Source organism: Gilliamella sp. B2824, assembly GCF_026536245.1.
In the GTDB taxonomy this organism is placed as follows: domain Bacteria; phylum Pseudomonadota; class Gammaproteobacteria; order Enterobacterales; family Orbaceae; genus Gilliamella.
On record NZ_JAFNON010000007.1, the window covers coordinates 115,344 to 166,016 of the forward strand.

The window sequence follows — 50,673 nt, forward strand, 5'->3', positions numbered from 1 at the left end:
AAATGGTCATTGAACTTATGGGATTACATTTACCCGGAGCCGCATTTGTCCATCCAGAAACAGCATTACGTTTTGAGTTAACTAATGCAGCCGCGCAGCAAATTACCCGCCTCACAAATCAATCAGGTAATTATATGCCTGTTGGTAAAATGGTTGATGAAAAAGTAATTGTAAATGGTTTAGTTGCATTACTCGCGACAGGTGGCTCAACCAATCTAACAATGCATATTGTTGCTATGGCTAAGGCTGCTGGGATTATCGTTAATTGGGATGATATTTCGGATCTTTCAACAGTTGTTCCACTCTTATGTCGAATTTATCCAAATGGCCCAGCTGATATTAATTATTTTCAAGCTGCCGGAGGAACATCACTACTTGTCAGAGAATTGCTTGAAGGTGGTCTATTACACGAAGATGTTGAAACTGTTGTTGGGCGAGGTCTTAGCCACTACACCAAAGAGCCTATTTTAGAAAATGGTAAATTAATTTTCCGCGAAGGTCCAAACAAATCACTCGACGAAAATGTTATCGCATCAATTAAAAAGCCATTTGATTCACATGGCGGCTTAAAAGTCATGTCTGGCAATTTAGGGCGAGCTATTATGAAAACGTCTGCCATCGCTAAAGAGCATCAAATAATTGAAGCACCAGCAGTAATATTTAATAGTCAATATGATTTAGATGCAGATTATAAAGCAGGTAAGTTAGATAAAGATTGTGTTGTTGTTGTTCGTTATCAAGGACCAAAAGCAATTGGTATGCCTGAATTACATAAACTGATTACACCACTCGGTGTTTTACAAGATCGTGGGTACAAAGTTGCGTTATTAACGGATGGTCGATTATCTGGTGCATCAGGCAAAGTACCAGCAGCAATTCATGTGACGCCAGAAGCTTACGAAGGGGGATTGTTAAGTAAAGTGCAAGAGGGTGATATTATTCGAGTTAATGGTCAAACGGGTGAAATCACTTTACTTGTAGATGAAGCTGAACTCGCTAAGCGTCAACCTTATGCGTTTGATTTACATGATTCTCATTATGGCTATGGCCGTGAGCTTTTTTCGGTTATTCGGGAAAATTTAACTTCAGCAGAACAAGGGGCGGTGAGCTTTTAATTCGATTTTCTGCCGCATGTTGCGGCAGAAATCTTAATATATCATGTAATTAGCCTTTATCTTAAACTTCATGATACATCATTAGGCGACTTAGCATGAATTATTTTTTAATGAAATTATCCACTAACAAATCAACTACATCTCCCATTTTGCCGTGCAATGAGGCTTTTACACTATAAAGTGCCATGCCCATCACTTGTGACGCTTGGATTTCAGGTGGCATAACAAGCTCATTTGAGCTGGTTTTCACATCCAACAATGCAGGGCCTGGGTGTGATAAAAATGATTGCATTGCTGCTTCAAGCAGATCAGAGTCTTCTACACTTATTGCAAACAATCCCATAGATTCAGCAACTTTAGCAAAATTAGGGTTTTGTAGGTCGGTATAATGATCAACTAATCCTTCTACTTTCTGCTCTAATTCAACAAAATTAAGTGAACCATTGTTAAGTACGATAATTTTTATTGGTAATTTTTCTTGGATGGTGGTTAATAAATCCCCCATCAACATACTAATACCACCGTCACCAGATAAAGTTATGACTTGGCGATTAGGAAATGCCTTTTGTACACCTAACGCTTGAGGCATCGCATTTGCCATTGTGCCATGTTTTAAACTAATTACGGTGCGTCTTTTACCATTAGTATTAAAATGTCTACATGCCCAAACCATAGCAGATCCAACATCAGCACAAAGAACCGCATCATCTGTTGCATATTTATCCACTAATTCAGTTAAATATTGAGGATGAATGGTTGCTTTTGAAGGCATTGATTTTTTATTTAATTTATTCATTGACTTGGTGTATAGCTCACGACATTTCACTAAGAAAGCTGTCTCTTGCTTTTCGTTAATTAATGGCAATAAAGCTGTAATTGTTGGTTTAGTACTACCAACAACGCCCACACTCACAGGATGACGTCGTCCAAGATGCGTAGCATCAATGTCAACTTGGATAATGATTGCTTTATTTGGGTAAAATTGTGACCAAGCAAAATCAGCACCTAACATCAGTAGTACGTCACAATCTTTGATTGCGGTCGAACCTGATTCAACCCCAAACATACCAGTCATACCCACATTATATGGGTTATCATATTCAACAAAATCTTTGGCTCTTGATGTATGCACAATTGGCGCTTTTAGTTTTTCTGCAAGACCAATTAATTCATCATGAGCCTCATGAGCGCCTTGTCCGGCAAAGATTGCTATCTTATGATTTTTATTTAATATATCAGCAATTTGATTAAGTTCTTCGTTAGAAGGATGAATAATTGGTTTAGGATGGTAAATTTTATGACCACTATTATCTTCTACTTTTTCTAAACTAATATTATAAGGAATGACTAAAACAGCAACGCCTCGTTGATTAATCGCAGCTTGAACTGCCGCTGTGGTTATTTGTCTTGCTTGTGTTGGATCATTTATTTCCTGACAAAATACCGAACAATTTTTATAAACAGATGGAAAATCAACTTCTTGTGGAAAATCAGTTCCTCTTTGTGAAGTAACCAATTGGCTTGCTAATAAAATAACCGGCACTTTATTACGTTGCGCTTCGTAAATACCATTAATAAAGTGTAAGCTTCCTGGTCCACATGAACCTGCACATGCAGTTATTTGATCAGTTAGATAAGCTTCAGCGCCTGCAGCAAAAGCCCCCACTTCCTCATGACGAACGTGCACCCACTCAATATCACTTTTTTTAATGGCAGATGTAATTTGGTTTAATGTATCGCCCACAATCCCATAACAATGTTTAACTCCGGCTTCACCTAAAACATCGACTATAATTTGTGCTACTGATTTTTTTGATGACATAGTTTCTCCTAAAAACTTTTATTGTTTTATTCCACTTTTAGATGCATAAATTACACCTACTTTGCCATAATGCGAATAGGTTATAAAAAAAACAGCAGAAAATGTTAAAAATGTAATAATAAAGTGGGCAATTTTAAGATAACTTGACTGGATAATATTCCCTATTACAATAAATCAATGTATTATGTTTAACATAGTATTTACTTCATAGAGTTGCTTTTGTGAAACAATTGTCATCTGAGCATGGGTTAATATCATCAATTTCTGCTCTGTTACCTGATTATTTATCCCAATATTTTCCATTATTAATTATTTGTATATTGTTATTGATCGCAATTTTACTATTTTCGTTTAGTAAATTGAGAATGGACATAATAGCGATACTGACAATTACCGCTATTACCATTACAGGTATATTAACACCATCTGAAGCATTAGCCGGATTTAGCGATCCCAATATCGTTCTTATTGCATTATTATTTATCATTGGTGAAAGCCTAGTTAGAACCGGTATATCGTTTAAAATGAGTGAATATATCCTAAAAATAGCGGGTAAGAACGATATTCGTATCATCATTTATATTATGCTGGGCTCTGCTCTACTTGGTTCAATAATGAGTTCTACCGGCGTAGTTGCGATTTTTATTCCGGTTGCTATCAGTATTGCCAACCATACGGGTATTCATGTCAAAAAATTGATGATGCCACTTTGTATTGCTGCTCTTATCAGCGGTATGATGACTTTAGTTGCAACTGCACCAAATTTAGTCGTAAATAGTGAACTTAGCCATTTTAAATTAACTGAGTTTGGTTTTTTCTCAATCACGCCAATAGGTTTAGGCGTATTGTTTGTTGGTCTTATTTACTGTGTATTAACTCGTAACTGGTTGCTTACCGCAGATCAACTTGCGCCAACAACAATTCAACCGCAAAGACGACGAATTACGGATTTGATTCGTGACTATAAATTAATTGGTCGAGCACATCGTGCGCAAATTTTAGCGGGTTCACCTTTTGTTGGTCGAACCATCGATGGCCTACACTTGCGTAGTGAACATGGCGTAAATGTTATTGGTATTGAACGTTGGCGTAAATTCCAAAAGGTTCTTATTCCCGTCAATGGTTCAACGGAATTTAGAGAAAACGATATATTACTGCTTGATATGTCACACTCCGAAGCTGACTATCGTACTTTTCTAAATACCAATAATCTTGAACCTAAGGTATTGCGTGGTGAATATTTTTCAGAACAAGTTAAAGAGGTCGGTATGGCTGAAGTTGCCTTATTACCGGAATCAAGCTTATGTGGTAAAACACTTAATGAAATCGATTTTCGTAGTAAATATTTTTTGACCGTAATCGGTATTTGGCGCAATCATGCTCCAGTTGAAACTAATAACTTATTCCAAGAACGATTAGAAATGAGTGATACCCTGTTAGTCTGTGGAGATTGGGGATCAATTCAAAAACTACAAACCCGTACCAGTGATTTTGTAGTACTCGATTATCCTTCCGATATCGATGACATTGCTCCAGCAAGCTCACAGGCTTATGCTGCCTTAATTAATTTAGCTATCATGATTATATTAATGGTAACCGGTATTGTGCCAAATGTTGTTGCAGCACTTATTGCCTGTTTATTAATGGGCGCAACAAAGTGCATTGATATGACTAATGCCTACAAGTCGATACACTGGCCAACATTAATTTTAATTATAGGGATGATGCCTTTTGCATTAGCACTAAATAAAACTGGTGGTATATCACTCATTTCGGCTTGGCTTGAAGTCCATTTACGATCTTTTGGTCCATATATGGTACTTACCTTTGTTTTTTTATTATGTTCAATTGTCGGATTATTTATTTCTAATACAGCGACCGCCATATTAATCGCGCCAATTGCGATTGATTTAGCCTTAAAATTTGGTTATTCCCCTTATCCATTCGCTATGACTGTTGCCATCGCAACCTCTGCGTCGTTTATCACACCTGTTTCTTCGCCAGTTAAAACGATGGTAGTTGCGCCTGGGGGGTATAGTTTTAGTGATTTTGTTAAAGTTGGCGTACCATTAACCTTTTTAGTGATGGCGGTTGATATTGCTTTAGTGCCAATATTCTTCCCGTTTTAAAGCTTAACGGCTATAATGATTGATAACTGATAATATTAATACATACTTCACGAAATTAATGAATAGGAGAATTAAAAAATGATGAATTTTCTACAAACTATTTTAGCTCTAGCGGTTGCAGCCGCGATTATTATCGGTTTACTGACTTTTATCGGATTACTGGCTAAGTTTCAATGTTATAGAACTATAAAACAAGTTGAATCTGGCAAAATGAGTGATGCCACACTGATGCGCCGTTATAATATGACCAAAAAATATAAAGACAGTGTTTTTTGGACATTTTTTAATTATGGTATTTACTATAAATACGGTAAGAAATTAAATCAAAAAGTTTTTGAAGTTTTTAAAGAATGTATGATTAAACGAAATCTACCTTTATAAAATTTTTACTTATTCTCTATCTTGAAGCAAAGGCGCTAATTATCAATTAAGCGCCTTTCTGTTTAAAGATTCTCAAGAAAATTTCAGTTATAATGCCACTCATTATTTTCTGATTATGGATAAAGATACATGCCACAAAATATCAAGCCATTAAACATTATTTTTGCAGGTACCCCTGATTTTGCTGCCAAACACCTACAAGCTTTAATCGAAGCGAAACATAATGTGATAGCTGTTTTTACTCAGCCCGATCGTCCTGCTGGGCGTGGTAATAAGTTAACGGCAAGTCCGGTTAAACAATTAGCCATCGAAAATCATCTTCCGGTTTATCAACCAGCTACACTCAAAACTGAAGAAAATCAAAAAATCATTGCTGAGCTCAATGCCGACATTATGATTGTGGTGGCATATGGTCTTATTTTACCGCAAGCTGTGCTTGATATGCCTAAACTAGGTTGTTTAAATGTGCATGGTTCATTATTACCAAGATGGCGCGGCGCAGCTCCTATTCAACGCGCTTGTTGGGCGGGTGATACTTTAACCGGTATCACAATTATGCAAATGGATGCCGGGCTTGATACGGGTGATATGTTATATAAACTCACCTGTCCAATTGAACCTTCTGATACCAGTGCAACGTTATATAACAAACTGGCACAATTAGGTCCACAAGGACTACTTGATACCTTAACGCTCATTTCTGAAGGAAAAATCCAACCCGAAAAACAAGATCCATCACAGGTTACTTACGCTGAAAAATTATCTAAACAAGAAGCTAAACTTGATTGGAACCTATCGGCACAGCAACTTGAACGTTGCATTCGCGCCTTTAATCCTTGGCCTGTGAGTTATTTTGACGTTAATGGCGAGCCAGTAAAGGTATGGCAAGCAGAAGTGATAAAAACATCCAACAATCAACCTGTTGGCACTATTTTACAAGCGGATAAAAAAGGGATATGTATTGCAACAAGTGATGGCGCATTAAATATAACACTTTTACAACCCGCAGGTAAAAAACCGATGTCAGCTCAAGATCTATTGAACTCTCGCAAAGCATGGTTTGAAGTAGGTAAGATACTGGGAAAATAGTTTAAAAAGATATTACAGGATAAGTTCCTGTAATATCACCGTTTTTTGGCTAATAGCGTCGCAAAGCGGAGCTTTATTCGGTTGCCATGGATATCCGTTTTATGCAGTTCACCAACATCTTCGTTGTATTTTAGAATATCCCAATTTTGATAATAATTAAGTAACTCATTCTCTTTAAACGTAAACGAAAATCCTACAGTGCAAGGAAAATCATCAGTTGACATAGCGCAAACAATTAAATTATAACCACCCGTTTTAGTTATGTTTTGCATATTATGAATGATATCGGGAATTCTATCTGGTTGTAAAAACATCATTACAACAGTTGAAATAATTAAATCGTAGTTACCTTTTAAATTAGCCTGGTTAATATCATAAATAGATGCATTGATATGTGATAAATGATCGTTTGCAATAATTTCTTGTAAATTACTAATACTCATTTCTGACTTATCAACGGCATCAACATCAAAACCAAGTAGCTGTAGATAGAGTGAATTACGACCTGAACCACAACCTAAATCTAGCGCTTTTCCGGCCTGAATGATTTGACAGACTTCCAACACGTCAGAATGGGTTTTAGTCATCTGATATTTTTTCTGGCTATAATCCTCAGGTTGACAATAAAAAGCCAACTGGCACTGCAAATCATCTGAAACTTGAGCTATTCGATGCCATTGCTGAGGCTCAATAAATGGAGGCTGATGCTCAACATCAAAAACATATTGAGAAACGATATCGCCTTGCTCGGTTAACATATCAAAATTGATATGACCTTTTATAATGTTTAATTTTGCCCAAGTGCCTAGTTGTGTATTATGTTTTTCACGAAACAAATCGGGTAACGTTTTTGCATCCCAAACAGGAAACGTTTTGTAGCAAACTAAATCTTTATCTTTCATCACGAAGTACCAACAATGCTATCTAATAGTTGATTATTATAGTCAAGTATTAACCCAATAAACAACTTACTTTTTATAAATAAAATGATGTTTAAATCAGGAAAAATAAATTTATAGTAGCGAAGTTAACTATATCAACATATAATCATCAGCATTCTAAAATATAGAGTAATAAATATTAGAGGAACAATTTATGGGATTTTTAACAGGTAAACGCATACTGGTTACCGGCGTTGCAAGTAATCGTTCTATTGCTTACGGTATTGCAAAAGCGATGCACCGTGAAGGCGCAGAATTAGCTTTTACTTATCAAAGCGAAAAATTAAAAGGCCGTGTTGAAGAGTTTGCTGCTGATTTTAATTCTAAAATCGTTTTACCTTGTGATGTCGCGCATGATGAAAGCATCACAACATTATTTACAGAGCTAGCTAAAACTTGGGATAAATTCGATGGTTTTGTTCATGCAATCGCCTTCGCACCAGGTGATCAATTAGATGGTGATTATGTTAATGCGGTAACGCGTGAAGGTTTTGCCATTGCGCATGATATTAGCTCTTATAGCTTTGTTGCGATGGCTAAAGCTTGTCGTTCAATGCTAAATCCTAACTCAGCATTAGTCACGCTTTCTTATTTAGGCGCTGAACGTGCAATTCCTAATTATAATGTTATGGGTCTTGCTAAAGCATCTTTAGAAGCAAATGTACGTTATATGGCAAATGCAATGGGACCTGAAGGTATTCGTGTCAATGCCATTTCTGCTGGCCCTATTCGTACTTTAGCCGCATCAGGCATTAAAGACTTTAAAAAGATGTTATCACATTGTGAATCAGTAACGCCTATTCGTCGTACAGTAACAATTGAAGATGTCGGTAATTCAGCAGCATTCTTATGTTCAAATTTATCGTCAGGCATTACGGGTGAAGTCATCCATGTTGATGGTGGCTTTAGCATCGCGGCGATGAATGAGTTAGAACTTAAATAAGTTATCGATTCAGTTATAAAAACGCTAAAATTCTCCCACCCTATTGGTGGGAGTATCGTTTTAAGCATTAATTAATGTTTAATTATCTTAAAGCCATAATAAATTAAAATAGCCTTATTAATTTGCTAAATAACGACAAAGATAAGCTGTCGCTTCAACAACCTGAACATCAAATTTGCTTTCACCAGCAACATGAAAAACTTGTCCTGCTTGGAAAACTTGCCAATCATCGGCTGTAGGTAGTAACACCTTAAGCGAACCCGTTATAACTGTCATTTCTTCAGGATTGATAGTACTAAAAATATATTCGCCCGGTAACATTACACCAACAGAAGCAGAACCAGCCGAAGCATTTTCAAAACTAATTGATTTAACTTTACCATCAAAATATTCATTAACATTTAACATTGTGATACCTACCCGTTATTTTCTATATCGTAAATTTAACTGATTGCAAACTTCTGATTTAAGTCTACAAATTCGAATCATCATTTCCTAATACACTATAATTTACTGTCATATACAGTTAAGGTAAATAAGATTTTTACAAGGCCATATAAAATAACCAATTTAGCAATAACGTAAATTTTGATAAATTAATTTTTTATAAAAACCTTATTTAGTTTCATCTTAAACATAGTGATTTGTAATAAACTTAAGAAAATAGCATACAGATGGAGTTTTTTCCGTTAAAATCTATGCCAATTTGCGCAATACAAGTTTGTTGGAGAAAATATGAAAATAGCAAAAAACACGGTGGTTAGTTTAGCTTATCAAGTTAGAACAAAAGATGGGGTTTTAGTTGATGAAGCAACAGCGGCTGCACCACTTGAATATTTACAAGGTGCAGGAAACTTATTACAAGACCTTGAAAATGCCTTAGAAGGCCATCAAGTTGGTGATAAATTTGATGTTGAAATCATCAATGCCTATGGAGATTTTAACGATGCTTTAGTACAAAACGTTCCTCGTGATGTTTTTGTAGGCGTTGATGAATTAGAAGTTGGTATGCGTTTTTTTGCTGATACCGACCATGGCTCATTACCGGTTGAAATCACAGCTATTGATGGCGATACAGTGACTATTGATGGTAATCATATGTTAGCAGGACAAGATCTACAATTTAATGTTGAAGTATTAGCGGTTCGTGAAGCAACAGAAGAAGAGATAGCACATGGACACATTCACGGTGCACACGGGCACGACCATGGACATGGTGGTTGCGGTTGTGGTGGCCACGATGATGAAGATGAAGATACAGGTTGCTGTGGCGGTGGTCATGGTGGCTGTGGTTGTCATTAATTCACCGAACAAAATTCATTACAAAAGCGCCTGTCGGCGCTTTTTTTTCGTAAAGAATTCATGTATTTTGTGATTAATTTCCCAAAATTTTAAATTGGGCCTTTATACTTCCTTCTTTTTATCAATAATTTATTCTTATTTTGGAATAAATTACTAATTATGTCCTCACCCTCGCCAACATTAATGCCTCGTGAAAAACTCTTACGTTTTGGGGTTGAAACATTAAGTGATGCTGAATTGCTCGCATTATTTTTACGTACAGGTACGCGAAATATACCTGTTTTAGAATTATCACAAAAATTATTAAATGAATTTGGTTCTTTTTATAATTTAATTAATGCAAGTCACAGTGATTTTTGTAAAAAACATGGTTTAGGTACCGCCAAATACACACAACTAAAGGCAGTTGTCGAACTTTCACATCGCTATCTTAAAGTGAAAATAATGAAAGAAAATTCCCTTACTTCACCTTCTTTAACTCATCATTATTTAGCAAGTCGATTAGCAAACAAAGATCGTGAAATTTTTATGGTGATTTTTTTAGATAACCAAAATCATGTAATTACTGCAGAAGAAATGTTCACTGGTACCTATAACTGTGTTGAAGTTCATCCGCGCGAAATTGCTAGACAGGCATTACAGTATAATGCAGCTGCATTAATTCTAGCGCATAATCACCCTTCTGGTATTGCAGAGCCCAGTCAAGCCGATCGCGTCCTGACACAAAAGATTGAACAAGTTTGTGAATTAATTGATATTCGGATTCTTGATCATCTTGTGATAGGTAAAGGACAATATGTGTCATTTGCTGAACGAGGATGGATTTAATAACCATTTTTACTTACAATGTATCTTTACCTACACACTCTTATTAAAGATCTTATGAAACAACGATTAGAATTATTAGAAACCAAAGTAGCATTTCAAGATATGACCATTGAAGAACTCAATCAGATGGTCATGCACCTACAAGCTGATATTAGCAAATTAAAAGAACAATTAATGCTTTTATCACAAAAAATACAAGCAAATCAGTCATCTAATATTGCCAGCTTAGCAGAAGAAACACCACCCCCACATTATTAAACGACCTTGAAATTAACCTATTTTTATTTAAGAACAATTAAAATTAATCAACAAAACAGACAGTAAGCTTAATATATTTTAATTACGTGAAATTAATTGAAGTATTAAAACGACTTTAGTATAGCTAACAATATAACAACTGTATGTCAGATAAAATATCGAAAACTATAAACAATTTATTCCAATTATTTGTTTAGGAAACTTATCAAAGCAACCATTACGATAGTGTTTGTCTAAAATCATCAAGTTTGTTTATTAAAGATGAAGGTATAAAAGTTAAATTCAGCTCAATAAAAAACCGGCTTAATTGCCGGTTTTAATTCTCAATGAGTTAAATTTTTTATTCAGCTGCTGCTTCTGCTTCTACTGCAGGGCGATCAACTAATTCAATATAAGCCATTGGTGCATTATCTCCATCGCGGAAACCACATTTTAAAATACGTACATAACCACCAGGACGGGTAGCAAAACGTGGACCTAAATCTGAAAATAATTTTTTCACTGTATCTTTATCACGGATACGAGCAAAAGCCAAACGGCGATTAGCTACGCTATCGCTTTTGGCTAGCGTAATTAACGGTTCAACAACACGACGCAACTCTTTTGCTTTAGGCAATGTAGTTTTGATGATTTCATGTTCAACAAGTGAACTAGTCATGTTACGAAACATTGCTTGACGATGGCTGCTATTTCGGTTCAGTTGACGACCACTTTTACGATGGCGCATAACTTTATCCTTCTTATATAAATTTTATCTTAGTCTTCAACAATACTTGCTGGTGGCCAGTTCTCAAGACGCATGCCTAAAGATAAACCACGAGAAGCGAGCACATCCTTAATTTCAGTAAGCGATTTCTTACCAAGATTAGGGGTTTTAAGTAGCTCAACTTCGGTACGTTGTACTAAATCACCAATATAATGAACTGCTTCTGCTTTTAAGCAATTAGCAGACCGAACAGTTAATTCGAGATCATCTACTGGACGTAGAAGAATCGGATCAAATTCCGGTTTATCTTCTTTAACTTCTGGTTGACGTACATCACGTAAATCAACGAAAGCTTCAAGTTGTTCAGCCAAAATAGTTGATGCGCGACGAATAGATTCTTCTGGATCAATGGTACCATTGGTTTCCATATCGATAACCAGTTTATCTAAATCGGTACGTTGTTCCACACGAGCCGCATCGACAGAATATGCAATGCGCTCAACTGGGCTATAACAAGCATCAACTAATAAACGACCAATTGGTCGCTCTTCATCTTCTGACTTAACGCGAGCAGAAGCAGGGACATAACCACGTCCTCGTTGTACACGAATACGCATACTAATTGAAGCATTGGCATCAGTAAGATGACAAATTACTAAATCAGGATTAACAATTTCAACATCACCATCATGAGTGATATCCGATGCAGTAACTGCACCAATACCTGATTTATTTAAAGTCAGCATAACATCATCTTTAGTATGCACACGTACTGCTAATTTTTTCAAATTAAGCAGAATATCAAGTACATCTTCTTGAACGCCTTCTTTAGTACTATACTCATGCAGAACACCGTCAATTTCAACTTCGGTTACTGCATATCCCGGCATAGATGATAATAAAATGCGGCGTAGTGCATTACCTAAAGTATGTCCAAAACCACGCTCAAGTGGCTCTAAAGTCACTTTTGCATGAGTTGGGCTGTATTGAACAACATCAACTAGGTGAGGTTTTAAAAACTCTGTTACAGAACCCTGCATTATGTCCTCTCTTAAGTGCTAAACTTTACTTAGAGTAAAGTTCGACGATCAAATGTTCGTTGATGTCAGCAGATAAATCTGAACGTTCTGGTAAGCGTTTGAATACACCTTCCATTTTGCTAGCATCAACTTCTAACCATGTTGGTTTTTCACGTTGTTCAGCTAACTCTAAAGCGGCTTTAATACGTGCTTGTTTTTTTGATTTTTCACGAACACTAATCACATCTTCAGGCGAAACTTGATAAGACGCAATGTTCACAACGTGACCATTAACAAGAACAGCTTTATGACTAACTAACTGACGAGCTTCAGCACGAGTTGCGCCAAATCCCATACGATAAACAACGTTATCTAAACGACGTTCTAAAAGACCAAGTAGGTTTTCACCAGTATTGCCTTTAATACGCGCAGCATTTTTATAGTAATTACGGAATTGACGTTCTAAAATTCCATAAATACGTCTAACTTTTTGTTTTTCACGTAACTGAACACCATAATCGGATAAACGCGGTTTACGCGCACCATGTTGTCCAGGCGCTTGTTCTAACTTACATTTACTGTCAACCGCTCGGACACCAGATTTAAGGAATAAATCAGTACCTTCACGACGACTTAATTTGAGCTTTGGTCCCAAATATCTTGCCATTTTATTTCTCCAATAATCCTATAAACATTCGATGTTTAATAAATAATTAAACACGACGTTTCTTTGGTGGACGACAACCGTTATGAGGGATCGGAGTAACATCAGTAATGTTAGTGATACGATAACCCGCAGCATTTAATGCACGAATTGTTGACTCACGACCAGGACCAGGTCCTTTTACCATAACTTCTAGATTCTTAATTCCGTAGTCTTTTACGGCTTCTGCACAACGCTCTGCGGCCACTTGAGCTGCGAACGGAGTTGACTTACGAGAGCCACGGAAACCAGAACCACCAGCGGTTGCCCAACCCAACGCATTACCTTGACGATCGGTAATAGTTACGATTGTATTGTTAAATGATGCATGAATATGAGCTACACCATCAGAAACTTGCTTTTTAACACGTTTACGTGTACGAACAGGTGTCTTTGCCATTTATTATCACCTCAATTATTTCTTGATTGGCTTACGCGGTCCCTTACGGGTACGAGCGTTAGTCTTAGTGCGTTGACCACGAACAGGAAGTCCACGACGGTGACGCATGCCACGATAACAACCAAGGTCTAATAAACGCTTGATACTCATAGTTACTTCACGACGTAAATCACCTTCAACAGTAAATTTAGCGACTTGTTCACGTAACTTTTCAATCTGATCTTCAGATAGTTCTCTGATCTTTACATGTTCAGGAATACCGGCTTCAGCACAAATTGTCTTAGCACGAGTATTACCAATTCCATAAATTGCTTGTAACGCAATTACAGCATGTTGTTGATCAGGAATGTTAATGCCTGCTATACGGGCCACTATGCACTCCTTTATTGTTAATGTTAGTAAACTTACTATACTGAAAAGCCCGTTTTCAGGATACTCAAACAGCAAGTTTACAAATAAATTTAGGCTGGCTATTCTAGCCAGCTTTACTATACTTTGGCAAGTAAAATATGCAAAAGTTCAACTTTACAGTTAAATAAAATTAACCTTGACGTTGTTTATGCTTACCTTCAATGCAAATAACACGAACGATGCCATTGCGTTTGATGATTTTACAATTTCTGCATAATTTCTTGACTGAAGCACGAACTTTCATTTTTTTCTCCGTAACTTCTGGCTAACTTATCGGCCATAGCCTTTAAGGTTCGCTTTCTTTAACACTGACTCATAACGATTTGGCATCATTAAAGTCTGTACTTGTGCCATAAAATCCATGATTACAACAACCACAATTAATAAAGAGGTCCCACCAAATTGGACAGGAACTTTCATTGCACTTGTCATAAACATTGGTACCAAACATACAAAAGTAATGTAGATAGCGCCAATTAGCGTTAACCGTGTCATTACCTTGTCAATATACTTCGATGTTTGTTCACCTGGACGGATACCTGGAATAAATGCCCCAGATTTTTTTAACTGATCTGCTGTCTCTCTTGGGTTGAAAACCAATGCGGTATAGAAGAAACAGAAGAAAATAATCGCAGCTGCAAAAAAGATTATGTATAACGGTTGATCATGAGAAAAATATTGACCTATAAGAACAATAATGTATCTCCAACCTTCACCATCTCCTTGAAACCAAGAAGCCATCATAGATGGTAACATAACGATTGTTGAAGCAAATATAGCCGGAATTACACCTGCCATATTAATTTTCAATGGTAGATGTGTACTTTGTGCGGCATACACACGACGACCTTGCTGACGCTGCGCATAGTTGACGACAATACGTCGTTGACCACGTTCAACAAACACAACAAAATAAGTCACACCAACTACTAATGCGGCGACTACTAGTAATAAAATTGGATGCAATGAACCAGAACGAGCTTGTTCAATTGTTTCATATATTGCATGGGGAAGACCTGCCACAATACCCGCAAAGATAATGATTGAAATACCATTACCTACACCGCGTTCCGTGATCTGTTCACCCAACCACATAAGAAACATAGTGCCAGTAACTAAGCTAACCGATGCAATAAAATAGAAAGAAAATCCTGGATTAATCACAACATGACCATAACCAGGAATATTCGGTAGACCAGTCGCAATACCAACTGCCTGTACAATCGCTAAAGCAAGAGTGCCATAACGAGTGTATTGGCTAATTTTCTTACGACCTGATTCACCTTCTTTCTTCAATTCTGCGAGTTTAGGGCTAATAGCTGTTAATAACTGTACGATAATCGATGCAGAAATATATGGCATTATCCCTAATGCGAAAATTGAAGCACGGCTTAAAGCACCACCAGAGAACATATTGAACATACCGACAATACCATTAGATGATGCTTGTGCTAGTAAGTCCGATAACGCTTTAGTATCAATACCAGGAACCGGAATATAAGAACCTAGACGAAAAACAATAAGCGCTAAAAGCACAAATATTAAACGTCTTTTAAGCTCACCACTACCGCCTCGAGTACTTTGAAAATCTAATCCTGGTTGCTTTGCCATCTTTCTAATTATTCCTCAATTTTTCCGCCAGCAGCTTCAATTGCAGCTTTAGCACCTTTCGTTACTCGAATACCACGAACGGTAACTGGTTTAGTTACTTCACCAGATAACATGATTTTAGCATATTCGATTTGTGAATTAATCACATTAGCAACTTTTAAGCTATTTAAGTCAACAATATCACCTTCAACTTTCATTAAATCTGAAAGACGAACTTGTGCTGTTACCATAGCTTTACGTGAGGTAAAACCAAATTTTGGTAAACGACGATATAAAGGCATTTGACCACCTTCAAAGCCACGACGAACGCCGCCACCTGAACGAGATTTTTGACCTTTGATACCACGAGTACCCGTTTTACCTAATCCAGAACCGATTCCTCGACCTAGACGTTTTGGTGCATGCTTTGAACCTTCAGCAGGAGATAAAGTATTTAAACGCATTACTATTACTCCTCTACTTTAACCATGTAATAAACTTGGTTTACCATACCGCGAATCGCAGGTGTATCCTCGCGCTCAACAGTATGACCAATACGACGTAATCCTAAACCTACTAACGTTGCTTTATGCTTCGGTAGACGACCAATAGAACTACGAGTTTGTGTAATTTTAATTGTCTTTGCCATGGCTAATTACCCCAAAATTTCTTCGACGGTTTTACCACGCTTAGCAGCAACCATTTCAGGTGATTTCATGTTTTCTAAGCCATCAATTGTTGCACGAACCACGTTAATTGGGTTTGTAGAACCATATGCTTTAGCTAGAACGTTACGAACACCAGCAACTTCTAATACCGCACGCATCGCACCACCGGCGATAATACCAGTACCTTCTGATGCAGGTTGCATATAAACACGAGAACCTGTATGAGCACCTTTAACCGGATGCTGTAAAGTATCGTTGTTTAACGCAACATTAATCATATTACGACGTGCTTTTTCCATTGCTTTTTGGATTGCTGCTGGCACTTCACGTGCTTTACCATATCCAAAACCTACGCGGCCATTACCGTCACCAACAACAGTTAGTGCAGAAAAACTAAAAATACGACCACCTTTTACGGTTTTAGAAACTCGGTTAACTGCGATTAATTTTTCCTGCAGTTCACCAGCTTGTTTTTCGATGTTTGACATCTTTAACTCCTACCTTAGAACTGTAGGCCAGCTTCGCGAGCAGCATCTGCTAGCGCCTGAACTCGACCATGATATTGGAAACCTGAACGATCAAAAGAAACTTCTTTGATATCTTTCGCTAATGCACGCTCTGCGATTGCTTTACCAACTGCTGCTGCTGCATCTTTGTTTCCAGTGTATTTTAAACTTTCACTGATAGCTTTTTCTAATGTAGAAGCCGCTGCCAGTACTTCTGATCCGTTTGGTGCGATAATCTGCGCATAAATATGACGCGGAGTACGGTGAACTACTAAGCGAGTTGCAAGTAGTTCATGCATCTTACGACGCGCTTTAGTTGCACGACGGATACGAGCTGATTTCTTATCCATAGTGTTACCTTACTTTTTCTTAGCTTCTTTAGTACGCACAACTTCATCTGCGTAACGAACACCTTTACCTTTATAAGGTTCAGGACGACGATAAGCACGGATATCTGCTGCTACTTGTCCAATTAACTGTTTATCAGCACTTTTTAGTACGATTTCAGTTTGAGAAGGACATTCAGCTGTTACACCTTTAGGTAATTGATGTTCAATTGGATGTGAATATCCAAGAGATAGACCAATTGCATTACCTTTAACTTGTGCACGATAACCGACACCAACTAGCTGAAGTTTTTTAGTAAAACCTTCAGTAACACCAATAACCATTGAGTTAATCAATGCGCGCGCTGTACCTGCTTGAGCCCAAGCATTCGCAAAGCCGTCACGAGGGGCAAATTTAATTTGACCTTCTTCTTGATTAATAACAACAGCATTATTAATTGTACGAGATAACTCGCCATTTTTACCTTTAATCGTAATTACCTGACCATTGAGTTTTACCTCTACGCCAGCAGGAACAACGACAGGTGCTTTTGCAACACGAGACATTTTTTTCTCCCTTACGCTACGTAGCAGATAATTTCACCACCAAGACCTGCTTGGCGTGCTGCTCGATCAGTCATAACACCTTTAGAAGTAGAAATAACTGCGATACCTAATCCTGCCATTACTTTTGGCAATTCGTCTTTACGTTTATAAATACGTAGACCTGGACGGCTAACACGTTTAATACTTTCTACAACAGCCTTACCTTGGAAATATTTTAAAGTGATTTCCAATTCTGGTTTAGTGTCACCAACTACTTTATAGTCCCCGATATAACCTTCTTCTTTTAGCACATTGGCAATTGCCACTTTTAGCTTAGAGGAAGGCATGGTGACTGCAACTTTATTCGCAGCTTGACCGTTACGAATGCGGGTCAACATATCTGCTATAGGATCTTGCATGCTCATCTATAACACTCCCCTGATTACCAACTTGCCTTTTTAAGACCTGGAATCTCACCACGCATGGCTGACTCACGGACCTTAATACGGCTTAAACCAAACTTACGAAGGACGCCATGAGGACGACCGGTTTGACGACAACGACGACGTTGACGTGATGGACTAGAATCACGAGGAAGCGTTTGCAATTTAAGCGCTGCATTCCAACGATCTTCATCTGATGCATTAAGATCAGAGATAATCGCTTTTAATTCTTGACGCTTCGCAAAATATCTTTCTGCTAGCTTTACGCGTTTCTTATCGCGTTCAATCATTGATTGTTTAGCCATTATGCCCTACCTTACTTACGAAATGGGAAGTTAAAGGCAGATAATAAAGCTCGGCCTTCTTCATCTGATTGTGCACTTGTTGTGATAGTAATATCTAAACCACGAACACGATCAACTTTATCATAATCGATTTCAGGGAAAACGATTTGTTCTCGAATACCCATGCTATAATTGCCACGACCATCAAAAGATTTTGCGCTTAAACCACGAAAATCTCGAGTACGAGGAAGAGCAATATAAACTAGACGTTCAAAAAATTCCCACATACGTTCGCCACGTAAAGTGACTTTACAACCAATAGGATACCCTTGACGGATTTTAAAACCAGCAACTGATTTGCGTGCTTTAGTGACAAGTGGTTTTTGACCACTGATTGCTGCTAAGTCAGCAACTGCATTATCTAATAATTTCTTATCAGTAATTGCTTCACCCACACCCATATTCAAGGTGATCTTTTCGATCCGAGGGACTTGCATGACAGATTTGTAGCCAAACTGGTCTTGCAGTTTATTTACTACCTGTGCTTTGTAGTAATCATGCAGTTTCGCCATCGTACACTCCAAATTACTTAATTGATTAATTCATTAGTAGACTTATAAAAACGGACTTTTTTTCCGTCTTCAAAACGAAAGCCTACGCGATCTGCTTTGCCTGTAGCTGGGTTAAAAATTGCTACGTTAGAAACATTAATAGCTGCTTCTTTCTCAACAATTCCACCATCTTGATTTAATGCAGGTACTGGTTTTTGGTGTTTTTTCACCAAATTGATACCTTCAACAATCACTTTGCCTGTAGACAAAACACTTTTTACTTTACCGCGTTTACCTTTATCTTTACCGGTTAACACGATAACTTCATCTTCTCGACGGATTTTCGCTGCCATTACCCGCTCCTTACAGTACTTCTGGTGCTAATGAAATGATCTTCATAAACTTCTCAGAACGAAGTTCACGAGTGACCGGTCCAAAAATACGCGTACCAATCGGTTGCTCACTGTTATTATTTAAAATAACACACGCATTGCGATCGAAACGAATGACAGATCCATCAGGACGACGAACACCTTTTCTAGTGCGCACAACCACAGCTTTAAGTACATCACCTTTCTTTACTTTACCACGTGGAATTGCTTCTTTAATGGTAACTTTGATGATATCACCAACCGCTGCATAACGACGGTGCGATCCACCGAGAACCTTGATACACATTACACTACGTGCGCCAGAGTTATCGGCAACATCTAGCCTAGTCTGTTCTTGGATCATTTTAATGCTCCGTATAAATAAATTATTGTCTAATCTACCTTCATCCACCTCAACTACCATGGATAAGAATAGACAACCAAAAACCCACATATGTGAGGGCGCATAGTATAACACCACTCAAATAAAATGGATAGCATAAAATAAACGGCCGATGAGCCGTTTATTATATTATGTACAGTTTTTAATCAAAAAGATTAACTAACTGCTTTTTCTACGATTCGAACAAGAGTCCAAGATTTGGTTTTTGATAATGGACGACACTCTTTAATTTCTACAGTATCACCAATACCACACTCGTTGTTTTCATCATGTACATGCAATTTAGTCGTACGTTTAATGAACTTACCATATAACGGATGCTTCACTTTACGTTCAATAGCTACAGTAATAGATTTATCCATTTTGTCGCTAATAACACGACCTTGCTGAGTACGAATTTTTACTTCAGTAGTCATATTACGCACCCGCCTTCTCAGTTAATAATGTTTTAACTCGTGCAATATTACGACGCACTTGTTTTAACACATGAGTTTGTGTTAACTGACCCCCAGCTAATTGCATACGTAAGTTAAATTGCTCACGTAATAAATTAAGAAGTTCAGTATTTAACTCTTCAACGCTTTTTTCGCGTAGCTCTTTTGCTTTCATTTACATCACCGTCTTAATCACAAAGGTGGTTTTAATTGGCAGTTTTGCAGCTGCCAACGCAAATGCTTCACGAGCAACTTCTTCCGGTACTCCGTCCATTTCATAAAGGACTTTACCTGGTTGAATCTGAGCAACCCAGTATTCAACGTTACCCTTACCTTTACCCATACGCACTTCAAGTGGTTTTTCAGTAATTGGTTTATCAGGGAAAACTCGAATCCAGATTTTACCTTGACGCTTAACTGCACGAGTCATAGCACGACGTGCTGCTTCGATCTGGCGCGCAGTCAAACGACCACGACCCACAGCCTTAAGACCGAATGTACCGAAACTAACGTCAGTACTTACAGCAAGACCACGATTGCGGCCCTTGTGCACTTTACGGAATTTTGTACGCTTTGGTTGTAACATCAGCGACGCTCCTTATTGTTTTCGGCCTTTGCGCTGCTTTTTCGGTTGAGCAGCAGGTTGTTTTTCTGCTTGTTCAACGGCAGCCATACCACCAAGGATCTCACCTTTGAAGATCCACACTTTAACACCAATAATACCATAGGTAGTTAATGCTTCAGATGTACCATAATCGATATCAGCACGTAGAGTATGTAGAGGCACACGACCTTCACGATACCATTCACTACGTGCGATTTCAGCGCCGCCTAAACGACCACTTACTTCAACTTTGATACCTTTAGCACCCGCTTTCATTGCATTTTGTACCGCACGTTTCATTGCACGACGGAACATAACACGGCGTTCTAACTGAGAAGTAATACTGTCAGCAACTAATTTAGCGTCAAGTTCAGGTTTACGAACTTCAGCTATATTAATTTGTACTGCAACATCACGTTTCTCTTTCTTGTCTTTATATTTATTGACAATAGAAGCTACGGCATTACGTAATTTTTCAACGTCCTCGCCTTTTTTACCAATCACAATACCCGGACGAGCAGTGTGAATAGTAATGCGAACGTTAGTTTCTGCTGAACGGTCGATTACAATCTTAGAGATTGATGCTTGTGCTAATTCTTTGTTTAAGAATTCACGCACTCTAAAATCACTTTCTAAATTATCAGCGAATGTCTTTGTACCCGAATACCATGTAGATGTCCAAGGCTTGACGATGCCTAGTCGGATACCATTTGGATTTACTTTTTGACCCATTGCTATTCTCCAGCCTAGCGATCAGAGACGATCACGGTGATGTGACTCGTACGCTTCAAAATTCGATCTGCACGACCTTTTGCACGAGGCATAATACGCTTCATGGTTGGGCCTTCGTCTACGAAAATTTTCGCAACTTTTAGATCATCAATATCAGCACCATCGTTATGCTCTGCATTAGCAATAGCAGACTCTAATACTTTTTTAACTAGTACAGCCGCTTTTTTATTGGTGTACGTTAAAATATCAAGTGCCTGAGACACTTTCTTACCGCGAACAAGATCTGCAACTAAGCGAACTTTTTGTGCAGAAGAACGAGCGTGGCGGTACTTTGCAATTGTTTCCATCTCTTTCTCCTACTTATTTCTTCTTAGCTTTCTTATCCGCAGCATGGCCGCGATAAGTACGAGTCGGCGCGAATTCACCCAATTTATGACCAACCATTTCGTCGGAAACATAAACTGGAACGTGCTGACGACCATTATGGACAGCGATGGTCAAACCGATCATGTTAGGAAAGATCGTTGAACGACGGGACCAAGTACGAATTGGTTTCTTGTCCCCGCTTTCCACCGCTTTCTCTACCTTCTTCAGCAAGTGTAGGTCAATAAAAGGACCCTTCTTGAGAGAACGTGGCATAGCTAATCCTCTATATTAATTATTTCTTATTGCGACGGCGAACAATATACTTATCAGTACGTTTGTTGCTACGCGTTTTCAATCCTTTGGCTTTTTGACCCCATGGAGACACAGGATGTTTACCAAAGTTACGACCTTCACCACCACCATGTGGATGGTCTACCGGGTTCATTGCTGTACCACGAACAGTAGGACGAACACCGCGCCAACGCGAAGCACCCGCTTTACCTAGTACGCGAAGCATATGTTCTGAGTTACCCACTTCACCAATAGTGGCGCGGCAATCAGATAACACTTTACGCATTTCACCTGAACGTAGACGTAATGTTACATAAGCACCATCACGCGCAACGATTTGAACATAACTACCAGCAGAGCGAGCAAGTTGTCCGCCTTTGCCTGGTTTCATTTCAATATTATGCACGGTAGAACCGACTGGAATATTGCGCATTGGTAAACAGTTACCTGTTTTAATTGATGCATCAACACCAGATTGGATCTGATCACCTGCTTTTAAGCCTTTAGGCGCTAAAATATAACGACGTTCACCGTCTTTATATAGAACCAATGCAATATTTGCACTACGGTTCGGATCATATTCCAAACGTTCAACAACTGCTGGAATACCATCTTTATTACGCTTAAAGTCGACAATACGATAATGTTGTTTATGACCACCACCGATATGACGGGTAGTGATACGACCATTATTATTGCGACCACCAGTTTTGCTTTTTGAATCAAGCAACGGTGCATAAGGCTTACCTTTATGCAACTCTGGGTTAACCACTTTAACAACGTGGCGACGACCCGGAGATGTAGGTTTACACTTAACAACTGCCATTGTTCTTACTCCTCCGAATTACTCAGCGACGCCAGCAAGGTCTAAGTTTTGACCTTCTGCTAAAGTAACGTAAGCTTTTTTCCAGTCGCTACGGCGACCGATTTGTTGACCACGACGTTTTACTTTGCCTTTAACAACAAGCGTATTTACGTCATCTACTTTAACTTCAAATAGTTGTTCAACTGCGGCTTTAATCTCTCTCTTAGTAGCATCTTTAGCAACTTTCAATACTAATGTATTTGTTTTTTCCATTGAAATAGATGCTTTTTCAGAAACATGTGGTGCTCGCAGGACTTTAAGCAGACGCTCTTCACGAATCATGCTAACATCTCCTCTACTTGTTTAACGGCATCAACAGTGATAACCACTTTGTCAAATGCAATCAAACTAACTGGATCAATACCTGCCACATCACGCACATCAACTTTATGCAAGTTACGTGCTGCTAAGAAAAGATTTTCATCAACGTCAGAGGTAATGATTAGAACATCATTAAGATTCATATCATTTAATTTCTGAGTTAATAATTTAGTCTTAGGTGCTTCAACAGTAAATGTTTCAACCACAACTAAACGTTCTTGACGCACTAATTCAGAGAAAATACTCTTTAATGCACCACGATACATTTTACGGTTAACTTTTTGGCTATGATCTTGTGGTTTTGCTGCAAATGTTACACCACCACTACGCCAGATTGGGCTCTTAATAGAACCTGAACGAGCACGACCTGTGCCTTTTTGACGCCATGGTTTTTTGCCTGAACCAGCGATTTCTGCACGAGTTTTTTGTGCGCGAGAGCCTTGACGAGCAGCAGATGCATAAGCAACAACTACTTGGTGAACTAACGCTTCATTAAACTCACGTCCGAAGGTAGTTTCGGAAACAGAAAGCGCTTGCGCGTCTTTTACTACTAATTCCATCTCTATCTCCTCGACGTTAAGCCTTGATTGCTGGTTTAACAATTACGTCACTATTGATTGCGCCAGGAACCGCACCTTTAATTAATAAAAGGTTACGCTCTGCATCAACACGTACAATATCTAAGTTTTGAACAGTTACACGTTCATTACCTAGGTGACCTGCCATTTTACGACCTTTGAACACTTTACCTGGAGTTTGGTTTTGACCAATTGAGCCATGACCACGGTGTGCCAAAGAGTTACCATGGGTTGCATCTTGAGTACGGAAATTCCAACGTTTAGTTACGCCAGCAAAACCTTTACCTTTAGATGTACCAGTAACATCAACTTTTTTAACGTCTGTAAAAATATCAACGTTAATGCTTTGACCTACAGTAAATTCACCTTCTTCAAAACGGAATTCCCATAGACCACGACCAGCTTCAACGCCAGCCTTAGCGAAATGACCTGCTTCAGGTTTGTTTACGCGGCTTGCTTTTTTGCTGCCAGTAGTAACCTGAATAGCTTGATAACCATCATTTTCAAGCGTTTTTACTTGAGTAATGCGGTTACTTTGAACTTCAACTACGGTGACAGGAATAGAAACACCCTCTTCGGTGAAGATTCGTGTCATTCCTACTTTACGACCGATTAAACCAATCATTGTTTCGACCTCTCAATCATTCAGCCTAGGATTAACCTAAACTGATCTGCACATCAACACCGGCAGCAAGATCTAGACGCATTAAAGCATCAACTGTTTTTTCAGTTGGCTCAACAATATCAACTAGACGTTTGTGAGTGCGAATTTCATATTGATCACGCGCGTCTTTATTAACGTGCGGAGAAATCAATACGGTAAAACGCTCTTTGCGTGTCGGTAATGGAATAGGACCACGAACTTGTGCGCCTGTGCGCTTCGCAGTTTCTACAATTTCAGCAGTTGATTGATCTATCAAACGATGATCAAACGCTTTTAACCGGATACGGATTCTTTGGTTCGACATGAGACCAGAGCTCCACTATTTAAAAGTTATAACAAAAGACTACTCCTCTTACCCTGTTTCGATTGACAGGAGAGTGTAATCCGTTCTTTTTCGTAACCCCCAAATCGGGAGTATTGTTGATATAATTCAATATTATTAAATAAGGATTATATCTTCATACGCATTTGCTTATCAAAAATTCAACAAACAAAGTGCGTCAATTATACGTAAATAATTAACTAATGCAAGGAGTAATTCATAAAGAGTAAAGATAATGACTTTAACAAATCAAACAAATATTTTTAGGATTACAGGTACTAAAGCGATAATACCTAAAGGAAGTGCATTAAATAAATATAGCTATTCTTCCTTTAGACTAAAAATTTAATAGTAATTATTTAATATGGCAATAATTTATTGCTATTTCTGATGCTAATTTAGCATTATTAAAGACGAGATTGATATTAGCTTCTAAACTATCACCACCCGTTATTTCTACCACTTTGGCTAACAAGAATGGCGTGGTTTCTTTACCTTTAATCCCTTTCTCAACCGACTCTTGTAACGCTTTTTCAATCGCAACGGAAATAATTTGCTCATCCATTGCATATTGTTCAGGAATAGGATTTGCAACCACAACGCCACCCTTTAAACCCAAATCCCATTTTACGTTAATCATGTCGGCAATCTGTTTAGCGCTATCTAGTTTTACGCTAACATCAAACGGACTAGTTCGGCTAAAGAACGACGGCAGTTTTTCGGTTTGATAACCAACCACAGGTACCCCATATGTTTCAAGGTATTCCATCGTTAGACCTAAATCTAAAATTGATTTGGCACCAGCACAAACTACAGCGACACTTGTATTAGCGAGTTCTTGAAGATCGGCTGAAATATCAAAGGTATGCTCAGCGCCACGATGAACGCCACCAAGCCCGCCGGTTGCAAAAACTCGAATACCCGCTAATTCAGCAATAATCATTGTAGCTGCAACGGTTGTCGCACCATTTTGTTTATTGGCTACAACAACTGGTAAATCACGACGGCTTACTTTTGTTACATTTAATCCTTCTTTACCAAGAATGGTGATCTCTTCTTTTGATAACCCAGCTTTTAATCGACCGTTAATTACCGCAATCGTTGCAGGAATTGCGCCATTTTTTCTGACAATTTCTTCCACTTTTAATGCGGTTTCCACATTTTGCGGATAAGGCATGCCATGTGAAATAATGGTCGATTCTAAAGCAACAACAGGTTGATTATTGTCAAGCGCTTGTTTAACTTCTGGCGAGATATCGAGATATTGATTATAGGTAGATACATTATTCATGAAACAGACTCCAATATATTTTGAACACAATTAATAGATAGATTTGGATTATTGGTAAATTCAGATGATAACGTTAAAGATGAGCACGCTTGAGCAAATCTCACACTTTGATAAAAACTCATATTATCCAAATAGCCATGAGCAAGGCCAGCAAGCATCGCATCACCTGCACCTGTAACGCTAATAATTGTTGTAGGAATAGAAGCAGACCAACCTTGCTCACCATTGATTTCGCTGTAATAAACACCTTCAGCACCGGTACTGATCGCTATACGCTGCACGCCTTGTTTATGAAACCAATCAATAACAGCTGGTATGTCTTTATCGCTATTAATTTTTATGCCACTTAACATTTCAGCTTCAAGGCGGTTAGGTTTTAAAGTATGAATATGTGATAACCAATCTTTTATTTTATGCGATTTAAAGGCTGAAACGGTATCAACAAAAATAGGGACTGAGCCTGCGTTACTGAATAACCAAGCCAAAGCCTCTGATTGTAAATTACAATCAATAATTAATAATTTTGCATGTTGAATCAATTGTTTTGACTCATTTAATAAACTTGGTGTTAACTTATCAATAATGCCCATATCGTTGATAGCTAGAATCATTTCACCAGCTTCATCTAATAGAGAAAGATAAGTTGAAGTACTATCCCCTTTTACAACGTGGCAATGATCCATATTAACGCCAGCTTTTCGCGTGTGCTCAATCAATTGCATGCCATAAAAATCATCACCGATCATAGAAACCAGATGAGTATCTTGTCCCAATAATGCTAAATTTTCAGCAATATTACGACCGACACCACCAGGTGTACAAGCAATTTTGCCTGGGTTTGAATCACCATAAACTAATTTCTTATTTGAATATCCAGTCACATCCATATTGCTCGAACCAACCACCACAATATGATTATTTTCTGATAAAATATAACCCTTTCCTTTTATATAGCCTTTTTGAGTCAGTGTCATAATATAACCTGCAACACTCGAGCGAGTGATACCTAACATGTCAGCTATTGTATGTTGTTGGATAAGCGGATTATTACGGATAATTGTTAAGATTTGCTTTTCTCTATGATTCATAAACACCTGTTTATTTTTCAGCACATGTCTATAAATCAACTATACCAAAACGATAATCAAGTTAATAGTAAAGTATTATTTTTGATAAGAAAAATGTGACAAAAATCACAACGATATCAAAATCAAAGAAAAATAGAAAAAATTAAAATCTCAAATGATAAGTAAATTAGGCGCCGCCATAAAGGCGACTGATTAATGATCTTCTTTAGCGTGGTTAAGACTATATCTTGGGATTTCAACCTCAAGATCTTCATCGGTCACTCGAGCTTGGCAACTTAAGCGACTATGCGGTTCAACACCCCACGCTTTATCCAGCATGTCATCTTCTTGTTCATCACTCTCTTCGAGTGAATCAAATCCTTTTCGAACAATACAGTGGCAAGTCGAACAGGCACAAGACATTTCACAAGCATGCTCAATTTCAATGTCATTGCGCAAAGCAACTTCTAAAATAGATTCGCCTTCTTCTGCTTCGACAGTTAATCCATCAGGACAAAGATCGGCATTAGGTAAAAAAGTAATTTTTGGCATAATAATCTCGTTAGTTAAATATCATCAACTTTATGACCAGTTAAAGCATGACGAATTGACCTATCCATTCGCTTAGCAGCAAACTCCTGTGTCACTTTATCAACAACTTTGATTTGTTTTTCAATGGTATAACTGTCATCTAATTCACTTACGGCTTGTAATTGATGTTTAGCTGCTAAAATCTGATCCAGTTCATTTTCACTTAATAAATCGGCGTCTTTATCTAAGGCGCTTTGCAAACTCTCAAGAACTCGTGCGGCTTCAACTTTTTGTTCAGCGAGCATCCTAGCTTGTTTATCTTGCTGTGCATAGCTAATAGAATCTTGAATCATGGACGCGATTTCTTTATCTGTTAACCCATAAGATGGCTTGACTTGGATCGCTGCTTCAACGCCTGTTGATTTCTCTTTTGCGGTGACACTTAACAAACCATCAGCATCGACTTGAAAGGTAACTCGAATATGCGCTCCACCTGCAGGCATAGGAGGAATACCCCTTAACGTAAATCTTGCAAGTGATCGGCAATCAGCAACAGTTTCACGTTCACCTTGTAAAACATGAATCATCATCGCCGTTTGTCCGTCTTTAAATGTGGTGAATTCTTGCGCCCTCGCACAAGGAATGGTGCTATTACGTGGAATAATTTTTTCAACCAATTCGCCCATCGTTTCTATCCCTAAAGACAAGGGAATAACATCAAGCAATAGCATGTCGGAATCTGGCTTATTGCCAACGAGTATATCCGCCTGTATTGCTGCACCAATAGCAACAACTTTATCCGGATCAATCGACGTTAAAGGCTCAGTTTTAAAATAATCGCCGACAAGTTTACGAACTAACGGTACGCGAGTAGAACCACCGACCATCACAACTTCAACGATATCACTCATATCAGTTTGAGCATCTTTTAATGCCCGGCGACAAACCGCCAATGTGCGTTTGACTAACGGTTCAATTAACGCTTCAAATTGTTCACGTGTTATAGTTAAAGATTGACCTTCTATATTTGCTAAAACTGAATCTTGTTGGCTCAGTGCAATTTTGATTTTAACCGCTTCATCAATAATTGTTTGGTTGATATGGGGATCAGTGTTAGTTTCTAAACCGACTTGTTTTTTTAGATAATCTGCAAGTAGTCGGTCAAAATCATCACCACCAAGTGCAGAATCGCCCCCCGTTGCTAATACTTCAAACACCCCTTTATGTAAGCGCAAGATAGAAATATCAAACGTTCCGCCACCTAAATCATAAACGGCAATCACCCCTTCTTTGCCGGAATCTAAACCATAAGCAATCGCGGCGGCGGTTGGTTCATTTAAAAGACGAAGTACATGCAATCCAGCTAACTTTGCAGCATCTTTGGTTGCTTGCCGCTGAGCATCATCAAAATAGGCAGGAACAGTAATCACCGCGCCATCAATTTCACTTTGTAATGTCTGTTTTGCTCTATTGGCTAAAGCAACTAAGATTTCGGCTGAAACCTGAATAGGATTAACTTGGCCATTAGGTAAATTTAATAAGGGTACGCCATTTTCAGTTTGTGAAAATGCGTAGGGAAAATGCGAAAATTGAATATCGGATAAACTTCTGCCCATTAACCTTTTAACAGAACTTACTGTATTTTTGGGATCGTTGGCAGCATTATCTTTAGCATTCTTTCCAACGGTAATAACCGGATTATCATCATGATCGATGCCATAATGAACAACTGATGGCAATAAAGCATTACCGTCTAAATCAGGTAAAACCTCGGATTGTCCACTACGAACTGTTGCAACGAGTGAATTTGTTGTACCAAGATCAATGCCTACCGCCACACGACGTTGATGGGGTTCTGGTGTTTGTCCTGGTTCACTGATCTGTAATAATACCATTTAATCTATCTCTGTTGACGTGCGACTAATCTTAAAATTATAAAGCAAATTGCTTTTCTTGTAACTTCTCGATTTGTTCAATCAATCTAGTGAGATAACGGATTTTATAGAGTTGATTAAGTGCAGTTTGCCAATCTTGTTTAGCAATGAGCGCTAGTAATTGATTATAAACTGTTTTTTCACGTTCAATAATTTCTGCATGAAAATCATCTAACAAGGTAAAATTAGCTTGATTTTCAATGTCATCAAGCCTTTCACGCAAAGAAAATTGCTCCATTAAAAAATCGGCATCATGAATAATGCTCTGTTCTGCTGCAATATCAAAACCTTGTAACGATAAAAAATATTCAGCCGCTTTGATCGGATTTTTTAATGTTTGATAACCATCATTAATTTTAGCCGATTTTTGTACAACAGCGGATTTTTCGCTGTCATTTGCAGTCGCAAAATTATCTGGGTGATATTGTCTTTGTAGCTGTTGATAATGAAGCGCTAACTGTTTTGAATCAACCGGCAACTGTACAGGTAACTGAAATAACTCAAAGTAATTATCCATAATGATAGCTCCAACTAAACATTAAAGCTTTCGCCACAACCGCATTCATTCTTAGAATTAGGATTATTGAATTTAAAGCCTTCGTTTAAACCCTCTTTGACAAAATCAAGTTCTGTTCCATCAATATAAACTAAACTTTTTTTATCTACGATCACTTTGACATTTTTATCTTCAAAAACGCTATCATCGTCATTAATCACATCAGCAAATTCCAAGACATAAGCCATACCTGAACAACCGGATGTTTTTACACCTAACCTAAGCCCAACACCTTTTCCGCGATTAGCCAAAAAGGATTGAACTCGATTTGCTGCACTTGTTGTTAATGTGATTGCCATTAACCTTGCCCTTTCTTAGTTTTATAATCATCAATTGCGGCTTTAATTGCATCTTCGGCTAAAATTGAACAGTGAATTTTAACAGGTGGCAATGCAAGTTCTTTTGCGATATCAGTATTTTTAATCGCTTGCGCTTCATCTAACGATTTACCTTTAATCCATTCGGTGACTAAAGAGCTGGATGCTATTGCACTACCACAACCATAAGTTTTGAATTTAGCATCTTCAATAATACCCGCATCATTCACTTTGATTTGTAATCGCATTACATCGCCACACGCTGGCGCACCAACCATACCACTACCAACATTAGGATCATTTTGATCGAAAGAGCCAACATTGCGTGGGTTTTCATAATGATCAACGACTTTTTCACTATATGCCATAATTTGCTCCTAATTTTAATGGGCTGACCACTTAATTTTTGTTAGATCAACGCCATCTTTAAACATTTCCCAAAGTGGCGATAAATCTCTCAATTTGCCAATAGAATTTTTGATTAGTTTAATTACATAATCCACTTCTTCTTCAGTGCTAAAACGGCCTAATGAAAAACGGATTGAACTGTGAGCCAGTTCATCATTTAATCCTAATGCACGCAAAACATATGAAGGTTCTAAACTAGCTGAAGTACAAGCAGAGCCAGATGAAACAGCTAAATCTTTTAAAGCCATCATCAATGATTCGCCTTCAATATAAGCAAAGCTAACATTTAAGATATTGGGTGCACTGTGCTCTAACGAACCATTTAAGTAAACCTCTTCAATATCTTTTAAACCATTCCATAGGCGGTTTTTAAGTGCTAATAGTCGCGGCATTTCAGTAGCCATTTCTTCTTTAGCTATGTGATAGGCTTCGCCCATCCCAACAATTTGATGTACAGGTAACGTGCCTGAGCGCATACCACGTTCATGACCACCACCATGCATTTGTGCTTCGATACGAACACGAGGTTTACGTCTTACATAAAGCCCACCAATGCCTTTAGGACCGTAAATTTTATGTCCAGAAAACGACATAAGATCGACTTTTAACTTTGTTAAATCAATCGGTAATTTACCAACACTTTGCGTTGCATCAACATGAAAAACAATACCTCGTTCTCGGCACATCTCACCGATTTTTTCAATATTTTGAACCACGCCTGTTTCATTATTAACGTGCATAATAGATACAACAGTTGTATCACTACGCATTGCAGCTGCAAGCTTATCTAAATCCAATATTCCATTAGATTCAGGGGCCAAATAAGTCACTTCATAGCCTTCTCGTTCTAATTGACGACAAGTATCAAGTACCGCTTTATGTTCCGTTTTACAGGTAATAATGTGTTTACCTTTGGCTTGATTAAAATGGGCAGCCCCTTTAATGGCTAAATTATCGGCTTCTGTAGCGCCAGAGGTAAACACAATTTCTCGTGAATCTGCACCAATTAGATCAGCAATTTGGTTTCTTGCTATATCTACCGCTTCTTCGGCCTGCCATCCAAATTTATGAGATCGGGATGCCGGATTACCAAATATACCGTCGAGTGTTAAATATTGCATCATTTTTTCAGCTACTCTAGGATCTACCGGCGTTGTCGCTGCATAATCCATATAAATAGGTAGTTTCATTTATTACTCCCAATTACAAATTCTGTATTATATATTTATTAGTTAATCCTAACTTGCTGTATGTGACTTTGACGGTCTGCTACCGCTTTAACTTCCTTATTATTCACTAATTCACTTAGTGTAATGCTTGTTAAAAAGTCATCAATGCGTTCACTTAAATCATTCCATAAACTATGTGTTAAACATCTAACACCACCTTGACAGCCATTTTGACCATGGCATTTTGTGGCGTGAACTGTTTCATCTACAGCTTTAACAATCGAACTAATTGCAATTTGATCCATACTTCGACTTAGCACGTAACCACCACCTGGTCCTCTAACACTTAGTACTAAGCCATTTTTACGTAAACGCGCAAACAATTGTTCAAGATAAGATAATGAGATTTCCTGACGTTCTGAAATATCGGCAAGTGAAACCGGACCAGAGCTTGAATGTAGTGCTACATCCAACATTGCTGTTACCGCATATCGCCCCTTTGAAGTCAATTTCATTGATCATCTCCTCTTTATATTTTGGATGTATTGTATATATCCTTTTAGTTTAGTCAAGTATTTAGTTGACTATTTTACTAGGAATTAAATATACGTTGCTTATCGACGAATAACGCTAAAATATGCTAATCTAATAAGCTAATATGCTACCGGAGTTAAAGGATGAGTTTAGTATTGCGTTCTTTTTTATTGATAACTTTACTAATAGCCAATAGTAGTTTTGCAAGCAATGCTCAGACTAACTTGCGAGCTAGCTATCAAAAATGGACCAATTCTTATCAATCATTAAGTTTTGAAGAACAACAAGCTTTGCTAAACGAGTTAACAACTTATCCTCTTTATCCTTATGCTGCTGTACAATTTTTGCAAAGTAATATTAAAGTTGTTTCACCCGAATTAGTCAGAAATTTCATCACGCAATATAATGACTTTCCGTTAACTTCATCATTGATACAAGCTTACCTGGCAGAATTGACTAATCGTCAAGATTGGAACACGATTGTCAATTTTCCACAAGATGGGTCACCTGCAGCAAATTGCCGAAATCTCTATGCCCAATTACAACAAAATAGTAATAATGAGTCCATTTACAATGAAATTGAATCATTATGGATGACAGGCAAAGAACTGCCTTCAGCCTGTGACTCGCTAATTAATGCATGGTCACAAACCGGTAAACAGACCGGAAATATGATATTATTACGCATCGAACTCGCCCTTGAGTCCAACAACATAAAACTGGCACGATATTTAGCAAACACATTGGATAGTAGTTATCAAACTACAAAAAGTCATTTACTTGCTCTATTTGATAATCCACAAAAATTAAGTGAATTTTCAAAAAATATTACAGCGAGTAAATTTACTAAAAAAATTGTTCTTGCTTCCTTTGCACGTTTAGCTAAAGCTGATATGAATTTGGCCGAAGCAATTTTACCAAAACTTATTGAACAACAAGCACTAACTGAAGAAGAGCAAATTGTTTTACAAAAAAGCTTGGCTGATCGTTTCTTTAATGATTCAGCAACGCAGCAACAAATTGAGTGGCGTGATAATTTTATTGCCAAAACACATGACACGCCATTAGTTGAAAAACGTATCCGTGTCGCGATTGATAACAACGATTTTAAAGATATCGCTTATTGGTTAACGCAGCTTGATCCAAAAGATCAGTTGAAAGACGATTGGCAATATTGGCAAGCACGTGTGCTACTTAACAATAATCAACGAGAACAAGCCCATACCATTTTACAAACATTAAGCAATAATCGAGGCTTTTACGGTATGATTAGTGCACAAACACTTAATCAACCTTATATACTTGTCAATTTATCACAAGACCTTTCAGCTGCAGAACGTAGCAAATTAAATACTCAATATGACACTCAAGCCTTTATTGAAAGGATTAATGAATTACGTTTTTTAGGCATGATATCAGAGTCAAACCGTGAATGGCGATATGCATTAAGGAATCTACCCAATAATGATTATTTACAGTTAGCTAGATACGCTTACCAAAAAGGATGGGGCGATCTCAGTATCCAAGCAACAATCTCAGGAAAACTATGGGATAATTGGACAGAAAGGCTCCCAATTATGTATCAAAACTTATATAACAATGCATTAAAAGACAAAGTTATACCGCTTTCTTACGCATTAGCTATCTCGCGCCAAGAAAGCGCACTTGATACCACAATACAATCTCCCGTCGGTGCAAGTGGTTTAATGCAACTTATGCCGGCAACAGCTAAAGATACAGCTAAAAAAATGGGGTATGTAACCTATAACTCCCCTGCTCAATTATTTGATCCCGAAATCAATATACAACTTGGAACTTACTATCTAAATAGTGTCTATTTACAAAATAATAATAATCGTATTTTATCCTCTAGTGCTTATAATGCCGGCCCTAATCGTGTAAAAAAATGGCTTAATAAAAGTGGCGGCAAACTTGATGCTGTCTCATTTATTGATAGTATCCCTTTTACCGAAACCCGTAATTACGTGAAAAATGTATTAACTTATGATTACATTTACAAAACCATTTTAAAGCAAGAAAACGTAGGGATTTTAACCACAATTGAATTTAACCAACAATATTAATGACGAACAAGATGAAAAATAAAGAATGGCAACAAACCGTTGAAATATTACATCAAGCATTTAATGATGGCTATTCGCTTGATATATTAAAACTCCTATTAACTGCCGATGAACGAGATGCATTAATTACCCGAGTAAAAATTGTCCATGCTTTGTTAGATGGTTCAATTAATCAGCGTCAATTAAAAGAACAGCTTGGCATTGGTATTGCCACTGTCACTCGTGGTTCAAATAGTCTAAAAGAAGCATCGCCTGAATTTAAATATTGGTTAGAACAAAACTTATTAAATGACTAGTAAAAAAGGGAATGAAACAATTTTATCCACCATTTTTTTGGCGAATTTCATTTTCAGTAATGACGGGCACACAATAATCACACTCAATGCGTTGAAGATTTTTGACTGATTTAACCGAATCATCATGCAAATTATGATGAATTTCAATTAAACACCCTGAACGTAAACGAACTTTTAATGCAGGCATAGCAGCCAAGTGGACTTGCGAAATAAAATCTTTAAAATTTTCTGGTGGTCCGAAATATTTAAAACAAAGATACAATCCACCTTCACTTACAAATTGTTCAATATGTTCAAGGTTATTATTGTGTTCTAATGCAATAGTATAAAAAAGTTCTTGCTCATTGGCATTATCTTTACTTTTTAGTATTCGATTAAATGCATAAATTCTTTCTGGCAACGCTTCATTTTTATTAGCATAACGCGTTAAATAATTATGAAAAAATTGCACTCTTAATTTAATCTCTTCATCTAATAATTTACTTAGATTACAGTTATTTTTATAAGTAATTCCCCAAAAAGTCTGTTTAGGCATAGTGACAAATGTGGGTTCAGGCAGCGACAATCGCGTCTTATTGAGTTCAATGGCTGGCGTTAATCCAGTTGGATCCCAATATTCACTACGCCTATAACTTGCCGGTGTTTCATTAAATTGTTTTTTAAATGAACGGGTAAAAGTTTGTTGGGAATCAAAACGATATTGCATTGCAATATCTAATATAGGTTTACTGGTCATTCGTAAAGAAAGTGCAGCGTAAGTTAACCTTCGATGACGAATATAAGTACCAAGCACTTGACCGGTTACTTCTTTAAACATTCGTTGTAAATGCCATTTAGAATAACCTGATTTTTGCGAAACATTATCTATAGATAATGGCTGCTCCAGATTTTTCTCAATCCAAACGATAAGATCTGAAATAATACTAACTTGATTCATAAAACCCCATCATAAAGTGAATTGGCAAACAGCATTTGATTATGACTTAATCTTAGCAATAAGCAAGATTAAATTAGAAATTATTTTAACAATAAGAGTGGCTTCCGGCTTGATGTTCAGTAATATCTTTCACCCCTGCTAATTCTGGAAATTCGGCCAGTAACTGCTTCTCGATTCCTTCTTTTAAGGTATAATCCACCATCGAACAACCATTACAACCTCCACCAAATTGTAATATGGCATAATTATCTTCTGTCAACTCAACCAAGCTCACATGACCACCATGGCTAGCAAGTTGCGGATTAACTTGAGCTTGAATCAGATAATTAACGCGCTCGATTAACGGTGCATCATCTGCAACTTTCTTCATTTTTGAGTTTGGTGCTTTTAATGTTAATTGTGAGCCAAGTTCGTCGGTTACATAATCAATCACTGTCTCTTCCAAAAATGGAGCACTGATCTCATCAATGTAAACAGAAAAACCATCTTGCTTTTCTTCAATATCACTCTCTTCAACAGTATCAGCGGGACAATATGACACGCCACATTCCGCTGTTGCGGTACCAGGATTGATAACAAACACCCGAATTTGTGTTCCATCCGCTTGATTAGCAAGCAATTTTTTAAAATGCTGTTGAGCTGCTTGAGAAATGGTAATAATAGACATAAACCCCTCACTTTGATGCCGGTTATTTAATGAATAATTATGAGCATCACTGATTATAATAGTTGACTAACTCTGTTGGTTATTATAGGGATTGTTTATGATTTTACAATACTGTGCGACATAAACAAATGACTTGAACACTTATTGCACCGCAGTTTTTCAATTGTTGACTAATAACATTTACAGTATTGGCGGTAGTGACTATATCATCTATCAGCATAACAGATTGATTAGTAAGATCTTCCCGACAAAAATAGAGGGTATCAACATTATCAATTCGTTGTTGCAATGAAAGTGTTTTTTGATCTAAAGCTCGCTGTTTACGATATAATAAATGCGGATAAAAATCACGACCTAACCACTTAGCAATGGGGTTAGCCAATAATTCGGCTTGATTATAACCACGAGACCAATATCGTAAATGATGTAACGGGACACATGTCACTAAATCGGGTTTCATTAACCCGTCTGCTTCTCGTTGTTGATACCACGCTAAAAACATCAATCTAGCTAATGCTAAAGCAAATTCAGTTTTATGATAAAACTTTAACTGGTGAATAAGTTTTTTCAATGGATTAATATAATCACTCACTGCTATAAGCTTGTCATACTTTGGTTTATTGTCTCGACAACGGTAACAGATCTCAGTAAATAAAGAGTGTGGTAAGCAACATTGCTGACACACTTTATTTAACTTAGGTAAATTGTTCACACATTGACAACAAATGCCATGATGGCTTAAAGCTAATGGCATATTACATAAAATACAACGCATGAGTTCTCATTCTATTTCAAAATACAATTCAACAAAATAAATGTGGCATTTAAATGTTTCTATTTAATTAAAGCTATGTGAAGAATGCTAATAGTTAATTAAAGATAACAACTTTAAATAAGTCATACGATATAGAACAGTATTATTGTGAACTAAAACTCAAATTTTTATCTTATTTTACATATTTGTCATTTAAAATAGTTTAATATTCGGTATAATCTGCCAACTAAATTGGATAAGGAATTTAATATATGAATAAAATCAAAATGTTATTTGCTTCATTGTTGTTAACAATGGCTGCTACTTTTGCTTATGCTGATACAAAAGTACTATTACAAACCAGTATGGGTGATATCGAAATTGAATTAGACAGCGAACATGCGCCTATTTCTAGCAAAAATTTTATTGATTATGTCAAAAGCGGATTTTATGAAAATTTAACTTTCCACCGTGTTATTCCTGGCTTTATGATCCAAGGTGGTGGCGCAGATGATCAATTAAAATTCAAAGATAATACTACTCCAATTCAAAATGAAGCAAATAACGGTCTAAAAAATGATCGCGGCACTATTGCCATGGCAAGAACCAGTGAAATCAACAGTGCAACTAGCCAATTTTTTATTAACCTAGTAAATAATGATTTTCTTAATTATCAATCACCAGAAAAATATGGTTATGCAGTATTTGGTAAAGTAATTAAAGGAATGGATGTGGTTGATAAAATTGCCGCGGTACCAACTAAACGTATGGGACCTCACCAAAATGTTCCTGTTGAACCCATTTATATTAAAAAAGCAATAGTGGTTGAAGACAAATAATTTATCCCACTTTAAATATCTAAAATATAAAAAAACCACTCTTACAGTGGTTTTTTTCAATCCTAGTTAAGTTCACTTAATAAATGTGCTATGGCGCGAACACCTACTCCGGTTGCCCCTGTTGCCCATAAGGAAGTAGCACTTTTACGAAATGTGGCTGAGCAGTCAATATGTAACCAGTTTTGTTTATAATTTTTTATAAAATGCGATAAAAATGCCGCTGCGGTGCTAGCACCTGCGGTATTAGGTAAGCCAGAGTTAGCCATATCGGCAAAAGATGAAGGAAATTGCGAACGATGAAATTCAGCTAACGGTAATCGCCAAAATGCTTCGTGTTCGGTAGTCGCACTTTCAATTAGCCGATTAGCAAATGAATCATCGAATGATAACAAGGATTGATAATCGTTACCTACAGCAATTTTTGCAGCGCCGGTTAGCGTGGCACAATCAATAATATAGTGTGGTTTATCATTATCTGCGCAAATTAATCCATCAGCTAACACTAAGCGTCCTTCCGCATCTGTGTTATCAACCTCAACAGTTTTGCCATTACGATAATGAATAATATCGCCTAATTTAAAGGCATTACCACTGACTAAATTATCCGCACAACATAAATAAAGCTTAATACGGTGTTGTACACCACGAGCTATCGCTAATGCTAACGCGCCACTCACCAATGCAGCTCCGCCCATATCAGCACGCATTGATTCCATAAAACTGCTTGGTTTTAAACTATAACCACCAGAATCAAAGGTAATACCTTTACCCACTAAACAAGCAATAATCGGTGCTTTAGGATCTTTGCTCGGATTATAATCAAGTTCAAGCAATGCAGCTGGTCTATCCGAGCCTTTGCCAACAGTATAAATTCCCATATAATCTTGTTCTTTTAAGGCTTCGCCTGAAATAATTTTATAAGTTACATCAGATGAATACGTACTAATTAATTTTGCACTTTGTGTTGCTAATTCAAGAGGACTTAAGGTTTCGGCTTGCTGATTAACAATATCGCGACACCAATCAATAATATCCAAACGATATTTAAGTTCTGTTTTTTCTTTGCTATTGAGTTTTGCCCACGTCACTTTATTGTTTTTTTTGGCATTACGGTAACCTAACCAAAAATGCCAAGACGCTTCTAAATCCCAACCCTCTCCTGTCAGTTTCACCGCTTTAATGCCTTGATTATCCAATTTACGCCCTGCTCGCTGAATTGCACCTAAGCGATGTTCCGACTTATAGTGTATTGTTATAGCATCATCAGAAAAGCTGAGTAAGGCATCTTTGCCCCACTGCGCTTGAGCCGGTTCATTTGAAAGAAAAATAGATAACATCGACATATTAAAAACCTCATTGATTATCAAACAACAAAACATTGACTTAATTCTAATCAGAAACATGTTAATATAGCAAGCGAAGTTAAGAATAAATAAGGAGCGGTAATGACATCAGTTATCCCTATCAAAAACAGTATCAATTTTCGTGATTTAGGTGGAATCAAGACAACCGACGGCCGTCAAATTCGATCGGGGTTGTTATACCGTGCTGGTGACTTTTCTCGCTTAACTGAAGATGAAAAAAACATTTTATCTAACCAATTAAAGCTTCATCATATTTTAGATTATCGTGATCAGCATGAAATCGATCGCTGTCCCGATAATTTATGGGCTAATACTCAATATATTAATGTCCCGGCTAATCCATTAAGTAACGAAATTACTGCAAGTTTAACTAGTGATTATGATGATATCTTTATTTTAAAAAAATATTCACCATTTGATTTTATGGTAAAACTTTATCAGTTACTTCCATTTAATAATCAGGCTTATCAACAATTAATCTCACTTTTACTTAACGCTAATGGTAAACCATTAGTTCAGCACTGTGCAGTTGGTAAAGATAGGACCGGCATTGGTGTCGCGCTAACACTTTTTGCATTAGGCGTGAGTGAAGAAGATGTCATGCAAGACTATCTATTTACTGAACAATGCTTACAAACTTTTCGTGAAGAAACACTTAATCAATATAAAAATAAATTTACGCAGGAAGAATTAGACAAGTATAAAATCATATTTTCTGCCAAAAAAGAGTTCTTAACTGCTGCTATAAATGAAATTAAACAGCGTTATCAAACCATCGACAATTGGTTAGCCAAAGAGTACCAATTAGATGAAAAGCACAAAAAAAACCTACAACAAATTTATTTAGTTTAATCAATTTAAACCAATTAGCTAAATCGCTAAGGTTTATATAATAACCACGTTTAAAAAGTGGAATAATAAAATAGCAATGAGAGGAAAGTCAGATGTTAACAACACAAATGGTCAAAAAACTTAATGACCAACTGAATCTAGAATTTTATTCTTCAAATCTTTATTTACAAATGAGTGCATGGTGTGATGACCAAAATTTTCCCTCTTTTGGAAAATTTTTACGAGATCATGCCGGTGAAGAGCGCAAACATATGGAACGTTTGTTTGATTATGTTCTAGATTGTGGTTCACTTGCATTAATTGGAAAAATTGATGCACCAGAAGCAAAATATAAATCGTTACTCGATGTATTTAAAGCAGCCTATCAACATGAATTGACCATTACCAAAGCAATTAACTCACTGGTCGATTATGCCCTTACTCAAAAAGATTTTTCAACTTTCAATTTTTTACAATGGTATGTATCAGAACAGCATGAAGAAGAAAAGCTATTTAAAACCATTGTTGATAAACTAGAATTAGTAGGCGAAAATAAACGTGATTTATTCTTTATGGACAAAGACTTTAATAAAACCTTAAGTGAGTCAGGATTACTCACCACAAACGAATAATAAAATATTTGTAATAACTGTTACCCTAAAAGGGTAACAGATTATAATAATTAGGATTTTACAACAATATTGGTAATAGGATTATCACAATTAACCGCAAGATGAACGCCTGACAGCTGTTGATAATGAAAATAGAAATGCTGTCCAAAAGGGGCGCAAATAGAGTGACGTTCTAAATTAACATTGACTGATTTTATTTGCCAAACGCCTTTAGCATAAAGTTTTAATGCCGATTCTTTCAATGTCCAAAGCTGCCAAAAAGCTAATAATGTATCTTCTTGGTTAATCATCCATTGGTACTCTTCATCAGCAAAACAATGTTTAGCGACATTTAGGTAATTTTTTCGCGGCCTGTCTACCTCAATATCGACGCCCACCTTTCCTGACAATGCAACCGCTACAGCAACCCAATCCCCACTATGACTAATATTAAAATCAGGAAACGAGCAATCTAAAAAACGAGGTCGACTATTATCGCCAATGACCATTTCGGGTAAAATATCGACACTATAATGTTGTTTGAGTAACTGCGCTAAGATTGAACGACAAACTAAAAATTGCCTTTTACGTTGGCCATGCAATTTATTTGCATAATCAACAATTTGCTTAGGTAATAACGAAAAATCGATGATTGCATGATTTAGGTTAGCCAGTTGAGTTATTAGCATTATCAGAAAACAACTATTCATAAAAATTATTTTTTACTATTTTAACAGCATGCTATGCTAACTGTTATTAAAATTTATCCCTAACTTAGGATTGATCATGTCATTACCAACAAAATTAGTTCATGCAGGACGAAAACAACGCTATACCCAAGGTGCAGTAAATACCGTTATTCAACGAGCCTCTTCATTGGTGTTTGATACTCTTGCAGCCAAAAAAGAAGCGGCAGAAAATCGTACAAATGGTGCACTATTTTATGGACGACGTGGCACATTAACCCACTTTGCTCTGCAAGATGCCATGATTGAAATTGAAGGTGGAGCTGGTTGCTATCTTTACCCTTGCGGTGCTGCTGCCATTGCTAATTCAATTCTAGCTTTTGTCAAAACTGGGGATCATATCTTAGTATCCGAGGCAAGTTATGAGCCAACCCAAGAATTTTGTGAACATATTTTAAAAGATATGGGGGTTGAAACTGATTACTTTTCCCCTTTAATTGGCCGTTATATTACCAACCATATCAAACCTAATACCAAAGTGGTATTTTTAGAGTCACCAAGTTCAATCACTATGGAAGTTCAAGACATACCGGCAATTGTTAAGGCCATTCGAAGTGTTAATCCTGAAATCACCATTATGATCGATAATACATGGGGTGCTGGGATATTATTTAAAGCATTAGAACATGGTATTGATATCTCAATTCAATCAGGCACTAAATATCTTATTGGGCACTCAGATGGCATGTTAGGGACTGCTGTTGCCAATGAGAGATGTTGGGATAGATTACGAGAACGTTCTTATTTAATGGGACAAATGTGCGATGCCGATACGGCCTATATGGCGGCGCGTGGATTACGTACCTTAGCGGTGAGACTTAAACAACATCATGAAAATGGCTTAAAAGTTGCTAAATGGCTTGCTAGTCACCCGAAAGTGGCAACCGTTAATCACCCTGCACTTGAAAGTTGCAAAGGACATGAATTTTTCAAACGTGATTTTAGTGGTGCAAGTGGTTTATTTTCGTTTGTTCTCAAAGACCGCTTAACCGACATACAATTAGCTGATTTTTTAGATCATTTAAACCATTTTACCATGGCGTATTCATGGGGAGGATTTGAATCATTAATTTTAGCAAACCAACCTGAAGAATTAGCAAAAATTAGACCGGTATCAGGTGTCGACTTTACTGGCACATTAATTCGTCTGCATATTGGTCTTGAAGATCCTGATGATTTAATTGCCGATTTAGCTGCTGGTTTAGATAGAATAAAACTTGATAAAATCAAAACTACTGCGCTAACAAGCTTAATATAATTCACTGTAATATGAACAATACACACAACCCAATGCTTGATGACGTAATAAAACAAACCGTTTTACATCATTTAAAAGGCAGTAATGCACTACTGGTAGCTTTCAGTGGTGGCGTCGATTCGACGGTATTACTGCATGTATTGGTAATGTTGAAAAAACAGCTTTTACCCAATTTACAAATTAGGGCTATTTATATTCATCATGGTTTAAGTCAAAATGCCGATAACTGGGCAAACCATTGTGTACAACAATGCCAAACATGGCAAGTACCTATAATTATTGAAAAAGTGAAGCTTGATGATATGAACAAGAATATCGAAGAACAAGCTAGAGAGGCCCGCTATCAAGCAATTCATCATCACTTAAAAAGTTACGAAATGCTCTGCACAGCCCAACATCTTGATGATCAGTGCGAAACCTTTTTATTAGCCTTAAAGCGAGGTAGTGGTCCTGCTGGACTCTCTGCTATGCCCATCGAAAATGGACAACATCTTCGCCCATTATTATCGATATCACGCAAACAAATAGAAACTTATGCGAATCAAAATCAACTAACTTGGATAGAAGATGAAAGTAATCAAGATGACCATTACGATCGCAATTTTTTACGTTTAAATGTTTTACCAATTATCAATCAACGTTGGCCACATTTTCCGCAAATGGTCGCTCGAAGTGCCGAGTTATGCCAACAACAAGAAGCCTTAATTAACGAGCTATTACTGTCCGAGTATCAACAAGTGATCACCGTTCAAGGTCAGCTACGCTTAAAACCCTTGTTTGATTATAGCGAATATAAACGCAATGCTATTTTACGAATGTGGCTTCGGCAACAACAAGTTATCATGCCAAGCCAAAAACAGCTCACGCTAATTTGGCAAACTGTTGCGCAAGCGAAAGACGATGCCAATCCACAATTTATTTTGCATAATAAACAAATCCGCCGTTACCAAAACCAACTCTACCTGTTGCCACTATATCAAAATATTGAACAACACGTGCTTAAATGGGATTTATCGTCATCGTTAGTCTTACCTGATCATATTGGTGAATTACACGCCAATAATAAGCACAACTTAAATTGCCGCTTACCTCGTGCCGACGAAGATGTAACTGTGCGCTTTCATGCACAAGGACAGCTAAAAATTGTCAATCGTCAGGGTTCAAGAGCAATCAAAAAATTATGGCAAGAGCACCATATTCCACCTTGGATGCGAACCCGCATTCCTTTAGTTTATTATAATGAACAGATAATTTGTGCCGTCGGCGTATTTATTACTGAACAAGGAAAAGGATCGCAAATCCATTTTAGTTTGACGTAAATGGTCAATATGCAGACAAACAAACCTATTGCCAGAAAATGACCCGATTAGGCGGCATAAACGACCGCCTTAATTCAATAACCGTTATTGGTTATCGGCTCTCGCTTTCCAACGTTTAAGCAGTAATGCATTTGTTACCACACTAACGCTACTTAAAGCCATGGCAGCACCTGCAATCATTGGATTTAAAAATCCTAAAGCAGCTAATGGAATGCCAATTAAATTATAGAAAAACGCCCAAAACAGGTTTTGTTTTATCTTATTATATGTTCGACGCGAAATATCAATGGCATCAGCAATAAGGTACAAATTACCACGCATTAATGTAATACTCGCCGTATGCATAGCAACATCGGTGCCCGTTCCCATAGCAATGCCAATATCTGCGGCTGCCAATGCAGGGGCATCATTAATACCATCGCCGACCATGGCAACTAAATTATTATGCTCACTATGGCTCTCTTTCTGTAATTGATAAATATAGTTTGCTTTATCTTGCGGTAAAACTTCAGCAATCACTTTATCTAAACGCAACTGCTGCCCGACATAATTAGCCGCTTGCTGATTATCGCCAGTTAACATAACACTGGTAACATGCAATTGATGTAATGCTTCAATTGCATTTTTGGCTTCAGGTTTAATGACATCAGAAAAACCAAATAAAGCCAAAATTACGACCTGATTTTCTGATTGTTGTTTAGCCAAAAATGAAATAGTGTAACCTTTACCGGTAAGTTCATTGATTTTATCATCCATATTCACAAAATAGGCATTTAACGATTTCATCCAGCGTAAACTACCTAAATAGTATTCGGTATTATCAATCATTGCCATAATCCCTGAACCAGCTACTGAGGTAATATTCTGAGCATAATTATCGTGCTTAGCTTTAGATAACATCGCTTTAGCTAAAGGATGTTCACTCCCCGCTTGCATTGATGCCGCAATTGATAAAATCTGCTCGGGTGTTTCAGTACCGACGACGTCAATTTCCACTAATTCAGGTTTACCTACTGTTAACGTACCGGTTTTATCAAATGCGATCGTATTAATATTGTGCAGCGTTTCTAACGCTTCGGCATCTTTAATTAAAATCCCCTGACGAGCCGCTGCTCCCGTTCCCACCATAATCGCAGTAGGTGTTGCCAATCCTAAAGCACATGGACACGCAATAACCAATACGGCAACGGCATGAAGCAAGGCTTGTTGCCAATCATGATAAATTACTCCCCAAAACAGCAAGGTTACCAACGCAATAATCAAAATCACCGGTACAAAAATCGCACTGATACGATCTACAATTCGCTGGATTGGTGCTTTCTTAGCTTGGGCTGATTCAACCATATTTATAATTTTTGAAAGCATTGAGTCAGCTTGAATTGCGGTAGTTTTCACTATCAGCAACCCTTCACCATTAATTGTCCCCCCAGTAACAATATCATTAATGGATTTAGTTACAGGAAAGCTTTCCCCTGTTAACATCGACTCATCACTACTGGATGAACCTTCAATAACAATACCATCAACAGCAATACGTTCACCGGGTTTAATCACCACAATATCATTTACTTTTACCTGGTCGATAGGTACATTCACTTCTTGGTTACCTTGCCTGACTAATGCCATCTCTGGTCGTAACGCTGAAAGAGCTTCAATTGCTTGGGTTGTTTGATGCTTCGCTCTTAACTCTAACCACTTACCAATCAAAATTAAGGTAATAATCACCACTGATGATTCAAAGTAGAGGTGATCATAATGACCACTAATAAGCTGATATAACGACAAGCCATAAGCGGCACTGGTACCAATTGCGACTAATAAATCCATATTACCGGTTAATGCTTTTAACGCATTAAACCCACTACGATAAAACTTACCACCTAGTCCAAATTGCACAATCGAAGCAAGAATAAATTGCAACCAAGCAGGTAGCATCAAATTAATGTCAAACGGTTCAAGTAACATAGGGATGACAAAAGGTACAGACAAGATAATAGACAAAACAATAGGCCAAAGTGAAGCTTGCTTATCAACATCTTTATGGTGCATTTGTTGATCAGTAATTTTTACCGCATGATATCCGGCATTGTCCACAGCTGACATGAGTGTGTCTAACTTAACATTCGAATTTGCATTAACGGTTGCTTTTTCAGTCGCAAGATTCACACTAACATCAATGACACCATCAATCTTTCTCAGCGCCTTTTCAACTCGACTAACACATGATGCACAGCTCATATCCTCAACAAAAAAATGGTATTCGACAGTTTTCATTTAACACATCCCTTAATTTTTGGTGTGGTACATATTGTAGTATTAATTATCCTTTTAACAAGAATGCACTTTTTTGATATATACTACCCAAAAAGATACTATCAAGATAATTAAGTGAAAAATAAATCAATCAATAAAAGCTGCTGTGAAAACAAACATCAAACAATAACCTATTGCCCTGTTGATGCCACCATCAATATGATTGGTGGTAAATATAAATCGCTCATATTATGGAAACTTATGGCTAAAACTACCTTAAGATTTTCTCAGTTACGTAAGGAAATCCCTACGGCTACAGCTAAAATGCTAACCCAACAACTACGCGAACTTGAATCTAATGGCTTAATTCATCGACAAGTTTTTCCAGTGGTACCGCCTAAAGTTGAATATTCTTTAACAAACTTTGGCAAAAGCATTAAACCAGTACTTGAATCAATGTATATATGGGGCAGTGACTATTTAAACAATCAAGGTTTACACGTTAATTGTTCAATGACGTCATTAGATGACGCAAAATAACTAAAATGACTTTTTGTAGTTGATGACTAGTATAAAGCAAAATGCAAGGCTACAACCCTGCATTTCGAATAAAGAAAGTACAATTAATTACGCAAATTTTCTGGCCAATCGTTTTGGGTCGAAACTAACAAATCTTTGACCACACGAGGATTACCCGCCACAATATTGCCCGAAACCATATAATTATTGCCACCAGCAAAATCGGTGATAACGCCACCTGCTTCACGTAAAATTAACTCGCCTGCGGCAATATCCCAAGGTTTTAAGCCAATTTCAAAAAAGCCATCTAAACGGCCTGCTGCTACATAAGCTAAATCTAACGCGGCAGACCCACTACGGCGAAAATCACCACATCTTACAAATAATTTTTGCAATACCGCAAAATAACTATCACTATATTGTTTAACTTTAAATGGGAAGGCCGTTGCGAGCACACTACCCTCAAGGTCTTTAGCATTGCTAACACGAATACGATACCCATTAAGCTGTGCACCTTTACCTCGCGCCGCGGTAAACAGCTCATTACTCATAGGATTATATACAACGGCAATTTCTGTTTTACCTTTAACTCGAGCCGCAATAGAAACTGCAAAATGTGGGATATTTTTAATAAAATTGGTCGTACCATCAATTGGGTCAATTATCCACTGCGTATCGGCATCACTACCTTTAGCTAAACCACTTTCTTCAGCAATAATCGTATGATCAGGATACGCTTTTTTGATTGTTTCAATAATAAGTGATTCAGCAGCACGATCTGCATTAGTGGCAAAATCGTTAGCACCTTTAGTATCAATTTCGATTGAACTTGGGTTTTCATAAGCCTTAATGGCAACATTACCTGCTTTACGAGCAGCACGAATAGCAATATTAAGCATCGGATGCATAAATTTTTTTCCAATTGATGATGTTAAAGAACGGAGTGTTTTAGTAAAACTCTATAGAGTGATACCAATAATGACGGCATAGTATAAAGGTTTTGCCGCTTTATTGCCAGAATATGTTAGGGTTGATAAATAAAATATTAAAAATCACAAATTTTAATGCTAGCGTGAAATGTGAGGAAGGATGTGATATAAAATCCAAAAGTTCCCAACGAAAAGCATTTTTATTTCGATTAACAATCCCTTTTCAACTCCAATAACAAACGCATTATTTAACTTTTTATTTATTGGTTTGATTTAAATTCAGGACTTTATATCTCAATCAACTTATCAATATTTACATAAAAATTACAGTAAAATCACAAACATTTACACAGAATTTACAACTTGTGTATACATATCAGTTATTACCCATTAGTATGCCAAACATGGTTTTATGTGTCTATTTTGTAGCGTTGTGATTATGTGTTTTTCTGTAAAAAATCTTGTATTAACGGCAGTCATTACTATTTCGCCGTCTTGTTTATTATTCGCCGAGCCGCCACCGACAAAAGTCATTAGTGATGAGCAGCTTATTCATCAACAAGAGCGAGACAAAGCTCTACAAGAAACATTGACACCCGCCACTCCCGATATCCGTTTATTACCGCCATCAACCCACACAGGTGAACTTAATTTTCCCACTGAATCATTATGTTTTGTTATCAATCAAGTGCAGTTACTTGAGCGGGATAAATTACCCTGGTTTATTCCCTTAAATAAATTAGCAAAACAAGCTGAGCACCACTGCTTAGGCTCTGAGGGTATAAATTTATTGATGAAAGCAATACAAGACAGACTCATTAGCTATGGTTATATCACCACGCGAGTGGTGGCACCGGAACAAGATTTGGCAAGTGGTAAGTTGCAACTATTATTGGTTGAAGGTAAAACCCGGCATATTTATTACAGTGATGATAGTGATAACTATGCCCAGCTTTATACAGCTATGCCAGCACGGGAAAATTATCTTCTGAATTTACGGGATATAGAGCAAGGACTTGAAAATTTACAACGATTACCGACAGTGAGTGCTCAAATGAAGTTAGTGCCGGGTGATAAACCGGGCGAAAGCGATATTGTTATTAGCCGCAAACAGAGCAAGATGTGGCGATTGGGATTGTCGGTTGATGATTCAGGGACTAAAACAACAGGGCGAGACCAAGGCGGGGTGACATTTTACTTAGATAATCCCTTATCGCTCAGTGATTCCTTTTATGCCTCAGGTGGGCATGATATTAATGGAAAAGGTAAATATGGCTCACGCAACTATTTGCTGTCTTATTCAATTCCGTTTGGTTATTGGTCGTTAAGTGCATCTTTATCGGGCAATAAATATCATCAAAATGTAGCAGGTGAAAATCAGGATTACCAGTACAGTGGTCGCAGCCGCAATGCCAATATACAACTGAGTTATGTGCTGCATCGAAATGAATCACAAAAGACCACATTAAGTTATGGACTAATGTTACGCCAATCACATAACTATGTCGATGATACCGAGATTGAAATCCAACAACGAAAAACCACAAGCTGGCAATTGGGCATTGCTCACCGGCATTACATTGACAATATTACCATCGATGCGGGTGTTACTTACCAAAAAGGAGTTCGTTGGTTTAATGCAAAAAAAGCGCCGGAAGAGTACAACCCGGAAGATAACAGCAGCGCCTTGTCAGATATTTTCTCAGTTAACTTTTCTACCAATGTCCCTTTCACCTTAGGTGAACAGCACCTTCGTTATCGTTTAGATTATCAGGGGCAATATACGCGTGGCTCACACTTAACTTCACCAGACCAGTTTTCGATTGGTGGGCGCTGGAGTGTTCGGGGCTTTGATGGGGAGTTAACATTAAGAGCGGACCGCGGTTGGTATCTTCGTAATGAATTAGCCTGGCAAGTTCCCTTTAATCATGAAACCTATTTAGGTCTTGATACCGGTGAAGTATCGGGTGGTAAAAGTGAGTATTTGCTAGGGCGGCATTTAACCGGTGGTGTACTGGGATTACGGGGAAACAATTATGGTTTTTACTATGACCTGTTTGCCGGCATGCCAATTCGCAAACCGAAAGGCTTTCAAACCAATCCGCTGGCATTAGGCTTTAGTGTGATGTGGAATTATTAGGTTGAATAACAAGATGTACGTTGTGTTATGTGTATAACTAATGGTGAATAAATAAAAAACACAAAAAATAAAAATAAAAATAAAAATAAAAATAAAAATAAAGATAAAGATAAAGATAAAGATGAAGATAAGGAATAAGGAATAGATTATGAATAAGCGCTTATACCGAATAATTTTTAACAAAAAACGTAATATGCAAATGGTGGTTGCTGACATTTCGAAAACAGCAAATGGTCAGGCAAAAACCACCACAGATACGCAACAAACAGCGATTGAATCTATTTTTGCAACGCTCAAACCGATAAGCTTATTCGTATCTATATCGCTGGGTTTTGTCACGCTGACTTCGCCGGTTTATGGCAGTCAAATAGTGGCGGATAATCAGGCGGGCCGCCACCAACAACCGA

65 protein-coding genes (1 of these 65 cut by a window edge) are annotated in these 50,673 nt (G+C 37.4%); 18 read left to right on the forward strand and 47 right to left on the reverse strand.

Translation table 11 applies throughout. The features are described from left to right. On the forward strand, nt 1-1,115 hold the 3' portion of the coding sequence (gene edd, locus J3U56_RS08245) for a phosphogluconate dehydratase (protein WP_267367332.1). 691 nt of this gene lie to the left of the window's left edge; 1,115 of the gene's 1,806 nt are visible here — the last part of the coding sequence; its start codon lies beyond the left edge, outside the window; the stop codon is at nt 1,113-1,115. Nucleotides 1,116-1,215: 100 nt separating this feature from the next. On the opposite strand, the gene J3U56_RS08250 is transcribed toward edd, so the two are convergent. Next, on the reverse strand, nt 1,216-2,937 hold the full coding sequence (locus J3U56_RS08250) for a thiamine pyrophosphate-dependent enzyme (RefSeq protein WP_065634472.1): 1,722 nt from the start codon (nt 2,935-2,937) through the stop codon (nt 1,216-1,218). 311 nt (nt 2,938-3,248) lie between these two features. On the opposite strand from J3U56_RS08250, the gene J3U56_RS08255 reads away from it, so the two are divergent. The 3 genes from J3U56_RS08255 to fmt all read left to right on the forward strand — a co-directional run bounded on the left by J3U56_RS08255 (nt 3,249) and on the right by fmt (nt 6,536). Further along, nucleotides 3,249-5,066, forward strand: a complete 1,818-nt coding sequence (locus J3U56_RS08255) for an SLC13 family permease (RefSeq protein ID WP_369126357.1) — start codon at nt 3,249-3,251, stop codon at nt 5,064-5,066. A 78-nt stretch (nt 5,067-5,144) separates the two neighbouring features. Beyond that, complete coding sequence (locus J3U56_RS08260; protein ID WP_065634471.1) at nt 5,145-5,447, forward strand: hypothetical protein; 303 nt, start codon at nt 5,145-5,147, stop codon at nt 5,445-5,447. Nucleotides 5,448-5,576: 129 nt separating this feature from the next. After that, a complete protein-coding gene (fmt, locus tag J3U56_RS08265; protein ID WP_267367335.1) occupies nt 5,577-6,536 on the forward strand; it encodes a methionyl-tRNA formyltransferase in 960 nt (319 codons plus the stop codon). A 35-nt stretch (nt 6,537-6,571) separates the two neighbouring features. Here the strand turns inward: fmt and tehB are convergent, their stop codons facing one another. After that, nucleotides 6,572-7,438 (reverse strand): SAM-dependent methyltransferase TehB, encoded by an 867-nt coding sequence (gene tehB / locus J3U56_RS08270; RefSeq protein ID WP_267344399.1) that lies wholly within the window; start codon nt 7,436-7,438, stop codon nt 6,572-6,574. Nucleotides 7,439-7,631: 193 nt separating this feature from the next. Here tehB and fabI point away from each other — a divergent pair, with 193 nt between their 5' ends. Next, nucleotides 7,632-8,420: an enoyl-ACP reductase FabI gene (fabI, locus tag J3U56_RS08275; RefSeq protein WP_267333928.1), complete on the forward strand. Its 789-nt coding sequence runs from the start codon at nt 7,632-7,634 to the stop codon at nt 8,418-8,420. A gap of 117 nt (nt 8,421-8,537) precedes the next feature. On the opposite strand, the gene ppnP is transcribed toward fabI, so the two are convergent. Next, nucleotides 8,538-8,828 (reverse strand): pyrimidine/purine nucleoside phosphorylase, encoded by a 291-nt coding sequence (gene ppnP, locus J3U56_RS08280; protein ID WP_065634467.1) that lies wholly within the window; start codon nt 8,826-8,828, stop codon nt 8,538-8,540. Between the two features lie 327 nt (nt 8,829-9,155). Between ppnP and slyD the strand changes: the two genes are divergently transcribed. The 3 genes from slyD to J3U56_RS08295 all read left to right on the forward strand — a co-directional run bounded on the left by slyD (nt 9,156) and on the right by J3U56_RS08295 (nt 10,808). Continuing rightward, entirely contained in the window at nt 9,156-9,722 is a 567-nt protein-coding gene (gene slyD / locus J3U56_RS08285; protein ID WP_267333929.1) for a peptidylprolyl isomerase, read from the forward strand. Between the two features lie 159 nt (nt 9,723-9,881). Next, nucleotides 9,882-10,550 (forward strand): RadC family protein, encoded by a 669-nt coding sequence (gene radC, locus J3U56_RS08290; protein ID WP_267344398.1) that lies wholly within the window; start codon nt 9,882-9,884, stop codon nt 10,548-10,550. A gap of 54 nt (nt 10,551-10,604) precedes the next feature. Continuing rightward, nucleotides 10,605-10,808 (forward strand): SlyX family protein, encoded by a 204-nt coding sequence (locus J3U56_RS08295; protein WP_416379596.1) that lies wholly within the window; start codon nt 10,605-10,607, stop codon nt 10,806-10,808. Between the two features lie 340 nt (nt 10,809-11,148). On the opposite strand, the gene rplQ is transcribed toward J3U56_RS08295, so the two are convergent. The 37 genes from rplQ to iscR form a co-directional block, all read right to left on the reverse strand. Next, entirely contained in the window at nt 11,149-11,535 is a 387-nt protein-coding gene (gene rplQ / locus J3U56_RS08300; RefSeq protein ID WP_034884211.1) for a 50S ribosomal protein L17, read from the reverse strand. A gap of 29 nt (nt 11,536-11,564) precedes the next feature. Then, entirely contained in the window at nt 11,565-12,554 is a 990-nt protein-coding gene (locus J3U56_RS08305; protein ID WP_065634463.1) for a DNA-directed RNA polymerase subunit alpha, read from the reverse strand. A 25-nt stretch (nt 12,555-12,579) separates the two neighbouring features. Next, nucleotides 12,580-13,200 carry a 30S ribosomal protein S4 gene (gene rpsD, locus J3U56_RS08310; RefSeq protein ID WP_065558591.1) on the reverse strand — a complete coding sequence of 207 codons (621 nt, stop codon included), beginning with the start codon at nt 13,198-13,200 and terminating at the stop codon, nt 12,580-12,582. Between the two features lie 46 nt (nt 13,201-13,246). After that, complete coding sequence (gene rpsK / locus J3U56_RS08315; protein WP_034948028.1) at nt 13,247-13,636, reverse strand: 30S ribosomal protein S11; 390 nt, start codon at nt 13,634-13,636, stop codon at nt 13,247-13,249. Nucleotides 13,637-13,651: 15 nt separating this feature from the next. Then, nucleotides 13,652-14,008, reverse strand: coding sequence for a 30S ribosomal protein S13 (gene rpsM, locus J3U56_RS08320; protein ID WP_025314404.1), 357 nt, complete (start codon nt 14,006-14,008; stop codon nt 13,652-13,654). A 169-nt stretch (nt 14,009-14,177) separates the two neighbouring features. Further along, complete coding sequence (gene rpmJ / locus J3U56_RS08325) at nt 14,178-14,291, reverse strand: 50S ribosomal protein L36 (RefSeq protein ID WP_034884218.1); 114 nt, start codon at nt 14,289-14,291, stop codon at nt 14,178-14,180. Nucleotides 14,292-14,317: 26 nt separating this feature from the next. Continuing rightward, a complete protein-coding gene (gene secY / locus J3U56_RS08330; protein WP_267333931.1) occupies nt 14,318-15,658 on the reverse strand; it encodes a preprotein translocase subunit SecY in 1,341 nt (446 codons plus the stop codon). A gap of 8 nt (nt 15,659-15,666) precedes the next feature. Further along, a complete protein-coding gene (gene rplO / locus J3U56_RS08335) occupies nt 15,667-16,101 on the reverse strand; it encodes a 50S ribosomal protein L15 (protein ID WP_267367337.1) in 435 nt (144 codons plus the stop codon). 5 nt (nt 16,102-16,106) lie between these two features. Continuing rightward, the gene (gene rpmD, locus J3U56_RS08340; RefSeq protein WP_025314400.1) at nt 16,107-16,286 is read right to left on the reverse strand and encodes a 50S ribosomal protein L30; all 180 of its coding nucleotides are present in this window, start codon (nt 16,284-16,286) and stop codon (nt 16,107-16,109) included. A gap of 6 nt (nt 16,287-16,292) precedes the next feature. Further along, nucleotides 16,293-16,793 (reverse strand): 30S ribosomal protein S5, encoded by a 501-nt coding sequence (rpsE, locus tag J3U56_RS08345; protein WP_025314399.1) that lies wholly within the window; start codon nt 16,791-16,793, stop codon nt 16,293-16,295. A 14-nt stretch (nt 16,794-16,807) separates the two neighbouring features. Next, nucleotides 16,808-17,161 (reverse strand): 50S ribosomal protein L18, encoded by a 354-nt coding sequence (gene rplR / locus J3U56_RS08350; protein ID WP_025314398.1) that lies wholly within the window; start codon nt 17,159-17,161, stop codon nt 16,808-16,810. A gap of 9 nt (nt 17,162-17,170) precedes the next feature. Next, on the reverse strand, nt 17,171-17,704 hold the full coding sequence (rplF, locus tag J3U56_RS08355) for a 50S ribosomal protein L6 (RefSeq protein ID WP_267333932.1): 534 nt from the start codon (nt 17,702-17,704) through the stop codon (nt 17,171-17,173). An 11-nt stretch (nt 17,705-17,715) separates the two neighbouring features. After that, nucleotides 17,716-18,108 carry a 30S ribosomal protein S8 gene (gene rpsH, locus J3U56_RS08360; protein ID WP_034884228.1) on the reverse strand — a complete coding sequence of 131 codons (393 nt, stop codon included), beginning with the start codon at nt 18,106-18,108 and terminating at the stop codon, nt 17,716-17,718. A gap of 17 nt (nt 18,109-18,125) precedes the next feature. Next, complete coding sequence (rpsN, locus tag J3U56_RS08365) at nt 18,126-18,431, reverse strand: 30S ribosomal protein S14 (protein WP_267367340.1); 306 nt, start codon at nt 18,429-18,431, stop codon at nt 18,126-18,128. 11 nt (nt 18,432-18,442) lie between these two features. After that, nucleotides 18,443-18,982 (reverse strand): 50S ribosomal protein L5, encoded by a 540-nt coding sequence (rplE, locus tag J3U56_RS08370; protein ID WP_065634458.1) that lies wholly within the window; start codon nt 18,980-18,982, stop codon nt 18,443-18,445. A gap of 17 nt (nt 18,983-18,999) precedes the next feature. Further along, the gene (rplX, locus tag J3U56_RS08375) at nt 19,000-19,314 is read right to left on the reverse strand and encodes a 50S ribosomal protein L24 (protein ID WP_065634457.1); all 315 of its coding nucleotides are present in this window, start codon (nt 19,312-19,314) and stop codon (nt 19,000-19,002) included. Between the two features lie 10 nt (nt 19,315-19,324). After that, nucleotides 19,325-19,696 carry a 50S ribosomal protein L14 gene (gene rplN / locus J3U56_RS08380; RefSeq protein WP_025314392.1) on the reverse strand — a complete coding sequence of 124 codons (372 nt, stop codon included), beginning with the start codon at nt 19,694-19,696 and terminating at the stop codon, nt 19,325-19,327. A gap of 194 nt (nt 19,697-19,890) precedes the next feature. After that, nucleotides 19,891-20,151: a 30S ribosomal protein S17 gene (gene rpsQ, locus J3U56_RS08385; protein WP_025314391.1), complete on the reverse strand. Its 261-nt coding sequence runs from the start codon at nt 20,149-20,151 to the stop codon at nt 19,891-19,893. A gap of 1 nt (nt 20,152) precedes the next feature. Then, nucleotides 20,153-20,344: a 50S ribosomal protein L29 gene (gene rpmC / locus J3U56_RS08390; RefSeq protein WP_065634456.1), complete on the reverse strand. Its 192-nt coding sequence runs from the start codon at nt 20,342-20,344 to the stop codon at nt 20,153-20,155. Further along, nucleotides 20,345-20,755: a 50S ribosomal protein L16 gene (rplP, locus tag J3U56_RS08395; protein ID WP_025314389.1), complete on the reverse strand. Its 411-nt coding sequence runs from the start codon at nt 20,753-20,755 to the stop codon at nt 20,345-20,347. 12 nt (nt 20,756-20,767) lie between these two features. Beyond that, nucleotides 20,768-21,505, reverse strand: a complete 738-nt coding sequence (rpsC, locus tag J3U56_RS08400; protein ID WP_065634455.1) for a 30S ribosomal protein S3 — start codon at nt 21,503-21,505, stop codon at nt 20,768-20,770. A gap of 14 nt (nt 21,506-21,519) precedes the next feature. After that, nucleotides 21,520-21,852 (reverse strand): 50S ribosomal protein L22, encoded by a 333-nt coding sequence (gene rplV / locus J3U56_RS08405; protein WP_034884235.1) that lies wholly within the window; start codon nt 21,850-21,852, stop codon nt 21,520-21,522. A 13-nt stretch (nt 21,853-21,865) separates the two neighbouring features. Beyond that, complete coding sequence (rpsS, locus tag J3U56_RS08410; RefSeq protein ID WP_024496505.1) at nt 21,866-22,144, reverse strand: 30S ribosomal protein S19; 279 nt, start codon at nt 22,142-22,144, stop codon at nt 21,866-21,868. Nucleotides 22,145-22,163: 19 nt separating this feature from the next. Beyond that, complete coding sequence (gene rplB, locus J3U56_RS08415) at nt 22,164-22,988, reverse strand: 50S ribosomal protein L2 (RefSeq protein ID WP_065562943.1); 825 nt, start codon at nt 22,986-22,988, stop codon at nt 22,164-22,166. Between the two features lie 18 nt (nt 22,989-23,006). Next, nucleotides 23,007-23,309 carry a 50S ribosomal protein L23 gene (gene rplW / locus J3U56_RS08420; protein WP_034885052.1) on the reverse strand — a complete coding sequence of 101 codons (303 nt, stop codon included), beginning with the start codon at nt 23,307-23,309 and terminating at the stop codon, nt 23,007-23,009. Then, complete coding sequence (rplD, locus tag J3U56_RS08425) at nt 23,306-23,908, reverse strand: 50S ribosomal protein L4 (RefSeq protein WP_025314384.1); 603 nt, start codon at nt 23,906-23,908, stop codon at nt 23,306-23,308. The genes rplW and rplD overlap by 4 nt, the downstream gene beginning before the upstream one ends. Before the next feature lie 16 nt (nt 23,909-23,924). Beyond that, nucleotides 23,925-24,551, reverse strand: coding sequence for a 50S ribosomal protein L3 (gene rplC / locus J3U56_RS08430; RefSeq protein ID WP_065567159.1), 627 nt, complete (start codon nt 24,549-24,551; stop codon nt 23,925-23,927). 31 nt (nt 24,552-24,582) lie between these two features. After that, entirely contained in the window at nt 24,583-24,894 is a 312-nt protein-coding gene (rpsJ, locus tag J3U56_RS08435) for a 30S ribosomal protein S10 (RefSeq protein ID WP_006120582.1), read from the reverse strand. 373 nt (nt 24,895-25,267) lie between these two features. Then, complete coding sequence (locus J3U56_RS08440; RefSeq protein WP_267333933.1) at nt 25,268-26,203, reverse strand: pseudouridine-5'-phosphate glycosidase; 936 nt, start codon at nt 26,201-26,203, stop codon at nt 25,268-25,270. Further along, on the reverse strand, nt 26,200-27,291 hold the full coding sequence (locus J3U56_RS08445) for a PfkB family carbohydrate kinase (protein ID WP_267367342.1): 1,092 nt from the start codon (nt 27,289-27,291) through the stop codon (nt 26,200-26,202). The genes J3U56_RS08440 and J3U56_RS08445 overlap by 4 nt, the downstream gene beginning before the upstream one ends. 192 nt (nt 27,292-27,483) lie before the next feature. Beyond that, a complete protein-coding gene (fdx, locus tag J3U56_RS08450) occupies nt 27,484-27,822 on the reverse strand; it encodes an ISC system 2Fe-2S type ferredoxin (protein ID WP_065634451.1) in 339 nt (112 codons plus the stop codon). 14 nt (nt 27,823-27,836) lie between these two features. Continuing rightward, nucleotides 27,837-29,696 carry a Fe-S protein assembly chaperone HscA gene (gene hscA / locus J3U56_RS08455; protein WP_267367345.1) on the reverse strand — a complete coding sequence of 620 codons (1,860 nt, stop codon included), beginning with the start codon at nt 29,694-29,696 and terminating at the stop codon, nt 27,837-27,839. Between the two features lie 37 nt (nt 29,697-29,733). Then, on the reverse strand, nt 29,734-30,252 hold the full coding sequence (hscB, locus tag J3U56_RS08460; protein WP_267367348.1) for a Fe-S protein assembly co-chaperone HscB: 519 nt from the start codon (nt 30,250-30,252) through the stop codon (nt 29,734-29,736). A gap of 14 nt (nt 30,253-30,266) precedes the next feature. Continuing rightward, nucleotides 30,267-30,590 carry an iron-sulfur cluster assembly protein IscA gene (gene iscA / locus J3U56_RS08465; RefSeq protein ID WP_065634448.1) on the reverse strand — a complete coding sequence of 108 codons (324 nt, stop codon included), beginning with the start codon at nt 30,588-30,590 and terminating at the stop codon, nt 30,267-30,269. After that, nucleotides 30,590-30,976 carry a Fe-S cluster assembly scaffold IscU gene (gene iscU, locus J3U56_RS08470; RefSeq protein ID WP_065634447.1) on the reverse strand — a complete coding sequence of 129 codons (387 nt, stop codon included), beginning with the start codon at nt 30,974-30,976 and terminating at the stop codon, nt 30,590-30,592. Before iscU ends, iscA begins: the two co-directional genes overlap by 1 nt. 15 nt (nt 30,977-30,991) lie before the next feature. Next, nucleotides 30,992-32,206 (reverse strand): IscS subfamily cysteine desulfurase, encoded by a 1,215-nt coding sequence (locus J3U56_RS08475; protein WP_267367351.1) that lies wholly within the window; start codon nt 32,204-32,206, stop codon nt 30,992-30,994. Between the two features lie 38 nt (nt 32,207-32,244). After that, a complete protein-coding gene (gene iscR, locus J3U56_RS08480; RefSeq protein ID WP_065634445.1) occupies nt 32,245-32,700 on the reverse strand; it encodes a Fe-S cluster assembly transcriptional regulator IscR in 456 nt (151 codons plus the stop codon). Nucleotides 32,701-32,862: 162 nt separating this feature from the next. Here iscR and sltY point away from each other — a divergent pair, with 162 nt between their 5' ends. Continuing rightward, entirely contained in the window at nt 32,863-34,803 is a 1,941-nt protein-coding gene (gene sltY, locus J3U56_RS08485; protein WP_267367353.1) for a murein transglycosylase, read from the forward strand. An 11-nt stretch (nt 34,804-34,814) separates the two neighbouring features. Beyond that, entirely contained in the window at nt 34,815-35,099 is a 285-nt protein-coding gene (gene trpR / locus J3U56_RS08490; RefSeq protein ID WP_218056877.1) for a trp operon repressor, read from the forward strand. A gap of 22 nt (nt 35,100-35,121) precedes the next feature. Here trpR and robA read toward each other — a convergent pair whose 3' ends face one another. The 3 genes from robA to J3U56_RS08505 form a co-directional block, all read right to left on the reverse strand. Then, nucleotides 35,122-36,036, reverse strand: a complete 915-nt coding sequence (gene robA, locus J3U56_RS08495; protein ID WP_065634442.1) for an MDR efflux pump AcrAB transcriptional activator RobA — start codon at nt 36,034-36,036, stop codon at nt 35,122-35,124. Between the two features lie 85 nt (nt 36,037-36,121). Then, entirely contained in the window at nt 36,122-36,697 is a 576-nt protein-coding gene (gene nfuA, locus J3U56_RS08500) for a Fe-S biogenesis protein NfuA (protein WP_267333970.1), read from the reverse strand. A gap of 109 nt (nt 36,698-36,806) precedes the next feature. Beyond that, complete coding sequence (locus J3U56_RS08505) at nt 36,807-37,478, reverse strand: phosphoribosyltransferase family protein (protein WP_267367355.1); 672 nt, start codon at nt 37,476-37,478, stop codon at nt 36,807-36,809. A gap of 251 nt (nt 37,479-37,729) precedes the next feature. On the opposite strand from J3U56_RS08505, the gene J3U56_RS08510 reads away from it, so the two are divergent. Beyond that, nucleotides 37,730-38,296 carry a peptidylprolyl isomerase gene (locus J3U56_RS08510; RefSeq protein ID WP_416380325.1) on the forward strand — a complete coding sequence of 189 codons (567 nt, stop codon included), beginning with the start codon at nt 37,730-37,732 and terminating at the stop codon, nt 38,294-38,296. Nucleotides 38,297-38,358: 62 nt separating this feature from the next. Here the strand turns inward: J3U56_RS08510 and pepB are convergent, their stop codons facing one another. Then, entirely contained in the window at nt 38,359-39,639 is a 1,281-nt protein-coding gene (gene pepB / locus J3U56_RS08515) for an aminopeptidase PepB (RefSeq protein ID WP_267367357.1), read from the reverse strand. Between the two features lie 102 nt (nt 39,640-39,741). Between pepB and J3U56_RS08520 the strand changes: the two genes are divergently transcribed. Both J3U56_RS08520 and ftnA read left to right on the forward strand, forming a co-directional pair. Next, nucleotides 39,742-40,512: a tyrosine-protein phosphatase gene (locus J3U56_RS08520; RefSeq protein WP_267333941.1), complete on the forward strand. Its 771-nt coding sequence runs from the start codon at nt 39,742-39,744 to the stop codon at nt 40,510-40,512. Nucleotides 40,513-40,604: 92 nt separating this feature from the next. Further along, entirely contained in the window at nt 40,605-41,123 is a 519-nt protein-coding gene (gene ftnA, locus J3U56_RS08525) for a non-heme ferritin (protein ID WP_065634437.1), read from the forward strand. 50 nt (nt 41,124-41,173) lie between these two features. Here the strand turns inward: ftnA and J3U56_RS08530 are convergent, their stop codons facing one another. Beyond that, complete coding sequence (locus tag J3U56_RS08530) at nt 41,174-41,812, reverse strand: 4'-phosphopantetheinyl transferase family protein (RefSeq protein ID WP_267333942.1); 639 nt, start codon at nt 41,810-41,812, stop codon at nt 41,174-41,176. A 76-nt stretch (nt 41,813-41,888) separates the two neighbouring features. Here J3U56_RS08530 and metC point away from each other — a divergent pair, with 76 nt between their 5' ends. Further along, nucleotides 41,889-43,106 (forward strand): cystathionine beta-lyase, encoded by a 1,218-nt coding sequence (gene metC, locus J3U56_RS08535; protein ID WP_267367359.1) that lies wholly within the window; start codon nt 41,889-41,891, stop codon nt 43,104-43,106. A 32-nt stretch (nt 43,107-43,138) separates the two neighbouring features. After that, entirely contained in the window at nt 43,139-44,425 is a 1,287-nt protein-coding gene (gene tilS, locus J3U56_RS08540) for a tRNA lysidine(34) synthetase TilS (protein WP_416380330.1), read from the forward strand. Between the two features lie 84 nt (nt 44,426-44,509). Here the strand turns inward: tilS and J3U56_RS08545 are convergent, their stop codons facing one another. Beyond that, nucleotides 44,510-46,699, reverse strand: coding sequence for a heavy metal translocating P-type ATPase (locus tag J3U56_RS08545; protein ID WP_267367363.1), 2,190 nt, complete (start codon nt 46,697-46,699; stop codon nt 44,510-44,512). Between the two features lie 198 nt (nt 46,700-46,897). Here J3U56_RS08545 and J3U56_RS08550 point away from each other — a divergent pair, with 198 nt between their 5' ends. Next, nucleotides 46,898-47,218, forward strand: a complete 321-nt coding sequence (locus J3U56_RS08550) for a winged helix-turn-helix transcriptional regulator (RefSeq protein ID WP_267348853.1) — start codon at nt 46,898-46,900, stop codon at nt 47,216-47,218. Nucleotides 47,219-47,301: 83 nt separating this feature from the next. On the opposite strand, the gene suhB is transcribed toward J3U56_RS08550, so the two are convergent. Then, the gene (suhB, locus tag J3U56_RS08555; RefSeq protein ID WP_267333946.1) at nt 47,302-48,105 is read right to left on the reverse strand and encodes an inositol-1-monophosphatase; all 804 of its coding nucleotides are present in this window, start codon (nt 48,103-48,105) and stop codon (nt 47,302-47,304) included. Between the two features lie 460 nt (nt 48,106-48,565). Here suhB and J3U56_RS08560 point away from each other — a divergent pair, with 460 nt between their 5' ends. Together J3U56_RS08560 and J3U56_RS08565 are read left to right on the forward strand one after the other, a co-directional pair. Continuing rightward, nucleotides 48,566-50,266 carry a ShlB/FhaC/HecB family hemolysin secretion/activation protein gene (locus tag J3U56_RS08560; RefSeq protein WP_267367365.1) on the forward strand — a complete coding sequence of 567 codons (1,701 nt, stop codon included), beginning with the start codon at nt 48,566-48,568 and terminating at the stop codon, nt 50,264-50,266. Between the two features lie 148 nt (nt 50,267-50,414). After that, a partial coding sequence (locus J3U56_RS08565; protein ID WP_267367368.1) for an ESPR-type extended signal peptide-containing protein occupies nt 50,415-50,673 on the forward strand: 259 nt, incomplete at its 3' end.

Bases quoted from the DNA above. Each gene is read 5' to 3' on its own strand.
- rplP (WP_025314389.1), bottom strand. From the start codon at position 20,755: ATGTTACAACCAAAGCGTACAAAATTCCGTAAAGTGCACAAGGGCCGC.
- J3U56_RS08530 (WP_267333942.1), bottom strand. From the start codon at position 41,812: ATGAATAGTTGTTTTCTGATAATGCTAATAACTCAACTGGCTAACCTA.
- rplV (WP_034884235.1), bottom strand. From the start codon at position 21,852: ATGGAAACAATTGCAAAGTACCGCCACGCTCGTTCTTCTGCACAAAAA.
- rpsD (WP_065558591.1), bottom strand. From the start codon at position 13,200: ATGGCAAGATATTTGGGACCAAAGCTCAAATTAAGTCGTCGTGAAGGT.
- tilS (WP_416380330.1), top strand. From the start codon at position 43,139: ATGCTTGATGACGTAATAAAACAAACCGTTTTACATCATTTAAAAGGC.
- rplR (WP_025314398.1), bottom strand. From the start codon at position 17,161: ATGGATAAGAAATCAGCTCGTATCCGTCGTGCAACTAAAGCGCGTCGT.
- J3U56_RS08250 (WP_065634472.1), bottom strand. From the start codon at position 2,937: ATGTCATCAAAAAAATCAGTAGCACAAATTATAGTCGATGTTTTAGGT.
- iscR (WP_065634445.1), bottom strand. From the start codon at position 32,700: ATGAAATTGACTTCAAAGGGGCGATATGCGGTAACAGCAATGTTGGAT.
- J3U56_RS08445 (WP_267367342.1), bottom strand. From the start codon at position 27,291: ATGAATCATAGAGAAAAGCAAATCTTAACAATTATCCGTAATAATCCG.
- J3U56_RS08475 (WP_267367351.1), bottom strand. From the start codon at position 32,206: ATGAAACTACCTATTTATATGGATTATGCAGCGACAACGCCGGTAGAT.
- rpsN (WP_267367340.1), bottom strand. From the start codon at position 18,431: ATGGCTAAACAATCAATGATTGAACGCGATAAGAAACGCGTAAAGCTA.
- radC (WP_267344398.1), top strand. From the start codon at position 9,882: ATGTCCTCACCCTCGCCAACATTAATGCCTCGTGAAAAACTCTTACGT.
- rplW (WP_034885052.1), bottom strand. From the start codon at position 23,309: ATGATTCGTGAAGAGCGTCTGCTTAAAGTCCTGCGAGCACCACATGTT.
- J3U56_RS08545 (WP_267367363.1), bottom strand. From the start codon at position 46,699: ATGAAAACTGTCGAATACCATTTTTTTGTTGAGGATATGAGCTGTGCA.
- J3U56_RS08305 (WP_065634463.1), bottom strand. From the start codon at position 12,554: ATGCAGGGTTCTGTAACAGAGTTTTTAAAACCTCACCTAGTTGATGTT.
- fabI (WP_267333928.1), top strand. From the start codon at position 7,632: ATGGGATTTTTAACAGGTAAACGCATACTGGTTACCGGCGTTGCAAGT.
- rplF (WP_267333932.1), bottom strand. From the start codon at position 17,704: ATGTCTCGTGTTGCAAAAGCACCTGTCGTTGTTCCTGCTGGCGTAGAG.
- J3U56_RS08550 (WP_267348853.1), top strand. From the start codon at position 46,898: ATGATTGGTGGTAAATATAAATCGCTCATATTATGGAAACTTATGGCT.
- rpsK (WP_034948028.1), bottom strand. From the start codon at position 13,636: ATGGCAAAGACACCTGTTCGTACACGTAAACGTGTTAAAAAGCAAGTT.
- fdx (WP_065634451.1), bottom strand. From the start codon at position 27,822: ATGCCAAAAATTACTTTTTTACCTAATGCCGATCTTTGTCCTGATGGA.
- J3U56_RS08295 (WP_416379596.1), top strand. From the start codon at position 10,605: ATGAAACAACGATTAGAATTATTAGAAACCAAAGTAGCATTTCAAGAT.
- rpsE (WP_025314399.1), bottom strand. From the start codon at position 16,793: ATGTCAAACATCGAAAAACAAGCTGGTGAACTGCAGGAAAAATTAATC.
- suhB (WP_267333946.1), bottom strand. From the start codon at position 48,105: ATGCATCCGATGCTTAATATTGCTATTCGTGCTGCTCGTAAAGCAGGT.
- secY (WP_267333931.1), bottom strand. From the start codon at position 15,658: ATGGCAAAGCAACCAGGATTAGATTTTCAAAGTACTCGAGGCGGTAGT.
- rplN (WP_025314392.1), bottom strand. From the start codon at position 19,696: ATGATCCAAGAACAGACTAGGCTAGATGTTGCCGATAACTCTGGCGCA.
- rplC (WP_065567159.1), bottom strand. From the start codon at position 24,551: ATGATTGGTTTAATCGGTCGTAAAGTAGGAATGACACGAATCTTCACC.
- J3U56_RS08520 (WP_267333941.1), top strand. From the start codon at position 39,742: ATGACATCAGTTATCCCTATCAAAAACAGTATCAATTTTCGTGATTTA.
- rplD (WP_025314384.1), bottom strand. From the start codon at position 23,908: ATGGAATTAGTAGTAAAAGACGCGCAAGCGCTTTCTGTTTCCGAAACT.
- J3U56_RS08440 (WP_267333933.1), bottom strand. From the start codon at position 26,203: ATGAATAATGTATCTACCTATAATCAATATCTCGATATCTCGCCAGAA.
- trpR (WP_218056877.1), top strand. From the start codon at position 34,815: ATGAAAAATAAAGAATGGCAACAAACCGTTGAAATATTACATCAAGCA.
- rpsS (WP_024496505.1), bottom strand. From the start codon at position 22,144: ATGCCACGTTCTCTCAAGAAGGGTCCTTTTATTGACCTACACTTGCTG.
- sltY (WP_267367353.1), top strand. From the start codon at position 32,863: ATGAGTTTAGTATTGCGTTCTTTTTTATTGATAACTTTACTAATAGCC.
- rpmD (WP_025314400.1), bottom strand. From the start codon at position 16,286: ATGGCAAAGACAATTAAAATTACACAAACTCGTAGTTCTATTGGTCGT.
- rplO (WP_267367337.1), bottom strand. From the start codon at position 16,101: ATGCGTTTAAATACTTTATCTCCTGCTGAAGGTTCAAAGCATGCACCA.
- rpsJ (WP_006120582.1), bottom strand. From the start codon at position 24,894: ATGTCGAACCAAAGAATCCGTATCCGGTTAAAAGCGTTTGATCATCGT.
- rplB (WP_065562943.1), bottom strand. From the start codon at position 22,988: ATGGCAGTTGTTAAGTGTAAACCTACATCTCCGGGTCGTCGCCACGTT.
- rplX (WP_065634457.1), bottom strand. From the start codon at position 19,314: ATGGCAGCGAAAATCCGTCGAGAAGATGAAGTTATCGTGTTAACCGGT.
- hscA (WP_267367345.1), bottom strand. From the start codon at position 29,696: ATGGTATTATTACAGATCAGTGAACCAGGACAAACACCAGAACCCCAT.
- J3U56_RS08260 (WP_065634471.1), top strand. From the start codon at position 5,145: ATGATGAATTTTCTACAAACTATTTTAGCTCTAGCGGTTGCAGCCGCG.
- metC (WP_267367359.1), top strand. From the start codon at position 41,889: ATGTCATTACCAACAAAATTAGTTCATGCAGGACGAAAACAACGCTAT.
- J3U56_RS08510 (WP_416380325.1), top strand. From the start codon at position 37,730: ATGAATAAAATCAAAATGTTATTTGCTTCATTGTTGTTAACAATGGCT.
- J3U56_RS08560 (WP_267367365.1), top strand. From the start codon at position 48,566: ATGTGTTTTTCTGTAAAAAATCTTGTATTAACGGCAGTCATTACTATT.
- tehB (WP_267344399.1), bottom strand. From the start codon at position 7,438: ATGAAAGATAAAGATTTAGTTTGCTACAAAACGTTTCCTGTTTGGGAT.
- rpmC (WP_065634456.1), bottom strand. From the start codon at position 20,344: ATGAAAGCAAAAGAGCTACGCGAAAAAAGCGTTGAAGAGTTAAATACT.
- rplQ (WP_034884211.1), bottom strand. From the start codon at position 11,535: ATGCGCCATCGTAAAAGTGGTCGTCAACTGAACCGAAATAGCAGCCAT.
- iscA (WP_065634448.1), bottom strand. From the start codon at position 30,590: ATGGCAATCACATTAACAACAAGTGCAGCAAATCGAGTTCAATCCTTT.
- ppnP (WP_065634467.1), bottom strand. From the start codon at position 8,828: ATGTTAAATGTTAATGAATATTTTGATGGTAAAGTTAAATCAATTAGT.
- rpmJ (WP_034884218.1), bottom strand. From the start codon at position 14,291: ATGAAAGTTCGTGCTTCAGTCAAGAAATTATGCAGAAATTGTAAAATC.
- rplE (WP_065634458.1), bottom strand. From the start codon at position 18,982: ATGGCGAAACTGCATGATTACTACAAAGCACAGGTAGTAAATAAACTG.
- fmt (WP_267367335.1), top strand. From the start codon at position 5,577: ATGCCACAAAATATCAAGCCATTAAACATTATTTTTGCAGGTACCCCT.
- ftnA (WP_065634437.1), top strand. From the start codon at position 40,605: ATGTTAACAACACAAATGGTCAAAAAACTTAATGACCAACTGAATCTA.
- J3U56_RS08505 (WP_267367355.1), bottom strand. From the start codon at position 37,478: ATGCGTTGTATTTTATGTAATATGCCATTAGCTTTAAGCCATCATGGC.
- robA (WP_065634442.1), bottom strand. From the start codon at position 36,036: ATGAATCAAGTTAGTATTATTTCAGATCTTATCGTTTGGATTGAGAAA.
- iscU (WP_065634447.1), bottom strand. From the start codon at position 30,976: ATGGCATATAGTGAAAAAGTCGTTGATCATTATGAAAACCCACGCAAT.
- rpsC (WP_065634455.1), bottom strand. From the start codon at position 21,505: ATGGGTCAAAAAGTAAATCCAAATGGTATCCGACTAGGCATCGTCAAG.
- rpsH (WP_034884228.1), bottom strand. From the start codon at position 18,108: ATGAGCATGCAAGATCCTATAGCAGATATGTTGACCCGCATTCGTAAC.
- slyD (WP_267333929.1), top strand. From the start codon at position 9,156: ATGAAAATAGCAAAAAACACGGTGGTTAGTTTAGCTTATCAAGTTAGA.
- pepB (WP_267367357.1), bottom strand. From the start codon at position 39,639: ATGTCGATGTTATCTATTTTTCTTTCAAATGAACCGGCTCAAGCGCAG.
- hscB (WP_267367348.1), bottom strand. From the start codon at position 30,252: ATGGATAATTACTTTGAGTTATTTCAGTTACCTGTACAGTTGCCGGTT.
- rpsQ (WP_025314391.1), bottom strand. From the start codon at position 20,151: ATGACTACTGAAGTAAAAATTCGTACTCAGCAAGGTCGTGTTATTAGC.